Origin of the sequence: Psychrobacter sp. JCM 18903, assembly GCF_000586475.1 — a bacterium.
Lineage (GTDB): Bacteria > Pseudomonadota > Gammaproteobacteria > Pseudomonadales > Moraxellaceae > Psychrobacter.
The window spans coordinates 1-51,570 of sequence record NZ_BAWJ01000021.1; the positions used below are offsets into that span (position 1 = coordinate 1).

The 51,570-nt window shown below is 41.5% G+C and carries 30 protein-coding genes and 10 pseudogenes; 30 read left to right on the forward strand and 10 right to left on the reverse strand.

Annotated elements, in window-relative coordinates; genetic code table 11:
* Positions 1-32: 32 nt before the first annotated feature.
* The gene (gene gltA, locus TT12_RS12665) at positions 33-1,313 is read right to left on the reverse strand and encodes a citrate synthase (protein WP_045455400.1); all 1,281 of its coding nucleotides are present in this window, start codon (positions 1,311-1,313) and stop codon (positions 33-35) included.
* A gap of 1,029 nt (positions 1,314-2,342) precedes the next feature.
* On the opposite strand from gltA, the gene sdhC reads away from it, so the two are divergent.
* From sdhC to TT12_RS12730, 13 genes and pseudogenes are all read left to right on the forward strand, one after another.
* On the forward strand, positions 2,343-2,729 hold the full coding sequence (gene sdhC, locus TT12_RS12670) for a succinate dehydrogenase, cytochrome b556 subunit (protein ID WP_201501781.1): 387 nt from the start codon (positions 2,343-2,345) through the stop codon (positions 2,727-2,729).
* A gap of 20 nt (positions 2,730-2,749) precedes the next feature.
* Positions 2,750-3,135 (forward strand): annotated as a pseudogene (gene sdhD, locus TT12_RS12675) (succinate dehydrogenase, hydrophobic membrane anchor protein).
* A 463-nt stretch (positions 3,136-3,598) separates the two neighbouring features.
* Positions 3,599-5,449 (forward strand): succinate dehydrogenase flavoprotein subunit, encoded by a 1,851-nt coding sequence (sdhA, locus tag TT12_RS12680; protein ID WP_045443095.1) that lies wholly within the window; start codon positions 3,599-3,601, stop codon positions 5,447-5,449.
* Positions 5,450-5,660: 211 nt separating this feature from the next.
* Positions 5,661-6,368, forward strand: a pseudogene (locus tag TT12_RS12685) (succinate dehydrogenase iron-sulfur subunit).
* Positions 6,369-7,290: 922 nt separating this feature from the next.
* Positions 7,291-10,173, forward strand: a complete 2,883-nt coding sequence (locus tag TT12_RS12690) for a 2-oxoglutarate dehydrogenase E1 component (RefSeq protein WP_045455407.1) — start codon at positions 7,291-7,293, stop codon at positions 10,171-10,173.
* Positions 10,174-10,326: 153 nt separating this feature from the next.
* Positions 10,327-11,568: a 2-oxoglutarate dehydrogenase complex dihydrolipoyllysine-residue succinyltransferase gene (gene odhB / locus TT12_RS12695; protein WP_045443097.1), complete on the forward strand. Its 1,242-nt coding sequence runs from the start codon at positions 10,327-10,329 to the stop codon at positions 11,566-11,568.
* A gap of 221 nt (positions 11,569-11,789) precedes the next feature.
* Positions 11,790-13,242, forward strand: a pseudogene (lpdA, locus tag TT12_RS12700) (dihydrolipoyl dehydrogenase).
* A 156-nt stretch (positions 13,243-13,398) separates the two neighbouring features.
* A pseudogene (sucC, locus tag TT12_RS12705) lies at positions 13,399-14,564 on the forward strand (ADP-forming succinate--CoA ligase subunit beta).
* Between the two features lie 152 nt (positions 14,565-14,716).
* Positions 14,717-15,592: a succinate--CoA ligase subunit alpha gene (gene sucD / locus TT12_RS12710; RefSeq protein ID WP_045455414.1), complete on the forward strand. Its 876-nt coding sequence runs from the start codon at positions 14,717-14,719 to the stop codon at positions 15,590-15,592.
* A 99-nt stretch (positions 15,593-15,691) separates the two neighbouring features.
* Positions 15,692-16,716, forward strand: a pseudogene (gene galE, locus TT12_RS12715) (UDP-glucose 4-epimerase GalE).
* Between the two features lie 55 nt (positions 16,717-16,771).
* A complete protein-coding gene (locus TT12_RS12720; protein ID WP_060490207.1) occupies positions 16,772-18,166 on the forward strand; it encodes a DUF8374 domain-containing protein in 1,395 nt (464 codons plus the stop codon).
* 18 nt (positions 18,167-18,184) lie between these two features.
* Positions 18,185-19,243: a glycosyltransferase family 2 protein gene (locus tag TT12_RS12725; RefSeq protein WP_045455419.1), complete on the forward strand. Its 1,059-nt coding sequence runs from the start codon at positions 18,185-18,187 to the stop codon at positions 19,241-19,243.
* Positions 19,204-21,063 (forward strand): glycosyltransferase, encoded by a 1,860-nt coding sequence (locus TT12_RS12730; RefSeq protein WP_045455423.1) that lies wholly within the window; start codon positions 19,204-19,206, stop codon positions 21,061-21,063. Before TT12_RS12725 ends, TT12_RS12730 begins: the two co-directional genes overlap by 40 nt.
* An 891-nt stretch (positions 21,064-21,954) precedes the next feature.
* On the opposite strand, the gene TT12_RS15705 is transcribed toward TT12_RS12730, so the two are convergent.
* From TT12_RS15705 to TT12_RS12750, 3 genes and pseudogenes are all read right to left on the reverse strand, one after another.
* Positions 21,955-23,046 carry a glycosyltransferase family 2 protein gene (locus TT12_RS15705; RefSeq protein WP_109590639.1) on the reverse strand — a complete coding sequence of 364 codons (1,092 nt, stop codon included), beginning with the start codon at positions 23,044-23,046 and terminating at the stop codon, positions 21,955-21,957.
* A gap of 3 nt (positions 23,047-23,049) precedes the next feature.
* Positions 23,050-24,308: pseudogene (locus TT12_RS12745) on the reverse strand (nucleotide sugar dehydrogenase).
* 48 nt (positions 24,309-24,356) lie between these two features.
* Complete coding sequence (locus TT12_RS12750) at positions 24,357-25,340, reverse strand: capsular polysaccharide export protein, LipB/KpsS family (RefSeq protein WP_201606017.1); 984 nt, start codon at positions 25,338-25,340, stop codon at positions 24,357-24,359.
* 160 nt (positions 25,341-25,500) lie between these two features.
* Here TT12_RS12750 and galE (TT12_RS12755) point away from each other — a divergent pair, with 160 nt between their 5' ends.
* The 4 genes and pseudogenes from galE (TT12_RS12755) (at position 25,501) to TT12_RS12770 (ending at position 30,610) form a co-directional block, all read left to right on the forward strand.
* Entirely contained in the window at positions 25,501-26,532 is a 1,032-nt protein-coding gene (gene galE, locus TT12_RS12755) for a UDP-glucose 4-epimerase GalE (protein WP_045455426.1), read from the forward strand.
* Between the two features lie 53 nt (positions 26,533-26,585).
* Positions 26,586-27,470, forward strand: coding sequence for a UTP--glucose-1-phosphate uridylyltransferase (locus TT12_RS12760; protein WP_045455428.1), 885 nt, complete (start codon positions 26,586-26,588; stop codon positions 27,468-27,470).
* A gap of 3 nt (positions 27,471-27,473) precedes the next feature.
* A pseudogene (gene pgi, locus TT12_RS12765) lies at positions 27,474-29,140 on the forward strand (glucose-6-phosphate isomerase).
* Positions 29,141-29,195: 55 nt separating this feature from the next.
* Positions 29,196-30,610: pseudogene (locus TT12_RS12770) on the forward strand (UDP-glucose/GDP-mannose dehydrogenase family protein).
* Between the two features lie 99 nt (positions 30,611-30,709).
* On the opposite strand, the pseudogene TT12_RS12775 reads toward TT12_RS12770, so the two are convergent.
* Positions 30,710-32,195, reverse strand: a pseudogene (locus TT12_RS12775) (phosphohexomutase domain-containing protein).
* 131 nt (positions 32,196-32,326) lie between these two features.
* Between TT12_RS12775 and mazG the strand changes: the two are divergent.
* The 8 genes and pseudogenes from mazG (at position 32,327) to yjgA (ending at position 40,065) form a co-directional block, all read left to right on the forward strand.
* Positions 32,327-33,208 (forward strand): nucleoside triphosphate pyrophosphohydrolase, encoded by an 882-nt coding sequence (gene mazG, locus TT12_RS12780; protein WP_045455430.1) that lies wholly within the window; start codon positions 32,327-32,329, stop codon positions 33,206-33,208.
* Between the two features lie 71 nt (positions 33,209-33,279).
* On the forward strand, positions 33,280-33,579 hold the full coding sequence (locus tag TT12_RS12785; protein WP_227679013.1) for a ComEA family DNA-binding protein: 300 nt from the start codon (positions 33,280-33,282) through the stop codon (positions 33,577-33,579).
* A 166-nt stretch (positions 33,580-33,745) separates the two neighbouring features.
* Positions 33,746-36,025, forward strand: coding sequence for a polynucleotide adenylyltransferase PcnB (gene pcnB / locus TT12_RS12790; RefSeq protein ID WP_045455434.1), 2,280 nt, complete (start codon positions 33,746-33,748; stop codon positions 36,023-36,025).
* Positions 36,018-36,538, forward strand: a pseudogene (gene folK, locus TT12_RS12795) (2-amino-4-hydroxy-6-hydroxymethyldihydropteridine diphosphokinase). Before pcnB ends, folK begins: the two are co-directional and overlap by 8 nt.
* Positions 36,539-36,687: 149 nt before the next feature.
* Positions 36,688-37,488: a 3-methyl-2-oxobutanoate hydroxymethyltransferase gene (gene panB, locus TT12_RS12800; RefSeq protein ID WP_045455436.1), complete on the forward strand. Its 801-nt coding sequence runs from the start codon at positions 36,688-36,690 to the stop codon at positions 37,486-37,488.
* Between the two features lie 41 nt (positions 37,489-37,529).
* Positions 37,530-38,438, forward strand: coding sequence for a pantoate--beta-alanine ligase (gene panC, locus TT12_RS12805; protein WP_045455438.1), 909 nt, complete (start codon positions 37,530-37,532; stop codon positions 38,436-38,438).
* Positions 38,439-38,480: 42 nt separating this feature from the next.
* Positions 38,481-39,446: an RNase adapter RapZ gene (rapZ, locus tag TT12_RS12810; RefSeq protein ID WP_083475611.1), complete on the forward strand. Its 966-nt coding sequence runs from the start codon at positions 38,481-38,483 to the stop codon at positions 39,444-39,446.
* Positions 39,447-39,546: 100 nt separating this feature from the next.
* Positions 39,547-40,065, forward strand: a complete 519-nt coding sequence (yjgA, locus tag TT12_RS12815) for a ribosome biogenesis factor YjgA (RefSeq protein WP_045443152.1) — start codon at positions 39,547-39,549, stop codon at positions 40,063-40,065.
* A gap of 200 nt (positions 40,066-40,265) precedes the next feature.
* Here yjgA and TT12_RS12820 read toward each other — a convergent pair whose 3' ends face one another.
* Positions 40,266-40,886: a thiol:disulfide interchange protein DsbA/DsbL gene (locus TT12_RS12820; protein ID WP_045443155.1), complete on the reverse strand. Its 621-nt coding sequence runs from the start codon at positions 40,884-40,886 to the stop codon at positions 40,266-40,268.
* 447 nt (positions 40,887-41,333) lie between these two features.
* Here TT12_RS12820 and ubiG point away from each other — a divergent pair, with 447 nt between their 5' ends.
* From ubiG to TT12_RS12840, 4 genes are all read left to right on the forward strand, one after another.
* Positions 41,334-42,173: a bifunctional 2-polyprenyl-6-hydroxyphenol methylase/3-demethylubiquinol 3-O-methyltransferase UbiG gene (gene ubiG, locus TT12_RS12825; RefSeq protein ID WP_045455439.1), complete on the forward strand. Its 840-nt coding sequence runs from the start codon at positions 41,334-41,336 to the stop codon at positions 42,171-42,173.
* Positions 42,174-42,248: 75 nt separating this feature from the next.
* A complete protein-coding gene (locus TT12_RS12830; RefSeq protein ID WP_045455441.1) occupies positions 42,249-42,959 on the forward strand; it encodes an HAD family hydrolase in 711 nt (236 codons plus the stop codon).
* A gap of 99 nt (positions 42,960-43,058) precedes the next feature.
* Positions 43,059-43,895, forward strand: a complete 837-nt coding sequence (locus tag TT12_RS12835) for a YciK family oxidoreductase (RefSeq protein ID WP_045455462.1) — start codon at positions 43,059-43,061, stop codon at positions 43,893-43,895.
* Positions 43,896-44,056: 161 nt separating this feature from the next.
* Positions 44,057-44,323, forward strand: coding sequence for a DksA/TraR family C4-type zinc finger protein (locus TT12_RS12840; protein WP_045443167.1), 267 nt, complete (start codon positions 44,057-44,059; stop codon positions 44,321-44,323).
* 61 nt (positions 44,324-44,384) lie between these two features.
* On the opposite strand, the gene TT12_RS12845 is transcribed toward TT12_RS12840, so the two are convergent.
* Together TT12_RS12845 and ompR are read right to left on the reverse strand one after the other, a co-directional pair.
* Positions 44,385-45,638, reverse strand: coding sequence for a CobW family GTP-binding protein (locus TT12_RS12845; protein ID WP_201606024.1), 1,254 nt, complete (start codon positions 45,636-45,638; stop codon positions 44,385-44,387).
* A 121-nt stretch (positions 45,639-45,759) separates the two neighbouring features.
* Positions 45,760-46,518, reverse strand: coding sequence for an osmolarity response regulator transcription factor OmpR (gene ompR / locus TT12_RS12850; RefSeq protein WP_045455445.1), 759 nt, complete (start codon positions 46,516-46,518; stop codon positions 45,760-45,762).
* A gap of 496 nt (positions 46,519-47,014) precedes the next feature.
* Between ompR and TT12_RS12855 the strand changes: the two genes are divergently transcribed.
* Positions 47,015-49,561 carry a Tex family protein gene (locus tag TT12_RS12855; RefSeq protein WP_045455447.1) on the forward strand — a complete coding sequence of 849 codons (2,547 nt, stop codon included), beginning with the start codon at positions 47,015-47,017 and terminating at the stop codon, positions 49,559-49,561.
* A 162-nt stretch (positions 49,562-49,723) separates the two neighbouring features.
* Here TT12_RS12855 and TT12_RS12860 read toward each other — a convergent pair whose 3' ends face one another.
* Positions 49,724-50,119, reverse strand: coding sequence for a hypothetical protein (locus tag TT12_RS12860; RefSeq protein ID WP_045455449.1), 396 nt, complete (start codon positions 50,117-50,119; stop codon positions 49,724-49,726).
* Between the two features lie 469 nt (positions 50,120-50,588).
* On the reverse strand, positions 50,589-51,428 hold the full coding sequence (locus tag TT12_RS12865) for a hypothetical protein (RefSeq protein WP_045455451.1): 840 nt from the start codon (positions 51,426-51,428) through the stop codon (positions 50,589-50,591).
* Positions 51,429-51,570: the final 142 nt, after the last annotated feature.

Genomic DNA, 51,570 nt, shown 5'->3' on the forward strand with positions numbered 1-51,570 from the left:
TTTTATGGTTCTAAAAACTAAAATATAAGTGACTATTTACGGTCTTCAACTTTAACGAAGTCGCGATGCGTTTCACCAGTGTATAACTGACGTGGACGACCAATTTTGAACGGTGTGCTGTGCATCTCTAACCAATGGCTGATCCAACCAGAAGTACGAGCCAATGAGAAAATAACGGTAAACATTGACGTTGGGATACCGATGGCTTTAAGGATAATGCCCGAGTAAAAATCAACGTTTGGATACAAGTTACGCTCAACGAAGAACGGGTCTTCTAAAGCAATTTTCTCAAGTGCCATGGCAAGCTCAAGCTTAGGATCATTGATGCCCAATGCGCCCAATACTTCGTCACAAGTTTCTTTCATTACTTGTGCGCGTGGATCAAAGTTTTTATAAACGCGATGACCAAAGCCCATCAGTTTCACTTCACGGCTCTTCACTTTTTCCATGAATTCAGGCACATTTTCAACTGAACCGATCTCATCTAACATCTCAAGCACGGCTTCGTTCGCGCCGCCATGTGATGGTCCCCAAAGGGCGGCGATACCAGCAGCGATACACGCATAAGGGTTAGCGCCAGTAGAACCAGCTAGACGTACAGTAGACGTTGACGCGTTTTGCTCGTGGTCAGCATGCAAAGTAAAGATTTTGTCCATGGCGCGAGTGATGACGTCATTGGTTTTATAATCAACATCAGCAGGCGTGGCAAACATCATGTATAAGAAGTTTTCAGCATAGCTAAAGTCATTGCGTGGGTACATGAACGGTTCGCCTTGCGAGTATTTATAACTCATCGCAGCAAGCGTTGGCATTTTAGCGATTAGACGGATAGCCGTGATTTCACGATGCTCTTCGTTACTGACGTCTAATGCTTCATGATAAAACGCGGATAAAGCACCAACGACACCAACCATAATGGCCATTGGATGTGCGTCACGGCGGAAGCCTTCAAAGAACTTGCGCAACTGATCATGAACACCCGTATGCTTACGGATTTTTTCAAAGAAATCTGCTTTTTGCTCAGCGTTCGGCAAGTCGCCATGAATCAAGGCATAAGCCACTTCTAAATATTCAGCATTGTTTGCCAATTGATCGATAGGGTAGCCGCGGTGTAGTAGCTCACCTTTACCGCCATCAATATAAGTAATCTTTGATTCAACAGGAGCGGTTACTTTAAAACCAGGGTCATAAGACCAAAATCCTGATTCTTGTAGAGCAGCAATATCTAGAACTGGACGCCCTAAAGTACCTTCGATAATAGGAAACTCGTATTCTTTACCATTGACGGTTAGTTTGGCATTAGTGTCAGCCATAAATTGCTCTCCATTGGTTTTAGCTTGTTAGAATAAAATTACGACAGACGCATACCCTCGGTCTATCGTTAGTCAAATCATAAAAATGCATTTAACTCATTTAATACGCAGGGTATATTAGCAGTAATTACTTATGATTTGAAAAGACTTTTACCATCAATAGCACCAATTGGCACGGTTTAGTCGTGTTTATTCACTGTAATTTTTGTATCAAAATATGTCTGATTGGTTATTTTGCTTAGAAAGCTTGTTTTTATGACAGTAAGTACAGCTACATTATCCGCATAATTTTTAAAGAATTTTACGATAATAATGTAGCAGGTTTTATTAATATTCGGGTTAAAAACAGACAGAGTATGCGTAGTAGACGAATTGAGTTTGGCGTAAATTTCCTCAAAATTGAGCAATTTTGGCAAATACGTATGACCGCTGTCTATTTATTTGTTAACCCAGCGTTTGCCTTTTACTACTTAGGGGATAAATTTGTAATTATCGCCCAGTCATTTTATAATTGTAGGAACTTAACTGGCACTCGCTTTGTGCGAATTGATAAGTGGTCATGATGTAGTGTCGTTTTTCTATTCATACTCGGTTATGGCTGAGTAGCACAAGAGCAACGACGCACTAGCGTTTTGATAGACAATATCTGTAATCCATGGTTTGAATGCTTTTGTTAACTGTTCTATTTTTAAGTCATTAGTAAAAGGGCTGTATTGATATCGATGACGGAGTAGCGCTGTCTTTATTGATATGACCAGTAAAAATAGACTAGTTAATCGATCTTACTCATGTTTATTTTCTTTGTTGTATAATAGACGGGTTGTTTTATAGACCTGTCGATTTGACGAGCGATATTAAACAGTTTATCAATACCTTGTACCCCACGATCCTTTCTTCATATTTAGCGCAAACTAAACGAAGTCAGCTAGCTCTTCCTTACTTTATTCGTCTCGTGTGTTGCTCAATGCTTAATCGACATCAGTGATATCAAGCGTTGATAGCAGATACAGGAGTATAACCGCAAAAAGGATGCCCGCTGTGAAAAGCAACCGACCTATTGATCTGCCTTTAAGCCAAGTGATTAGCGTTAATCGCTCACCGATTGCGATCGCCTCTATCTTGCATCGTATCTCTGGCATTATTTTATTTTTATTGATTCCTGTCATGCTGTGGTTACTACAGAACTCATTGGCTTCGGCTGAGAGCTTTGCAACCGTATTTGACAATGTACTTGTGCGCTTCTTAGCATGGATATTTGTTGCCGCGATTGCTTATCACTTTGTGATGGGTATTAAGCACTTATTTGCTGATATGGGCATGAACGAAGAGCTAAAATCTGGTCGCACTGCGTCTATGGTTAGTTTTGTGATTGCAGCGATTCTAATTGTCGCGTCATTTGTATGGGTGATGTTCTAATGATAAAAAATGATTCAGGAATCAAAAGTGCGACTGGTCTGACAGGTTCAGGCTCACGCGATTGGATTATCCAGCGTATTAGCGCTGTCGTTTTAGCCGTTTATAGTGTGGTATTGCTGGGCTTCTTTTTGACGCACGGCGATGTTACTTATCTTGAATGGTCATCATTTATGACCAGTTTACCTATGCGTCTATTTAGCTTGGTGGCGGTACTTGCCTAGCTGGTCATGCTTGGGTTGGTATGTGGACGGTTTTCACTGACTATATTACCACGGGCAAATTGGGCTCAAGCGCAGCAGGTCTACGCTTAGTGCTACAGTCATTGATGATTATCGCTATTTTAGTGTTTCTATTTTGGGGTATTATGATTTTTTGGGGTACTGGTTTCGGTGTGGTTGCTGTTTAACGATAGCCAATCCCTTATAATCTGGATACGGTGTCAGACTCGCCTAGTCTACTATTTGTAGTTCTGGTGACATGCCCTCCTTGTATCCATATTATATTGAACAGACTATGTATTGATAATATTTATTTATCTGCAACTTGATTTATCTATAAACAATAACGGACGCGACTAGCAAATGTCAAAGTCATCCGTTAGTAGCCAAAAATAGTCATAGCCAATCATAGCGTTGGACATCATTGACTTAGCCAGTCACTTATATAATAGGTGCGCTATGGTTTAGTCAGTGAGCGAACCCAATATAACGATAGATATGCAAATTAGGTGGTTAAAGGTTGTGAGCGTCATCCACTTTGATAATTGCAAATAGTGGCAAGACAATAAAGTGTTTTGTCCAGCAATAGGATGATTTTGAGACAGCCTTTTTATTTACTTCTAAGCATTAATAGGCATTAGGAAAACCGTAATGGCAACTAGACAAGATAATACCATTAGTAATATTAAGACGCTAAACTATGACGCAGTCATCGTTGGTGGCGGCGGCTCAGGTATGCGTGCTTCACTACATTTGGCAGAAGCAGGCATGAAAGTTGCCGTTTTGACCAAAGTATTCCCAACCCGTTCGCACACGGTTGCGGCTCAGGGCGGTATCGGCGCAAGTTTAGGCAACATGAGCAACGATAACTGGCATTTCCACTTTTATGATACCGTTAAAGGGTCAGATTGGTTGGGTGACCAAGACGCGATTGAATATATGTGCCGTGAAGCGCCTAAAGTCGTCTATGAGCTTGAGCACATGGGCATGCCGTTTGACCGTAACGAAGACGGCACAATTTATCAGCGCCCATTTGGTGGTCATACCTCAAACTATGGTGAAAAAGCCGTACAACGTGCGTGTGCTGCAGCTGACCGTACGGGTCACGCGCTATTACATACGTTATATCAGAAGAATTTGCAGCAAGGCACTGAGTTCTTTATCGAGTGGATTGCGCTTGATTTGATCAAAGACGAAGCGGGTAATATTAACGGTGTTATCGCGCTTGAGCAAGAGACAGGTACGGTTGCCGTATTCCAGTCACCGATTACTGTCCTAGCGACAGGTGGTGCAGGTCGTATCTTCGCCGCTTCTACTAACGCTTATATCAATACTGGTGACGGTATTGGCATGGCCGTTCGTGCTGGTATTCCATTACAAGACATGGAGTTTTGGCAGTTCCACCCAACAGGTGTCCACGGTGCAGGCGTACTGTTAACTGAAGGTTGCCGTGGTGAAGGCGCTATCTTACGTAATAAAGATGGCGAAGCGTTCATGGAGCGTTATGCGCCAACGGTTAAAGACTTAGCACCACGTGATTTGGTTTCTCGTTCTATGGATCAAGAAATCAAAGAAGGTCGTGGTTGTGGTCCAAATGCTGACCATATCGTGATGGATATGACGCATTTAGGTGTTGAAACCATCATGAAGCGTTTACCATCAGTATTTGAGATTGGTAAAAACTTCGCTAACGTTGATATCACCAAAGAGCCAATTCCCGTTATTCCAACCATTCACTATATGATGGGCGGTATTCCAACCACCATCCATGGTCAAGTAATCACGCCTGATCTAGAAGCGGGTACTGATGAAGACGGTCTATATGCAAAAGGCAACGTGGTTAAAGGTCTTTATGCTATCGGTGAATGTGCTTGTGTCAGTGTTCATGGTGCCAACCGCTTAGGTACGAATTCACTGCTTGATCTATTGGTATTTGGTCGTGCTGCTGGTAAGCATATCGTTGATGAATTCCATCATGCCGATCATAACTATAAGCCTCTAGATCCACGCGTGCTAGATTATACGGTCGGTCGTTTAGACAAGCTACAACAGTCGACCGAAGGCTACAATGCCCAAGATGTGGCTGACGAGATTCGTGCGACCATGCAAGCGCATGCGAGTGTGTTCCGTACGCAAGCGATGATGGACGAAGGTGTTGAGAAGATTTTAGCGCTTGGTGACAAGATTGAAAAAATCCATTTGGCTGATAAATCACAAGTATTTAACACAGCGCGCATTGAAGCATTCGAAGTGGCTAACTTGTATGAAGTGGCCAAAGCGACGATGGTATCAGCGGCAATGCGTCACGAAAGCCGCGGTGCTCATAGTGTGTCTGACTATGACCGTCCAGAAGATGATGATTACGCACCAAATGGCCGTAATGACCACGAGTGGATGAAGCATACCTTATGGTATTCTGAAGGCAATCGAATCATTTATAAGCCAGTTCGTAAAGTACCACTAACGGTTGATTATATCGAACCAAAAGTTCGCGTCTATTAATTTTAGACTGCGCAATTTAGCGATACGAACAGCGTAAACGTTTTATTTTTTATTCATTTATTAAAAGGTGACCGCCAGCTACATGCTCATGCCAGCGTGACAATATGATTAGTTTATATTTGATAATTACTGTCAATATGGGCTAATCAATAGCGCTGATATGCTGCAACCTTTGTATGCCCGCCATCACCTACGTGTGGAGTTTAGCATTATGAGCCGAGGTACTCGCACCATCGAAATCTATCGCTACGATCCTGATCTGGACGCAGCGCCGCGCATGCAACGTATACGATTGAGTTGCTAGACTCAGATCGTATGTTGCTTGACGTGTTATTACGCCTGAAAAAGGAAGACGAAACACTGACCTTCCGTCGCTCTTGCCGTGAAGGTATTTGTGGCTCTGATGGCATGAACATCAATGGCAAAAATGGTCTAGCGTGTCTCATTAACATGAACACTCTGCCAGAAAAAGTCACGGTTCGTCCATTACCAGGTCTACCTGTTGTTCGCGATTTGGTTGTTGATATGAACCAATTCTATGAGCAATATGAGAAAGTACATCCGTACTTGATTAATGACCAGCCAGCACCGCCGACAGAGCGTTTGCAATCACCTGAACAACGCGAAAAGCTAAACGGTTTGTACGAATGTATTCTATGCGCATGCTGTTCAACCAGCTGCCCATCGTTCTGGTGGAACCTGATAAATTCTTAGGTCCATCAGCACTACTGCATGCTTATCGCTTCGTAGCTGATAGCCGTGATGGTGATACGCAAGCACGTTTGGCGCGTTAGATGATCCATTTAGCCTATTCCGTTGCCGCGGTATCATGAACTGTGTATCAGTTTGTCCAAAAGGCTTAAACCCAACCAAAGCAATTGGTCATTTACGTAATATGCTCATTGACCAAGCAGGTTAATCGTTTATAATTGTCTGGTTTTTTTGCAGATAGCGTACGAAAAACACCACCTAATCATTAGGTGGTGTTTTTTATGAACAATATATCTAAAATTATTTAATTTTTTCAGTGTCAGATAGGGCTTATAGAGACGATTATTCGACATGGTTAAAGGTAAGGCTGGGCTATCAATACGTTGGTTGTATGTAAGAAGGCATGATATATACGTCAGCAATCTATATAATTGGTGTTAGAAAAAAGTATTCAGCCAGAGATATTCACCACGTTAAATGTTAGAATAGCGCATTATTTTAATAATTAGTGGTTTTGACGAACCACTATCAGTCGTTAATGTTTAACTTACTGATAAATAAGTATTCAAAACAAATAATAGACTGGAATAATACATCCAAAATGATAGTAGATATTCATTACCTAAATAGTTAGTATTGAACAAACAAACTATGGCGCAAAACGCTGTCATGCTACTCTATACAGCAACGTATGTTTGCCATAAAAGCAATGATAGCTTGGGAATAACCAGACGTTCCAGCGAGGATAGCCAAATGATAGGCCAGCTGAAGGCGTCAATAATTCATCGATCATTTATCTTTGATGAATTGGTTATGACTAACTTCAGTATATATAAATTAATGTTGTGAGACGAGTCAGATAACAAAACTGGACGTTCACAAATAATTATATTTTTAATATAGGTATTGTAATGGCACTTATTATCACTATTTAGCATAACTGTCTGTCATAAGCAAAAGCACAGACAAGCGTACTTTTCTTTTATAGTAAATAGTAATAAGTGTGGTTCATAAATCAGTACTGAACAGAATACGATTGAGTTTTTATAGTATTGAGATGTTTTACATACAACAGATTACACAATAATAAGCACGATTCCATTCATTTATCTATCAAATAGACGATTATTATGAATAGTATAACTAAAGAAGCCGCAAGCCTAGGACATACAGAACTGGCTGCTGACAACGCCAGCTATATAGAAGCTCTTTATGAGCAGTACCTAAATGACCCTGATAGCGTTGATACCGATTGGCAAACGTATTTTGAACAATACAAATCGCCAAACGATGCACAGCATAACGCTATTAAGGAACAGTTTTTGTTGCTTGCCCGCAACCAAACTGCCAACAAAGCCAGCACTCAAGCGCCTGCTGAAAATGCAGGCTTAGCTGACTGTGCTAACCCTAAACAAATGGGTGTACAGCAGCTAATTTCAGCTTACCGTCGCCGTGGTCATCGCCGCGCCAAGCTTGATCCGTTAAATCTACATCCACGTGCAGAAGTGGAAGATTTGACCCTTGCTTATCATAATCTTTCAGAAGCTGATCTTGATACAGTATTTCCTACCAATGATTTGAATATCGGTAAAGACGAAGCGCCATTACGTGAAATTATCGAAATTATGGAACGTGTTTACTGCCGTTACATTGGTACTGAATACATGCACGTTACCACCAGTACTGAAAAACGCTGGATGGAAAAGTATCTAGAAACCAACTTAGGTTACATCAAGTTTGATAAAGAAAAGCGCTTATCTATTCTTGAGCGCCTCACAGCAGCTGAAGGTCTAGAAAAATACTTAGCACGTAAATATACGGGCGTTAAGCGTTTCGGACTAGAGGGCGGCGAAAGCTTTATCCCTGCTATCAATGAAATCATCCAACGTGCAGGCGGTTATGGCACTAAAGAGATGGTCATTGGTATGGCTCACCGTGGACGCCTAAACCTACTGGTCAATATCTTAGGTAAAAACCCTGCGGACTTGTTTGACGAGTTTGATGGTAAAGTACAGCCAGAAAAAGGCTCAGGTGACGTTAAATACCATAATGGTTTTTCATCAAACGTGATGACGCCAGGCGGTGAAGCGCATTTGGCTTTAGCATTTAACCCATCACATCTTGAGATTGTCGCACCGGTATTGCAAGGCTCTGTACGTGCCCGTCAGGTGCGTCGCAACGATCAGCCACTTTTGGATAATAAAGGCGGTAATTCAGTATTGCCAATCGTTATTCATGGTGATGCTGCGTTTGCTGGTCAAGGCGTGGTTCAAGAAACGTTCCAAATGTCACAAACCCGTGCTTATACCACTGGTGGTACTGTACATATTGTGATCAATAACCAAGTCGGTTTCACGACCAGCCGTCAAGAAGACGTGCGTTCGACTGAGTACTGTACTGATGTTGCAAAAATGGTACATGCACCTATTCTACATGTGAACGGTGATGATCCTGAGTCGGTCGTATTTGCCGCGCAGTTAGCATTAGATTACCGTCACGAGTTTGATAAAGACATCATTATCGATCTGTTCTGCTATCGCCGTAATGGTCATAACGAAGCGGATGAGCCGTCAGCGACTCAGCCACTCATGTATGCAGTTATCAAGAAACTACCAACGACTCGTACGATTTATGCACAAAAACTCATCGAAGACGGTATTTTGAATGCTGAAGAAGAAAAGCAGTATGAAGATGACTATCGTGAGTCTTTAGACCGTGGTGACTATGTTGCAAACTCATTGGTTAATGAGCCTAACGAAGAGTTGTTCGTCGATTGGAAACCTTATTTAGGTCACGATTTGGTGGATGATTGGGATACCAGTGTCGACATCGAGATTCTAAAAGGGTATGGACGTCGTATGGCGGAAATGCCAGAAGGCTATAAGTTACAACGCCAAGTCCAAAAAGTGGTTGAGCAGCGCTTGGCCATGCAGACAGGCGAAGAGCCATTAAACTGGGGTGCAGCTGAAACGCTGGCATACGCATCACTAGTCGATAACGATAAAGTATTGGTACGTATTACTGGTGAAGATGTGGGTCGCGGTACTTTCTCACATCGTCATAGCGAAATCTATAATATCAATGATGGCAGTATGTATGTGCCATTGGCTCATATGAGTGACACTCAAGCCCGCTTTGCCACTTATAACTCATTGTTGTCAGAAGAAGCGGTATTAGCATTTGAATATGGTTATGCAACGACAGTACCAAATGCCTTGATCGTTTGGGAAGCGCAGTTTGGTGACTTCGTCAACGGCGCGCAGGTAGTGATTGACCAGTTTATCTCAAGTGGTGAGACGAAATGGCAGCGCGTTTGTGGTCTAACTATGTTATTACCACATGGTTTTGAAGGTCAAGGTCCTGAGCATTCATCTGCTCGTCTTGAGCGTTTCTTACAGCTATGTGCTGAAGACAATATGCAAGTAATAACGCCAACGACACCTGCACAGATCTATCATGCGCTACGTCGTCAAGCGGTTCGCCCAATTCGTAAGCCATTGATTGTCATGTCACCGAAGAGCTTACTACGTCATAAGCTAGCAACTTCAAATCTTGAAGAGCTGGCGAATGGTAAGTTTGAAACGGTACTGCCAGAGATGGATAACCAAAATGCAGACCAAGTCACTCGTATGGTGCTTTGTGGTGGTAAAGTTTATTACGACTTGCTTGAGCAGCGCCGCGCATTAGGTCTAGATCATGTCGCTATTGTTCGTATTGAGCAGCTCTACCCATTACCAGAGCAGCGTTTGATTGCTGAGATTGAAAAATATAGTAACTTGGCTGAGATTGTTTGGACGCAAGAAGAGCCGCTTAACCAAGGCGCTTGGTATTATTTAGCACCGCATATGTACCGTATCGTCGTACCACACCCAACCAAGGCGAAAGTCATGGAACCAGTGGCGCGTCCTGCGAGTGCAGCACCTGCCACAGGGTCACCGAAACTGCATGCTCAACAGCAGCAAGCGTTGATCGCTGGTGGTCTTGGTATCAGTGTCGATGAGTTGGCTAAGTAACAGATTATTGAAGATAAATGAATCAGGCGATAACAGTCAGTATGTTGTAATAAAATCTAGATAGTATTATCTAAGATCGCTATGCAAGATGGCACTGACTGCCTATCACGACTTAATAACAAATATGAATATCCCAATCTAAGGAGTATATCGATGGCTGATATCAAAGCCCCCGTTTTTCCAGAATCAGTTGCCGACGGTACTATCGTTGAGTGGCATGTCACTGAAGGTCAGCAAGTCAATCGTGATGACCTATTGGCTGAGATCGAAACTGATAAAGTCGTATTAGAAGTTGTAGCGCCTGATAACGGCGTTGTGACCAAAATCGTTAAGCAGGTTGATGATACCGTGTTGTCTGACGAGATCATTGGTCAATTCGAAGCTGGTGCAAGCGCCAGTGCAGATAATGCTCCTGCGGTAGATCCAGATCAACCAGCAGCGCCAGTACAAGCCAAGCAAGCAGCAGATGGTGGCGAGCCTGTCCAAGCAACAGATAAAAAAGACGAAGCGGACCATAAAGATCAAAGCCCAGCAGTGCGTAAAGCAGCGAAAGAGTCTGGCGTAGATCCTAAAGAAGTGGAAGGTAGTGGTCGCGGCGGCCGTGTGACCAAAACAGATATGGCTAACCCGACATTGAAAGCAGACAGCAGCATCAAATCTGATAGCGGCCGTCCAGTGGCTGAATCAATGGGTGAGCGTACTGAGAAACGTGTGCCAATGACACGTCTACGTAAGACAGTCGCCAATCGTCTGCTAGCAGCTTCACAAGAAACGGCGATGCTAACGACGTTTAACGAAGTGAACATGAAGCCATTAATGGACATGCGCGCTAAATATAAAGACCAGTTCGAAAAACGTCATGGCGTACGTTTAGGCTTTATGTCATTGTTCGTGAAAGCGGCAACCGAAGCACTTAAACGCTTCCCAGCAGTCAACGCTTCACTAGACGGTGATGACATTGTTTATCATGGTTTCTACGATATCGGTGTTGCTGTATCATCTGATCGTGGTTTGGTTGTTCCAGTACTACGTGATACCGATCGCATGAGCATGGCTGATGTTGAAAGCCGTATCCGTGAGCTTGGTGGCTTGGCTCAAAAAGGTAAACTTGGTCTAGATGACATGACTGGTGGTACTTTCACTATTTCAAATGGCGGTGTATTTGGCTCATTGATGTCAACACCTATTTTGAACCCACCACAAACAGCTATCCTAGGTATGCATGCGATCAACGACCGCCCAATGGCTGTTGATGGTAAAGTTGAAATTCTACCGATGATGTATCTTGCATTGTCTTATGACCATCGTATGATTGATGGTAAAGAAGCGGTACAGTTCTTAGTAACCATCAAAGAATTGGTTGAAGATCCAGCCATGTTGCTCCTAGACCTGTAAGCTTTTAAGCTTGTATTGGCAACCGCTGATACAAGCTTTTTAACTTTAGTCTAAACAGTGGTGCTCGCTGTTTATTAATAAATAAGAATGTTTCGCTGATGTGGTGTATTTACCGTAAAGTGAAAAAATTTGAACCAAAATATGGCTTATTTATTAACGAGACAATCCTCAGTTTAAACGATATTTACAATTAGAACGATAATTAGAAATAGGAACGTACTATGAAAGACAATTATGATTTAGTCGTCATCGGCGGCGGTCCTGGTGGTTATGAAGCCGCTATCCGTGCAGGTCAGTTAGGTATGAGCGTTGCTTGTATCGAAAAGCGCGTTTATAAAGGTGAGCCAGCACTTGGCGGCACTTGCTTAAACGTTGGTTGCATTCCATCAAAAGCACTACTTGATAGCTCGCATCGTTACGAAGCGACGAAGCATGACCTTGCTGAACATGGTATCAGCACTGGTGACGTTGCTATTGATATTGAGCAAATGATTGCACGTAAAGAAGGTATCGTTAAGCAATTGACGGGCGGCGTTGCTGCACTATTAAAAGGCAATGGCGTTGACTGGCTGCAAGGCTGGGGCACGTTAGAAGATGGCAAGGGCGCTGATAAAAAAGTTAAATTTACCGCGCTTGCAGATGAAGTAGAAACGACCATCACTGCTAAAAACGTGATTCTTGCGGCAGGTTCTGTGCCGATCGATATCCCAGTTGCTAAACTGATGGCGATCGCATCGTTGACTCTACTGGCGCCCTTGACTTCACTGCTGTACCTAACGTTTAGGCGTTATTGGTGCTGGTGTCATCGGTCTTGAGCTTGGTTCAGTATGGCGTCGTCTAGGCGCTGAAGTGGTTGTTTATGAAGCGTTGCCAAGTTTCTTAGCAGCTGCTGACAAAGACATCTCAAAAGAAGCTGGCAAAATGCTGAAGAAGCAAGGTCTTGATATTCGTGTTGATACCAAAGTAACCAATGCTGAAGTCAAAGGCGATCAAGTTGTTGTCACGAGCGAAACCAAAGGCGAGTCATCTGAAGAAAGCTTCGACAAACTGATCGTTTGTGTTGGTCGCCGTGCTTATTCTGAAAAATTACTTGGCGATGACAGTGGCATTCAATTGACTGAACGTGGTCTTATCGACGTGAATGATCAATGTAAAACCAATCTTGATGGTGTTTATGCCATCGGTGATTTGGTTCGTGGTCCAATGCTTGCGCATAAAGCGATGGAAGAAGGCATGATGGCCGTTGAGCGCATTCATGGCGAAAAAGCCCAAGTTAATTATGACACGATCATTAACGTCATCTATACCCATCCAGAAATCGCATGGGTTGGTTTGACTGAGCAAGAAGCTGAAGCCGCTGGCTACGAAGTTAAAACAGGTTCATTCAACCTAGCAGCGAACGGCCGTGCATTGGCTCAAAGCGAAGCAGAAGGCTCTATCAAAGTCGTGGCTGATGCTAAAACAGATCGCCTATTAGGTATGCATGCTATCTCTGCTGGTGCTGGTGATATCGTCCATCAAGGTATGATTGCGATGGAATTTGTCTCTAGTATCGAAGATTTGCAGTTGATGACCTTTGCTCATCCAACCATTTCAGAAGCCGTGCATGAAGCTGCTCTGTCTGCTGATGGCCGTGCTATTCATGCCATTCAGCGTAAAAAGCGTAAGAAATAAGTCGTTATTTTGATCAGTACCAACTTATAACCTGATCGCGGTGGGGTTGTTATGGCTTCCACCACGGTCATGAGTGCGCCATATGCTTGTCTAATATGTATATACGCGCACTTGTTTTCACTTTTTATTAATTGTAAAAAATAAAGGATACAATCAATGAATTTACATGAGTATCAAGCAAAAGAGCTATTAAAAAGCTATGGTTTGCCGATTCAAGAAGGCATTATTGCCTATAACGGCGACGAAGCTGCTGCTGCTTTTGATAAAACGCCAACAGACATTGCGGTAATCAAAGCGCAAGTACATGCTGGTGGTCGCGGTAAAGCGGGTGGCGTAAAGCTGGTTAAAACTCGTGAAGAAGCCAAGCAAGTTGCTGAAGAGCTAATTGGTACCAATTTGGTTACTTTCCAAACTGACGCTGATGGCCAACCAGTTAACTTCGTATTGGTTGCAGAAGATATGTATCCAGTACAAACTGAGCTATATCTTGGTGCAGTCGTTGATCGTTCTACGCGTCGCGTAACGTTCATGGCATCAACCGAAGGCGGCGTTGATATCGAAGAAGTCGCAAATGAGACACCAGAAAAAATCTTTAAAGTAAACGTTGATCCTTTAGTTGGTTTGATGCCCTTCCAAGCACGTGATGTGGCATTCAAACTAGGTTTAGAAGGCAAGCAAATCAATCAATTCGTTAAATTGATGACGGGTGCTTATCAAGCATTTATCGATAACGATTTTGCCTTGTTAGAAATCAACCATTAGCCGTTCGTGAAAATGGCGAAATCGTTTGTGTTGATGGCAAAATTGGTATCGATTCAAACGCATTGTATCGTCTGCCTAAAATCGCAGCACTACAAGACAAGTCACAAGAAAATGAGCGTGAGCTTAAAGCGGCTGAGTTTGACCTAAACTATGTTGCGCTAGAAGGCAATATCGGTTGTATGGTTAACGGTGCTGGTCTTGCAATGGCAACGATGGACATCATCAAATTGTATGGCGGCAAGCCTGCTAACTTCTTGGACGTTGGCGGCGGCGCAACTAAAGATCGCGTTGTTGAAGCATTCAAGATTATCCTTGAAGACAGCAGCGTTGAAGGCGTTCTAATCAACATCTTCGGTGGTATCGTACGTTGTGACATGATTGCAGAAGCGATTATCGCTGCTATCAAAGAAGTTGACGTAAAAGTACCTGTTGTTGTCCGTCTAGAGGGTAACAATGCTGAAAAAGGCGCGCAAATCCTAGAAGAGTCTGGTCTGAAATTGATTTCTGCCCAAGGCCTATCAGATGCGGCTCAAAAAATTGTCGATGCTGTTAAAGCTTAATATATTTGAGGCATAATCCTCTAAATATACGTGCTTAAGCATAGTAGTCAACGCGTAATAGCAGCTTGTTGGTATAAATTTATCATTAACATTTAATGGATAACACATCATCAAGTGGCTATTGCAAGACAACCGAATACAAGGAATAAATAATGAGTGTATTAATCGATAAAGATACCAAAGTATTGGTACAAGGTTTTACTGGTAAAAATGGTACGTTTCACTCTGAACAAGCGATTGAGTACGGTACTAAAGTCGTCGGTGGCGTAACGCCAGGTAAAGGCGGTCAAACGCATTTAGGCCTACCAGTATTCAACACGATGGCAGAAGCTATGGAAGCCACCCAAGCTGACGCTTCTGTTATCTATGTCCCAGCACCATTCGTACTAGATTCTATCGTTGAAGCGGTAGATGCTGGTGTTAAATTGATTATCGTTATTACTGAAGGCGTGCCTACTTTAGACATGCTAAAAGCAAAACGTTATATCGAAGAAGCTGAAGGCGTACGCATGGTTGGTCCTAACTGCCCAGGTGTTATCACGCCAGGTCAGTGCAAAATTGGTATCATGCCAGGTCATATCCATCTGCCAGGTAAAGTGGGTATCATCTCACGCTCTGGTACATTGACTTATGAAGCCGTTGCTCAGACCACTAAGCTTGGTTTTGGTCAGTCAACTTGTATCGGTATCGGTGGTGATCCTATCCCTGGTATGAACCAAATTGACGCATTGAAACTGTTCCAAGAAGATCCACAAACTGAAGCGATCATCTTAATCGGTGAGATTGGTGGTACTGCTGAAGAAGAAGCAGCCGCTTATATTAAAGACCATGTGACTAAGCCAGTCGTTGGTTATATTGCTGGTGTTACCGCTCCAGAAGGCAAGCGTATGGGTCATGCCGGCGCTATCATCTCTGGCGGTCAAGGTACTGCTGAAGAGAAATTCAAAGCGTTTGAAGATGCTGGTATCGCGTATACGCGTGACCCATCTAAGCTTGGTGAGAAGTTAAAAGAAGTTACTGGTTGGTAAGATAGGCATAAGTCTACAGTTTAACTACCAAAACTGCATTGCAAAGAAACAAAGACACCCCTACAATGGGGTGTCTTTTTTTGTCTCGAAAATAAATTTATGAAAAACAAAATACTAGTTACGGGCGGTGCGGGCTATATTGGCACACACACCTGTATCGCACTGCATGAAGCTGGCTATGAGATTGTAGTTTACGACAATCTATCTAATAGTAGTCGTGAAGCCATCAATCGTGTCTCGGCTCTCATTGGTCAGCCTATTGAGTTTATCGAAGGCGATATTCGCGATGCTGAATCACTTAGACAAGTATTTTTATCTCATCAGTTCTTCGGTGTCATTCATTTTGCAGGATTAAAGGCCGTTGGTGAATCTGTTGCCAAGCCACTGCTATACTACAATAACAACGTCAGTGGCACCATTACTTTATTAGAGATTATGGCTAAATTTAATGTCAAAAACCTCGTTTTTTCTTCATCTGCCACTGTCTATGGTGATCCCGAATCGCTGCCTATTGACGAGAATTCACCGCGTTCTTGTACCAATCCTTATGGACAAAGTAAACTGACGGTCGAGCATATCTTAGAAGACCTTGCTGTATCGGATTACAGTTGGAACCTGATACCTCTTAGATACTTTAATCCAGTAGGGGCGCATCCATCAGGCAGATTGGCGAAGACCCTAATGATATCCCAAATAATTTGATGCCTTATATCTCACAAGTCGCTGTTGGTAAGCTTGAAACACTTAATATTTTTGGTAATGACTATCCTACAATAGATGGGACAGGTGTACGTGACTTTATCCATGTCACTGACTTAGCAGCAGGTCATGTCGCTGCGTTAAATTATTTAGAGCGACAAGTGGTACCAGTAGGATTTTTACCCATTAATTTAGGCACTGGTAAAGGTACTTCTGTCTTAGAGTTAGTAACAGCATTTTCTAACGTTTCTGGACAATCAATTCCTTATCAATTTGCAGAACGCCGCGCAGGTGACATAGCAAGCTGCTATGCCAGTGCTGATAAAGCGAAAAACCTGTTAGAGTGGCAAGCAAAATTATCAATTACTGAGATGTGCCAAGATAGCTGGCGTTGGCAAAGTATGAATCCGAATGGTTATAAGTAAATATCTTTATTCTATCTATTAATCTACCATTTTATTATTTAAAAGAGACAATCATATGAGTATTATCATTCAAACTGGACACCGTTCTTCTAACTCCAAGCTATTAATGCAAAAACTATATAATAGAGGGTTGAGTGAGCCTCTACATAGCTATACTCATCAATTAACTTCCCAGCAGATTGCAGATACTATTTTTAAAGTAATATCACGAAATAGTACAGCTGTTACGAATAATAAATTGATTGATAATGTCATGACTGACTTTTTACTGTCTAATTTAGATTTCGAAAATTGGGGTTGGGAGTCTGAAAAAAATCTAATGGCGTTAGAGTATTGGCAAGAAACAGCATCTGATGTAATATTTATTCTTGTATTTGACCATCCAAGTAATCTACTAAATCAAATTTCAAGTCAAGCAATGACAGTAGACTTACTTAATCAAATTATGAGTGATTGGGTGAGTTATCATCAGAATATGTTAGATTTCCTAGAAAATAATCAAAATAAAGCGTTATTGATAGAAGGAAAGTGTGCTATCGATAGCATCAGTAAACTAAGCGAAAAACTGAAAACGATTGCTAATACCTTGCAACTTAAGAGTAGCTGGCAAGTATCAAATCAGATTGAGGATAACAGTAAGCACAGTCTAGATCATCAGTCTAATATAGTAAAAGATCATGTTTTTGAGGAGGTATTGAGTCAATATCCAGAGGTAATTAGACTATTTAATGCTTTATTAGATAAAGCAGCCATTAAGGATAGTAATTCAATTTATAAGCTTAAAAAAACCAATATAAATAGTTTAGTTAGTTTACTAAACCATTTGCAGGAATCTGATTTAGCTGAAAAATATCATGAACAACAGGTTGATAATAGTTTTTTAAAAGAAACATTAGATGAAGTAAATAAAGATAAGAAAGAAATAGAAAAAAAATATATTGAGATTAAGAATATTTTAGATAGGCGTACATCCGAGAAAAAAATTGATACCAATAAATGTACTAATGAGCTTGAAGTAACTAACCAGTTATTAATGGAGCAGTTACAATTAGCGCAAGAGAAAATTGAGGAGTATTATTTAAATTTAGGTAATACTAAGGAAAGTATAGTAAGTAATAGTAACAAAATTTATCCGAAGGGTGCTGCAGAAGCTCTTAAAAAAGAATTACCATATATACTTGGTTCTACAATAATAACACACTCTAAATCGGTTAAAGGTATTGTAAAGCTGCCAGCTTCTTTATTACATGAGCATAAGAACTTCAAGTCTAATAAAAGTATACCTTCAAGTATAGAAATGTATGCTGATTCAGTTGAGGCAGAGAAAGTTAAGAGACATCTATCTTATAAAATAGGTAAGGTTTTTGTTGAAAGCTTTGATTCACCAATAAATTTCATAATACTTCCTTTTAAAATGATTAAAGAAGTGAAAAATTTTAAGAAAAAATAATTTTATTAGGGATGTTTTATGAGTAATTTAAAAGAAGTAAATAGTTTAATAAGAAGTAATAAAAAAATTGAAGTCATGAGCTTATTAGAGAGCTTAATTGAAAGTAATCCTGATTTCAAAGATTATTATATTAGTTACTTACTTTGTTTTAATAGTCTTCCAAATTATCTAGGAAAAATTGCGTCTGATTCTTTAATAAAGTCAGATTTAGATGAGGTTTTAGATTTACAGGTAAAATTAGATGAAATTATATTAAAAAAATGGAATAATGTTAAATTTACCTTTTGTATTTCAGTAAAAAACAGATCTTGTGTTAATGTAAGTTGGGATGGGGTTACTAAAAATAAAACTTTTGTTACTTCCTATAAAAAAAATCCTATGAACTTCCAGTTAGATCTTTTAAAGAACTTTGTTAAAAGTATCGTCGATTCGAAAATTAATGGTATATGCTTGGAAATAATTATTGTTGATTTTAATTCAGATGATCATCCTCCGGAAGATTGGATAAACGAAATTGTAGGGGTTAGAGAAGGAATTGAAGCAAAAGTAATTAAGAGTGATGAACCTTTTAGTAGAGGTAGAGGTTTAAATATAGCAGCAGAGAAGGCGACTGGAGATATATTATTTTTTACAGACGCTGATATGCTTATTTCTAAAGAATTTTTGATTCAGAGTTTGCAGTATGCTTATGACAAGCAAAAACCATTCTTCCCTATTTGTTATTCATACTACACTCCTTATAATAAAGAAGGTTGGATAAGAGATGAAGGGTGGGGCAATCTTGTTATACCTAAAGTGATTTCAGAGAAAATTAGCTGGTGGGAGAAAAGATCGTGGGGTTCAGAAGATAATCATATGAAAGATCAGCTTGGAGATAGCTTTATTAGGGCTCAAGCTGCTGGCTTATATCATCAATGGCATCCAGAAGACGATTTTAAAACAAAGTACTACTCTAGTGAAAAAAATAAATTTGAAGTTGTTTTGGCTGTTACTACTTATAATAGGCTAGACTATCTTGAGGTTTTTATAAAACTTGGTTGTCAACTAGAAATCCATACTATAAATGGCATCTCATAATAAATGATGATGGCTCTACAGATGGGACTATTGAGTATCTTAAAAATATTAATATTGTTGGTACTGAGATTCATATTATTTATAATAATAGGAAAGGAGTACATGAAGGTACTAATGCTATATTAGATCGAATAAATAAAATAAAACCAGATTATGTTTTTAAATGTGATGATGATGTCATCTTTGTTAAAAAAGGCTGGGATAACGCATATATAGATGGAATGAATGAGTTTGGATTTTTATGTAATTACCAAACTAAATGGAGAGACGCCAAGGTGAAAAGCACTACAGATAAGTGTATATCTTATTCTAGTGCTTATTATTCACAAGGTGCTTTCCTAGCGTTCAACATGGATGTAGTCAATAAGATAGGTTGGTTTGATACTAAGAGTTTTGGTTTTAAGGGATATGGGCATATTGATTTTGCAGTTAGGGCATGTAGAGCGGGTTTCAATAACATAAACACCTTGTATGATATTAAGAACTCACCTAGCTTTATTACTCTTCAGTTTGATGACTATAAACCAGCGTTAGATAGTGAGCGAATAGTTAACGAGTTTAAAGTCGACTTAAGTGAGGATTCAAAAGAAAGCTTTAAAGACTTTATTTTGAAGGATAGATCTAATCTATCATATATTCCTAGAAGTTCTATATTTGAATATAAGAAAAGTGAATTAAAGCCTAAATTACATATGATTATACATAATAATCATATAGGAGGAGCTGAATATGTTCATTTTAATCATGCTTATGCTTTAAGAACAATAGGTTTTGATATTGTTATTTGGTCTGTAGGTAGTGGCTACTATTTGGATAAATATTTAAGTAACAACTTTGAAACGCATTATGTACCCAATTTCTTTGAAGAAAAAGACGAATTTAATAATTTTGCAAATGAAGTAGAAGATGGCAATTATATTTATAATTGTAATGCTTATAATGATAAGCTCTTTGAAAAGATGTCTTATAATAAACACTTTTATTATCTTACAATTATGCATTCGGATGTAGAATGGATTATAAAATATCAAAAAGAATTCCGTTTTTTCACTCATCGTTACATTGCTATTCATAATTATATCAAAGAAGACTTGGTCAATGCAGGTGTTTCAACTGATAAAGTTAATATTGTAAATAACACCTTGAATCATGATTTTTCGTTTGAATACTATGAAAATATAAATTTAGAACTTAGAAGAAAATTAAAAATTCCAAAAGATGCATTAGTTGTATCATACATTGGGAGAGTAGCTAAAGATAAAAACTTGCTTAATATAGTTGATCTTGCAGAAACTGTTACTAAACAGAGAAAAGATATATATTTTATAATAGTAGGTGGTAAGTCAGATAGGGTGGAAGACTCTAACTATTTTAAATTATTTGAACAGAAGTTATTAACTCTTCAAGATAATAAAAAGATTATTTATCTTGGAGAGTTATTAGGCAAAGAGTTAGAAGATTTTTACAATGTCATAGATGTAGCAGTGAACTTATCACCATCAGAAGGCTTGCCCATCACTATGTTGGAGCAATTAGGAAAAGGAATTTATTGCATTTATCCTCAGTTCCCCGCTATCAATATTACTTTAAAGGAATTTAATTCAAAATTGATTCCCATAAAACAAAGAAAGGATATGAAAAATTTAGAATATTCTGAAACAGAAATCAATTTATATGCACAGCATATTCTAAGTCTTAATAGAGAATGTATTTCTAATTTTAGAAATGAGAATATAAAATTGGCAAAAAATAAATTTAGTTCTGCTAATCTGGCTAGGCAGCTTAACAAGAGTATTTTAGGATTAGGTTACAAAAATTAATGTGAGAAGATCTAGCAGTACACTATACTTCTTCATAGTGTGTTGCTAGATCTTATTGTTTTTTTATTATGCATTAGATAACTATTTATCATGAGGTGATATAGTTATAAACAAAATATAAGATATATCATTAATCTGAAGAAAAACAGTCATAAAATTTTTAGAGTCTATATTAAACCTCTTGCAAAAGTCATAGATTAAGCTTGAAATTTACTAATCCTACGAACAGTTTCATTCTTAACTCATAACGTTGACGTCGATTGCGATAGCGCTGAGCGACGATCTTAAACAACTTAATCAGACCTATTTGCCACTGTATGATTATCTGAGCTTTTAAGGTATATTGTTTCTTTTTTCTGCTGTAGTGCTTACTTTGGTTTTTTTTGGACGTTCAATGGGTGCTTCAGTGGCATCGATGATGACCGCTGACCAATTGATATCCTCAGGCTTACTGTGTGGCAGTTCTCATGGCAAGTCAAATCTGCCTGAGTTAACAAGGGTGTCTTCTGCTTTTCTGACAATACGACTGGCGGAGGAATCATGAACGTTAAAGTGCATACCAATAGGTCATTGCTAGTAAAATCTGCGCTTCTAAGCTAAGAGCACTTAAACGACCTGATTTGGTCTTGGAAGCTTCATGCTCTTGCATGGCTTCTAGCATTTGCTCAAAATTGGCTTTATAAATGCTGGTATAACGTTTAAAACCTACATCATTCTGTTCAAGTAGTTTAGTATATCTTTTAAGTATTTAGGGTTCAGTTATATACTCTGAGATCTGAATCTACGTTTGCAAGAGGCCTAATGCTAAATGTAATCAAATCATTTATCTATAGATAAGAATTATATCCTGTATTAGTGAGAAGTCTTGTACTTTTTACTGTTTTGAATTAACTATGTGAGGTATCTCATCTTCGAGTAGCCATATTTATCAAATCCAGAGCATTGAGCTGTAGTTAAAGAATCATGTCTGTATAGCCCAATAGCAAGAGGTTTTCTGATATATACAATAGAACCATCGTTATAGCTAGACTTTATGAGCTCGAATAACTTCTTATCTGATTCAATCCTTTTTGACGAATCAAATTTCCCTAGTTTGTTTAGAATAGAGCGTGATATCATCATTGAGGAAAGGTTAAGACGCAATAATGGATAGTTTTGTCTACAAGTTGGTAAGCCAGATGATTGATCAACTCTAAAAAAGTGTGAGAAACTAGCAATAGCAGTAGATGTATTTAAGAGCTCTTTAAGTTGTAACTCTAAACGCTCAGGATGTGACCAATCATCTGAATCTTGGAATGTTACAAAATATCCGGTTGATTGCTCTATGCCAATATTTCTAGCATGGTATGTGCCATTGTTTTCTGAAAGTTTAATAACTTTTATCGTTGAATACTTCTTGAGGATATCTACAGTATCATCAGTGCTAGCGTCATCTACTACAATAATTTCAATATTTTTAATTGACTGATTCAATAAAGAGTCTATACAGTTTTCGATAAAAGCTGCAGAATTATAGGTAGTGACTATAATGCTGACTTTCTGAGCATTATGAATTTTCTTAACTTTTTTACGATTATTACCGATGGTAATCTTATTGTTTTTAACTAGATCGATAGGTTGTAGCCCGTACTGATGGTAAAACCTATAAATGAGTATTTTTGCCCATAACGGTTTATGTCGCATGAGAGAAATTTTTATGGCGACTAGTGTATCAGCTTGGTTATAAAAGCGTAGAGGAGGAATATCTCCTAAAGCTATTCTTAAAGTATCTTTAAATGGTCTAGGGATATCATCTCTTTGCTTACTTAATTCTAGAGTTAATTCAGGATAGACATAACCTATTCTATATAGAAATTGAAGTGCATCTTTTCTTTCCAAGCTAGCAATACAGTCAGTCTGTAGAAGGCTCTCAACTAGAGCGTCCGCGCTGGCGTATTGCTGAGCCTGAACATGGTGATCAAACTCTTTTAGAAGTGTACTCATAGACTATAAACGCCAATCTGGGTTCACTAATGCACCTTTAACATCGATGATTACTTTTGGTTTGGTACAAAAACTATTTATCTTGTCGTCTTCACCAATGAACTCTGCATGATTAACGGCTACAATAACAGCGTCAAAACTATTTTCTCGAATGTCGTTATAATCGACATAATCAACATCTAGCTACTCCAGTCTTCTTCAGTAACCCAAGGATCGGAATAAGTCATTCTTACCCCATATTTCTCAAGTTCAATACCAATATCTGTTACTTTGGTATTTCTGACATCTGGACAGTTTTCTTTAAAGGTAACACCTAAAAGTAAAATACGGGCATCTTTGATATTTTTCCCATATGAGATAAGCTTTTTGATGGTTTGTTCGGCAACGAATTTACTCATAGAGTTGTTGATTGCGCGAGAAGTCAAAATTAAATTGGGATTTAATCCTAAAGATGATGCTTTGTGTGCCAAGTAATAAGGATCTACGCCAATACAATGCCCACCTACTAAACCAGGCATAAGCTTGATAAAGTTCCATTTAGTAGCAGCAGCTTCTATGACTTCATGAGTGTCGATACCAACTTCGTTGAAAATAAGGGCCAATTCGTTTATCAAAGCAATATTGACATCACGCTGAGTGTTTTCAATAACTTTAGATGCTTCTGCGACTTTTATAGAGGAAGCCTTGAATGTGCCAGCAGTAATTACTGAGCTATATAATTCATCCACTATGTCTGTGTAGTAAGGGTTTGAACCTGAAGTGACTTTTAATATGTTCTCTACTGTGCGCAGTTTGTCGCCTGGATTAATACGTTCTGGAGAATAACCAACACCAAAATCTATATTTAACTTTAAGTTGGATTTTTCTAGCTCAGGAATACAAACTTCTTCTGTAGCACCTGGATATACTGTTGATTCATAGATAACGATATCATCTCGCTTAATAATTTTACTTAGCATCTGCGAAGCTTTAACCAATGGGGATAAATCTGGTAAGTTATTATCATCAATTGGTGTTGGTACGGTAATGATAAATACGTTCGCTGCGGTTAGGTCATTAGAGTCAGAAGTAAAAGTAAGACGAGAAGTGTTTTTGAGGTATTCGCTGGTCACTTCTCTAGTTTTATCAATATTATTAGATAACTCGTTAATACGTGTTTCATTTATATCAAAGCCTATAACGTCATATTTTTTTGCAAACGCACAAGCTAGTGGTAGACCTACGTAACCTAACCCTATAATGGCGATTTTTTTGGAATTCATCGAATGACCTTTTGGTATGAATTAATTAGATAAGAGTGTTTGGCTACTTTAGTGATAATTAAGATTGTAGGCATAATAGCAGATATAAAATAGCTGAGAAAGTAATGGTGTGTTTGATTTTACATCATCATTGCATAGACCTTTATAAAAAGGTCGCCCTAATACGGTGACTTTTTTGCCTCTTAGCAAAGCTTCAAACCCACCTAATGATGTAATGGTATATACGTGATCGATAGTCTTTAAAGCATCAACCAAATGAATAGACTGGGTTAGAATAAGACAATCTAGCTCAGTGAGTATATGGACGATAGATAAATCATCGAGTGTCATTGGATGTGGTTTCACAATGATTTGTGCGTCAGGATTTTCTTCAATTGCTTGATTGACCACATCAAGCAACGTAATACCAATACCGCCACCATATTTTAATGAATCATCATGCGGCACTTGACCTAATACTAATATACGTTTTTTACTCTTAACGCCATATAGTGGTATGACATTGACATAAGGCTGATGGTTGTATTTACTCACCCGATGAGAAACGTAATAATCCAGCATCTCCTGTGCCAACGCCTCATCATAACCATCCTGCTCAAAATCAAAGTTTGCTATGAGGTCAGTTAAGTCATTTGGGCGAGTGGTATCAAAGTAGGGCGCTTGGCTATCCATTACAATAGACAGCGGTGGAGCGCCTGATTCATCGTCAGGGCCTGAACGAATAAAACCATCTTCTAAAAAGAAAATGTCTAGACCTTGCTTGCGGATGTAATCAATAAAATACTCAGGCGCTTTATAACCCCAAATATAGATAATAGGGTTTACACGCTTGATAAATGGCTTTAACCATATGTCAAAGTAGCGCATATCAAAATGTCGTTGTATTTGAACATGTGATGACTCCAATACCCAGTCATCAACCAAGTCTTGCCATGGCAGCATACCAACGACTAACGCCAAACGCTGTTTTGGCTGACGATTATGTTTATAATAACCTGATAATAGCGGTCGGATGTAAGCGTTAAATTTCATAATATGTTGGCTTGCTTAGTTTGATAGCGAGAGGGCAGATAGGCATGATTGGGTATTTACGTTGGCAATGTTTTATCGTTCCCAGTATAGTTGCATTTACGAGTAAAAACGAATACCTACTTCGAAAAATAATAACTTCGAAAAATAATGGATCGATATTATGAAAAACAAGATACTAGTCACGGGTGGTGCGGGCTATATTGGCACACACACCTGTATCGCACTGCATGAAGCTGGTTATGAGATTGTAGTTTACGACAACTTATCTAATAGTAGTCGTGAAGCCATCAATCGTGTCTCAGCTCTCATTGGTCAGCCTATTGAGTTTATCGAAGGCGATATTCGCGATGCTGAGTCACTTAGACAAGTATTTTTATCTCATCATTTCTTCGGCGTGATTCACTTCGCTGGACTAAAAGCAGTTGGCGAATCTGTTGCCAAGCCATTGCTATACTACAATAACAACGTCAGTGGTACCATTACCTTGCTAGAAGTGATGGCTGAGTATGATGTCAAAAATCTTGTTTTCTCATCATCAGCAACAGTTTATGGTGACCCCGAATCGCTGCCTATTGACGAGAATTCACCGCGTTCTTGTACCAATCCCTATGGTCAAAGCAAACTTGCCGTCGAGCACATATTAGAAGACCTTGCCGTATCAGATGACAGTTGGAATCTGATTCCTTTGAGATACTTTAATCCAGTAGGGGCACATCTGTCAGGGCAGATTGGCGAAGACCCTAATGATATCCCAAATAATTTGATGCCTTATATCTCGCAAGTCGCTGTTGGTAAGCTTGCCAAACTTAATGTTTTTGGTAATGACTATCCAACTATTGATGGTACTGGCGTGCGTGATTTTATCCATGTTACTGATTTGGCGCAAGGTCATGTCGCTGCGTTAAATTATTTAGAGCGACAAGTAGCACCAGTAGGATTTTTACCGATTAATTTAGGTACTGGTAAAGGGACTTCTGTATTAGAGTTAGTAACGGCATTTTCTAACGTTTCTGGACAACCAATTCCTTATCAATTTGCAGAACGCCGCGCAGGTGACATAGCAAGCTGCTATGCCAGTGCTGATAAAGCGAAAAACCTGTTAGAGTGGCAAGCAAAATTATCAATTACTGAGATGTGCCAAGATAGCTGGCGTTGGCAAAGTATGAATCCGAATGGCTATAATCTAGCTTAGTTTTTATAAAATATAACCTTTATCTTATTCTCTTTTAATACAGTTTAAAAATTATGAAAAAAATCACCCACGCCGTTATCCCTGTTGCAGGCTTTGGTACTCGTATGTTGCCATTGTCTAAAGCTGTGCCAAAAGAGCTATTGCCACTTGGTAACCGTCCCGCTATTCACTATGTGGTTGAAGAGGCGATTGCTGCTGGTATTAAGCATATTGTCTTGGTTGGTCATGCACAAAAGAGCGCGATTGAAAATTATTTCGATATCAATGCTGAGCTAGATAATCAATTACGTCACAAAGGTAAAGATGAGCTAGCCGATAGCTTAAACTGGCTGCCAGACGATGTGACCGTATCGATGATACGTCAAGGTAAAGCATTAGGTTTGGGTCATGCGGTACTCGCGGCTCGCCCCATTATTGGTGAGCATGATTTTGCCGTATTATTGCCCGATGTTGTGCTTGATCCTTTTACGGGCGATATGGCTGCTGATAACTTAGCCTTTATGATTGATGCTTTTGCTGAAGACAACCATTCACAGATATTGGTCGATAAAGTCGCTGATGAAGATGTGCATAAATATGGTATTGCCAAACTGCATGAAGCGTTTAGTGAGGTGAGCAGGGAAGATGGTGAAGCAGACAGTAATGCCAGCTTCAAAGTCGCAGGATTTATAGAAAAGCCCAACTTAGCCAATGCACCCTCAAAATTAGCAGTCGTTGGTCGTTATGTCTTTAGCAATCACATTTTTGACTATCTGGCGAATACCAAAGCCTCGGTTGGTGGTGAAATTCAGCTGACCGATGCGATTGATGCGTTGATTAGTGAATACGGCGTGAATGTCACGACCATGCGCGGCGATAGCTATGATGCCGGTGATATGCGCTCATATATGCAAGCATTTATCTATTTTGCCGAGCAGCAATTAGCAGAAGATGAATAGCTGATGGCTGAGATAAAGGGCAATAGCGCTTATAAAAGTGCTCGGAACTCTACATACTGGCAGCAACTACAAATGCTTGCGAAGCAGCCATGGTCACTGGCAGCCTTGTTTGCACAAGATGACAGTCGTGCAACGCTTTTTAGCATGCAAGCAGGCGCGCTATATATGGACTATAGCAAGCAATGTATTGACGAACAGGTGCTAGCAAGTCTGTTGCAGCTAGCAGAAAGCTGTGAATTGTCCACAAGGATTGATGCACTGATGCAAGGGGCGATGGTCAATACCAGCGAGGAGCGTGCTGCCTTGCATACAGCACTACGATTGCCAGAGTCTGCAAAACTAGACGTTGATGGGCAAAATGTCGTCGCTGATGTGCATGATAGTCTGTCGCAAGTAGCACGTTTATCTGAACGTGTCCGTAGTGGTACATGGCGCGGATTTTCTGGTAAAGCCATCACGGATGTGGTCAATATTGGCGTTGGTGGCTCTGATCTTGGCCCGCTTATGGCGACGACCGCACTGGATGAGTGGGCAGATACCAACATTGAAGTACATTTCGTCTCTAATATGGACGGTACTCAGCTTGATAATTTGCTCAAGCACCTCAATCCTGAAACGACCTTGTTTATCATCTCGTCCAAGTCATTTGGTACGGTTGATACGTTATCTAATGCTAAAACAGCATTATCATGGCTGCTTGCCACTGCCAAGCTGCGTGCAGGTACTGAAGACAGTGTGCTACGCCGCCACTTTATTGGTATCTCCGCTAACAGTGAAAAAATGAGTGCGTGGGGTATTCATCCTGAGCATCAGCTACAGCTTTGGGAATGGGTTGGTGGGCGTTTTTCTTTATGGTCGGCGATTGGTCTTGCTATTGCTATTCGTATCGGTATAGATGGGTTTAAAGCGTTATTGGCTGGGGCTCATAGTATGGATGAGCATTTTGCCAAAGCAGATTTTGCAGAAAACTTACCAGTATTGTTGGGTTTGCTTGCTGTTTGGAACAGTACCTTTTTACAGGTAAATGCTCATACCGTATTGCCCTATGATGGTCGTCTCAGCTATTTACCAAGCTACTTAACCCAGCTTGAGATGGAGAGTAATGGTAAATCGGTCACCCAGCACGGTGATCATATTGACTACGATACCTGTCCGATTCTGTGGGGCGAGATTGGCTCTAATGCTCAGCATGCCTTTTATCAGTTGCTACATCAAGGCACACAGCAGGTGTCTTGTGACTTTATCGCTTGTGTGCGCCGCTATAGTGGTCAATCGCAAAATGCGCCATTACAGCAGCAGCATGAGCTGTCTTTGGCCAATTGTCTAGCACAGAGCCGAGTGCTGGCTTTTGGTAATGCCGCGCTTCAAGAGTCTGAGGTTCAAGTAGCTTCTGCCGCTGATAAATACAAATATTACCGTGGCAATCAGCTTCAACGACATTGCTAATCGATGAGCTGACGCCGCATAGTTTGGGAGCGCTGATTGCGCTTTATGAGCATAAAGTCTATGTTATGGCCAGCATTTGGGATATTAACCCGTTTGATCAATGGGGCGTCGAGATGGGCAAGCAAATGGCGGAGTCCGTACATCAAGCCATGCAGCAAGCAGGTGAGAGTCAGTTTGACAGCTCCACTAACCAGCTGTTAAAACATATTCAGCAGTTGTCTTGATCGTTTTGCTACTAAGTCGATAATCATTAAAGGTGAACGCATGAGCGCTGTTTCTATAAATGACAATACACCTAAATATACGCATGAATCTAAATCACAAAGCACTGCAAGCAAGCAAGTTTGTGTGCTTATTGGTCATAGCATTGAGGCCATTACTAGCGCCGTGGTGCTGGCAAGTCTAGGTCAGCGCGTGCATCTTTATGCAGATATTGAGCTATTGACGCAGCAAATACAACAATATGGCTTTGAGCATCATTTGCAAGCACTGTGGCAGATGTATGAGCAGCAGCAGGTTATAATTAGTACAGCATTACCGGCTAGCGCTGACACGCTAATACAATATTATGAAACGGCAAATTTTAGTGACAGTCGTCACATCAATGAGAGCAATGAGAGCAATGAGATTAGTAAGATTGACAGCCAAAGCACCGTTGCGCTTTATTGGTTATTTTTAGACAGTATCAACCAGTATGGGCAGAAGCCAGCTGGATTACTGCCTTCAACCATAGTCATCAGCAATCGCTACCCGTGATTATAAGTGGCATTGAGAAACTAGGGGTGGTCTCAGCACTGGCGCAAAATTTGCAGCGCGCGTGGGTCTACTATGTGCCGTTTGTATTCTTGCAAGACGGTGATGCTTATAGCTCAATGTTAAATCCCTCACTGTGGTTGCTTGGTGAAAAAACAGCCAATAGTAGCCAGCATCTAGAAGTATTGAAGCCGTTAATGCAGCATGCGCGTGCCGCTCATCACGCTGATATCGCAACGATAGAGTTTGCCCGTAGCAGTATCATGGCGATGCTGGCGACGCGAGTGAGTTTTATGAATGAGATGTCACGCTTGGCGGACAGTCAACAGGTAGATATCAAGCAAGTCAGTCGTGTCATGGGGCTAGACGCGCGGGTCGGCAGCAGTTATCTGCAAGCAGGCTGGGGCTTTGGTGGTAACACACTACCGACCGAGCTGGCTAAATTACAGCAGTCCAGCCAAACGCACAGTTTAGAGATGCCGCTGTTGCAGTCAGTCATGCACATCAACGAAGATCAAAAAGAGCTGATATTCCGCAAATTCTGGCAATATTTTGATGGTTTTATTGATAATAAAACGGTGATGATTTGGGGCGGTAGTTATAAATCAGGCTCAGGACGTACCGCAGGCTCAGCCATACATCCATTGCTAGCGTTATTATGGTCTTATAATATTCGTACGATAGTCTATAGTGACAAAGCGCAGGCCGAACTCGCTGTGCTTTATCAGCAGCAATCATTATTGCAATTGATTAATAATCCTTATCAGCAGCTAAGTGCCGCACAGGCGATTTTTATCATTAGTTGGTCGCCACAAGATCAACTAGATATTGCCAAGCTTAATCAACACGCGATGCCAGTATTTGATGCGCAAAATGCACTGACACGATTGCAGATCGATAATCTGGTAGGTGACTATATGGGCATTGGTCGGTCTAAATAGCGTTATTCAAGTTTTTCAGTTGCTAAAAAAGCTCGTTGATAATTATCAGCGAGCTTTTTTGATTTTTAGTCGAAATCACCCATATTAAATCGTATTCATTTACGCTGGTATAGCACCTTGCTAGCAAGCCACTGTTGAATCTCTCGAATTTTAATAGCTAATAATTCTTCATTGCCACGACTTTCAATGTTTAATCTGATAAGTGGTTCGGTATTGGAGGCTCGCAGATTAAAGCGCCACTCGCCGAAGTTAAGACTTAAGCCATCAAGAGTTGATTTGGTCGGATTTTCGCTGCTAAATTTTTCCTCAATAGCGCTAATAATAGTTGGCGCACCATTTGTTGTGAGTCGAAAATTAAGCTCGCCTGAACTTGGATAGCTTGAATATAGCCAGTAACCAATTCTGATAAAGTCTTACCAGTGACAGACAACAGCTCAATGGTGAGCAGCCATGGAATCATGCCGCTATCGCAATAGAAAAAGTCACGGAAATAGTGGTGGGCAGACATCTCGCCGCCATAAACCGCGCCAGAGTCACGCATGACTTGCTTAATAAATGAATGTCCAGATTTACTGATGACAGCCTTACCGTTATGTTCTTTAATCACGGCTTCAGTATTGTAAATGACCCGTGGATCGTAGACGATTGACTCATTTGGGTACTTATTCAAAAATGCTTGGGCAAGCATGCCGACGATGTAACTGCCATCAATAAATTCACCATGTTCATCGAATAAAAAGCAGCGGTCAAAGTCGCCATCAAAGGCAATGCCAAGGTCGGCTTTATTTTCCAAAACAGCTTGCTGAGTCGCCACTCGATTGGCTTCAATCATAGGGTTGGGGATGCCATTGGGGAAGCTACCATTTGGTGTATGATGCAGTTTAATCACTTCAATTGGCGCACCAGCTTGTGCAAGCTTTTCAATCAACAAGTCAACTACGGGTCCCGCACTGCCATTGCCTGAGTTAATCACTAATTTAAGCGATTTGAGCTTATCGGTATCAATAAAAGTCATGACATGATTGATATAAGCGCTTTTATCAGTTAATAATTGCAACGTTCCTGATCGGTTTTTAGTGATAAATTTCCCAGACTCTGCCAATGCTTGAATCTCTGCCAAACCATCATCAGCACTGATCGGCTTTGAATGTTCCTTAACCAATTTTAAGCCGTTATAGTTAATAGGATTATGGCTGGCTGTGACCTCAATACCACCCAATGCTTGATAATGACTGGTGGCAAAATAGACCTCTTCTGTGCCGCTCATGCCCAAGTCAATCACATTGACACCAGCATCTACAATACCAGCGATGGTCGCTTGTTTTAATTGCTCGCTTGAATGGCGAATGTCACTACCAATAACGATGGCAGGTTTTAGATTTACCATATCATTGTCATGAGCCTCAACCGCCGTACCATAACGCTGAAATAAAATCTGTGCAAAAGCACGACCAATACGGTAAGCAATGGCTTCGTTTAGATTTACCCCAAGCTCGCCGCGAATATCATAAGCTTTAAATGAATCAATAAGAATGGGATTAAATGCAGTTTCTGGCTGATAACGAATGGTCGCAGACGTAGACATAATGATAAAATTCCTTGCGCGTGTGCAGTGGTAAAATAATAAAATAGATAGCACAATTATAAGCCAATCAAGGTTCAATGATACACTAACTGCTAAATTGAACGATAAGCAAAAATATAAGAGCCTCCCTTATGAATACTCTCGACAATAAAATAGTAGCGCCTATACCAGCACAAGGAACGCCAACTGCTAGTGGTGAATTAGACGATTTATTGGCTTTGATGGCACGGCTACGTGTTGACTGTCCGTGGGATAAAAAGCAAACCAATCACAGCCTTATTCCTTATGCCATCGAAGAAGCCTATGAGTTAGGCGAAGCGGTACAAAGCGATGACGATGAAGATATCAAAGGCGAGCTTGGTGATGTGCTACTGCAAGTGGTGTTTCATTGTCAGATGTATGCGGAGCAAGGTCGTTTTGGCATGAGCGATGTTATCACCACTTTACAAGAAAAGCTCATTCGTCGTCATCCACATGTGTTTGAGGCTGAAACCCTTGAAGATGACACGGCGGTAAAAGCTCGTTGGGATGAGATTAAAGCAGAGGAGCAGCAAGCGCGCGCGGCACGAGGCAAACCAAAACGTCGTTTAGACAATACCAAAGCGGGCAGTGCGCTCATGCAAGCGCAAGATGTGCAAAAACAGGCGTCAAAGTTAGGGTTTGACTGGGAGGGCGTTAGCGGTGCTTTTGATAAGCTAGATGAAGAGGTTGCCGAGTTAAAGGCTGAATTGATAGATAAATCAAAAGATGCTGCTGAATATGACATAAGCAAAGCCAATATTAGCGATATTGAAAAAGAGCTGGGTGATTGTATGTTTGCGCTCGTCAATGTCGCCCGTAAACTCAATCTTGATGCAGAAGCAGCCACTTTAACGTGTGTGCATAAATTTAAATCACGTTTTGGTTATATTGAAGCGCAGTTAGCCGCGGCTGGTAAGTGTTTAGAAGACAGCGATATAACAGAGATGGATGCACTGTGGGAAGCGGCGAAACAACATGAACGATCGTCATGAACGCTTATCATAAGACCTCGTTTGTTAGCTTGATCAATATGGCTGTTTTCAGTCTAATATTGGCGGTTTTTATGTTGAACAGTGTTCAAGCTGCGCCTTGTTTTGATAATCCTCAAAGGGCTTATGAATATCTATTGGCGCAAGAAAGTGCCAAAATACAGGTACGTGACCAAGCCACTGTAAATATCAATCGTGCTAGTGAAGGCGAGCTCGTTTCATTAAACGGTATCGGCAGCAGCAAAGCCCAAGCGATTATTTTATATCGTGAGATGTTTGGTGATTTTAAGACAGTGGATGAGTTAGCAAAGGTCAAAGGTATTGGTGCAAAAACGGTTGAGAAAAATCGAGGACGTTTACGCGTACAAGATTAAGGGCAGTATTTTGCTTTAATTAACCCCAATATTGACAAAATAGCACGTAAGTATCAGTCATAACACACCTACTAGGCGCAAAATTTGTTAAACTAGCAGGTACATCCGCCTGATAAACGCTGTGTTCATCAGGGGTGGTTAAAGAATACCGGCGAGGAGTAGATGCATGGCCGAGCGTGCCGCCAAGCAGTTAGAACTGAATAAATCTGAATTACCCAATTCCATTACTGAAGTGATTGCCACCTTAAACCGAGCTGGGTTTGATGCCTATATCGTCGGTGGCGGCGTGCGTGATACCTTATTGGGTTTACGTCCAAAAGACTTTGACGCTGTCACCGATGCCAAGCCGCATGAGATCAAAGATGTCTTTGGAAAGCGCTGCCGCATTATCGGTCGCCGCTTTCAGTTGGCGCACGTGTATTCAGGCCGTGAGTTGATTGAGGTTGCTACCTTCCGTGGTCCACCAACCAATGATGCTAATACCAATCAAGACGGTATGATCCTGCGTGATAATGTTTGGGGTGATATCAAACAAGACTTCTCTCGTCGTGATTTTTCTATTAATGCGCTTTATTATCAACCGCTTAAAGGTGTGGTTCATGATTTTTGCGGTGCGCTTGACGACATTGATAATAAAATCATTCGTCTGCTCGGCCATGCGCCAGTGCGTATCGAAGAAGATCCAGTACGTTTGTTGCGTGCTTTACGTTTCAAAGCCAAGCTCGGTTTTGAGTTTGATGACGAGTTAGCCGATCAGTTTCATGATGGCAATTGGGCATTGCTTGAGCAAATATCACCGCATCGTCTCTATGATGAAACCCAAAAAATGTTTACTGGTGGTTATCTGGTGCCATTATTGCCGCTATTGTTTGAGTCGGGGGCGATTGATAGCTTAATTATCTACCCACCATCTGAGCCAAGTGCACTGGTCAATCAAGTCGCTATTAATACCGACAAACGTATTGCTGCGGGCAAAAGTATCAATCCGGCGTTCTTTTATGCTGCGCTATTATGGGAAAACTATCTGCATCAGTTGGCAAAAGCCAAGAAGCGCAATATGCCGTTTGCTGAAGCGCAAATGCACGCCGCTGGTAAAGTGATTGATCGTCAACGTATCAAGACCGCGATTCCTAAATTTGCAGAGCAGTTTATCCGTGATATCTGGATATTGCAGCCAAGACTTGCAGCCCCGCGTAGCAAACAAATCGTCCAGCTCTCTGAGCATCCACGCTTTCGCGCAGGTTTTGACTTTTTGTTATTGCGTGAGCAATGCGGTGACGCTGAGCATCCGTTATCAGAGTCGACCAATGGTATGGGCGATTGGTGGCAGACCTATCAGACATTGTCTGAACGAGAGCAGCAGCAAGCCATTGATGATTTTGATGAAAATATTCGTCTCGGTGCCTATAAAAAAGGGCAACAAGCGCAGCGTGGTCGTGGGCGTAATCGTCAAAATTCAGAGTCAAATAGCATCGATCACTCAATATCTCATCAAAAAAATACCAAGCACAGCAAAGCCAATGATACTGCTGAGCAGGGTAGGAATGATCAGAATATGGTAAATGACCCGTCAAATATTCCAGCACGCCGTCGCCGCGCTGTCAGTCAATCAGCCTCTGTTAAGCAATCTGGTGGCAATAACAACAAGCACTATGAATCGCAGCAAGTAAGTCAAGACAGCCATGAGCTTGCTCAGTTACGACAGCTATCCCTTGCCAATAGCAGTAACCAAGCGGCAAATAAACGCCATCATTCCAAGCCTGCACCACTCTTTGTAATTGAGCACGAAAAAGTTGTGCCACCATTGCAGAAGCAGCTATCAAATGGTGATAAACCTGATAGTCGTCAAGGGGCTGCGCAGAAAAAACCTGTCCATAAGAGTGTATCGGCTGAGAAAGCGCTAAAAAATCAGGATATCAGTTCTGATGCCAACTCTTATAGTAGTAAGGCTGACAGTAAACCTGATCGCTCAAATCAAGCTCAGCAGCCAAAAGCAACACAGTCAGAGGTTATGCCTTCATCTGTGGCTCGCTCGGTAGCAAGATCGCCAGCGCTCGTCAGTATGAATAATGAGCCGATACCGCATAAGCGTCGCCGTCGTCAGCCGAGTGTAGATAGTATAAATCTTGCTAGTAATACAGAGACGCAAGTAACGACTAACAACGACGTTAAAGCTGTAGCAAAGTATGCAAAAAAAGTACCTAAGCCAGCAGCCCAGCCTACTGATAAAACAGATGTTCCGGCTAAAAAAACGGTTGAGCGCGAAAAAGTGACGAAGGTTACGACACCTGCAAGCGCTAAAAAACCAGCCAAAACGACAGAAGCAAAGTCTGTTAAAACCAGCCAAGCTGCTAACGGCAATGTTGGTATGAGTAGTGTGAATGACAATAAAGGTCCTGTCCCATCGAAACGTCGCCGTCGCCAACCTAGTACTGACAATGTCTAATATTACTAATGATGCGGGCAACGCGAATTGGGTAACCTGCTACGTAGGTTTGGGTAGCAATTTGTCTAACGACTTGGGTTCACCAGTAGAACATTTGCAGCAGGCAATCGCAGCGATGCAAGAGCATAATCAAATACGTGCGGTTCGTGTTTCTTCGTTTTACGCTTCAGCGCCTATGGGGCCGCAAGATCAGCCTGATTTTGTTAATGCCGTCGCTGGGTTTGAGACGATATTGCCGCCTTTTGAGTTGCTTGCCTACTGTCAACAGTTAGAAAAAGAGGCTAAGCGTGCACGAATACGGCGTTGGGGTGAGCGTAGTTGGATGTCGATATTTTGTTATACGGTGAGGCGCAAATCACTGAGCCACAATTAACTGTACCGCACGCTGGATTGTTTGAGCGTAATTTTGTCTTATTACCACTGCGAGAGTTAACCCCAGCGCTTATCATTGCTGGCAAATCGATAGATGACTATCCGCCTAGCAAAGATTGGACAGGCTTAAAACTACTGTAACCAATCTATTATAAAAGAGTGACAGCGTTCACCTCTTTTAAGGTAAATCACCTATACCAAACGATTGCTAAAATTTTTGATCACAATCAGAATAATAGCTAGAGACAGCTAAAGGTACTAAAAGGTACTAAAGGTTAATCGAGGATCATATGACGACGTTATCTACTTTAAAAAAGTTTAAAAAAGACGGCACCAAGTTCACTTGCTTAACGTGCTATGACTCGATGTTCGCACGCATGATGGAAAAAGCAGAGATTGATACCATTTTAATCGGTGATAGCTTGGGCATGGTGGTGCAGGGTCATGATTCTACGTTGCCTGTTACGGTCGATGATATGGCTTATCATACAGCCAATATTGCCCGTAGCAATAAACACGCGCTGATTTTGGCTGACCTACCATTCATGAGCTATGTCACCCTACCAGAAGCGGTTGCCAATAGTCGTCAGCTGATGCAGGCGGGCGCGCATGTGATTAAGATTGAAGGCGGTAGTGAGCTTTGCGATTTAATCACGACTTTGGCGCAAGCAGGGACGCCTACTTGTGTGCATTTAGGATTAACACCGCAATCAGTCAATGTGTTTGGTGGTTATAAAATCCAAGGTCGTGGTGACGAAGCGGCTGATAAATTGCTTGCTGATGCGAAAGCAGTCGTTGCGGCAGGTGCTGCGCTGCTAGTGTTAGAGTGCGTACCTGCTGAGCTTGCAAAAGCAGTGACGGAAGCCGTCGCAGTACCAGTTATTGGGATTGGTGCTGGTGCGGATACGGATGGTCAAGTGTTGGTCATGCATGACATGCTAGGTATGGCACACGGCCGTGTCCCGCGCTTTATTCATGACTTTTTGACCGATGAGCGTAATAGCGCGCACAGTATCGAAGGCGCATTTGCCCTTTACCAGCAGTCAGTACGTGAAGGCAGCTTCCCAACCGAGCAGCACCAGTTTAGCTAACATTTTAGTTTTTACGATTATCAGTAGAAGAATAGTTAACCATGCCAATCATTCATCATCACATCTCCGCATTGCGTACGGCCTTACAGTCTTATCGTGGACAAAAAACTGACAATCAAGATGGCCCACAGCGCATCGCTTTAGTGCCAACGATGGGCAATCTGCATGCCGGTCATCTTGAATTAGTAAAAATAGCCAAGCAATATGCTGATATCGTGGTGGTTAGTATTTTTGTCAACCCTACTCAATTTGGCGCGGGAGAGGATTTTGATAGTTATCCTCGCACGCTTGATGAGGATGTCGCTAAGCTAGCAACGGTCGATACTGATTATGTGTTTGCGCCCAGTATTGACGAGATGTACCCAGTCTTACCGCCACCGACCTCCGTTCTCGCGGGAGCTATTACCACTCAATTATGTGGTCAATCACGCCCTGGGCATTTTGACGGTGTTGGTATTGTCGTCTCTAAACTGTTCAATATTGTACAACCGGATATGGCTATTTTTGGACAAAAAGACTATCAACAATTAGCGATTATTAAGCAATTGGTACGTGATTTAAGTTATCCCATTGAAATTATAGGGGCACCTATTGTCCGCGCTGCAGATGGTTTGGCGCTCTCATCGCGTAACCAATATTTAAGTGCCACTGAACGTGAGGTAGCACCTGTTATCCATCAAGCGCTACAATATTTAGCAAAGCAGTTAGAAAAAGGCGAACAGAGCCAACAAGCTGTTCAGTCGTTGCTAGCAGAAACGCATCAGTATATTACGGATGCTGGCTTCATTATTGATTATTTAGACATTAAAACCGATACACTAGAGTCACTCACTAATAATACTGTAACTTTTAATGCAGAAAATAAGAGTTTGATGATTTTAGTCGCTGCTTGGCTAGGACGTGCACGTTTGTTAGACAATCAATTGGTGACGGTGGATCAATCGTTGTGACATAGTAATTTGCAGGATGCAATGGACTAGAATGGGTGAATCATGGATGTGAGTCAGGGTGAAAATAACAGTCAATCTGAGCAGGCAGCGTGTAAAATAGCAACCGATAAGCTCAGTATCCTAGTGGTATCAGGGCGTTCAGGCTCAGGTAAAACCTCAGTATTAAATATCTTAGAAGATTTAGGATATTATTCTATTGATAACTTACCGTTATCCTTATTGCCGGATGCTGCGCATAAATTGGTCAATGAAAGTGGGATTCGTCGTATTGCGCTTGGTGTTGATATTCGAACACCGCGAGCGGATCTATCCAACTTTGCAGAGATGCATGCATCCCTAAAAAAAACATACGGGGCGCATGCGGTCAAAGTGGTGTATGTGACCGCGCAAGAAAGCACTTTGATAGCACGTTTTAATGCGACACGCCGCGTACATCCGCTGATGTCGCAGGATATCGATAGTGATAATGCTAAGCATATTGCTTTTAATCTACCTGCCGCGATTAAAAAAGAAGTGGAGCTGTTAGAGCCTATCGCAGGTCATGCCGATATCAGAATTGATACCAGCAATTTGAATATTCATCAATTGAAAGACAGCTTGCGTGAACATGTCGGCGTGGACAATCAGATTGTGATTAATCTGCTGTCTTTTGGCTTTAAATATGGCAGTCCTATTGATGCAGATTTTGTCTTTGATGTAAGAATTTTACCGAATCCGCATTGGAACCCTGAATTGCGTACTTCGACAGGTCTAGACACGGAAGTTGCTGCATTCTTTGCCGACTATCCAGAAGTGGCTGAGATGACAGATGATATAGATAAGTTTTTAACCCGTTGGTTGCCCGAATTTTTACACAATAATCGCCATACAGTGACAGTGGCTATTGGCTGTACTGGTGGTAAGCATCGTTCAGTATTCATCACCGATAATTTACAACGTCGTCTTGCCGATGTTATGCCGCAAAGTATAAAAGTGCTGGCGAAACATCGTGAAAAAAATCGTTGGTAGTTATTGGTAAACACTGGGGCATATCTTCATTTTTATTACTATTCTTAAAATGAGGACATGCCCCTGTTAATTTTATTATTTATTATTTTGGAAAGCTTTTATGATTGACTGGAAAGAACAGGATATGCGCGTCTCGCGCACTGAACTCAAAAAGGCCCATGAGCGCTTGCAGAAGTTGTCGATACCACTTGCCAGCTTATCGAAAAAGCAACTCAAAAATCTGCCAGCCAGTGACTATTTTATGGCAGAACTCATGGCATTGGCCGATATCACCAGCGCTAATGCTCGTATTCGCCAAACCAAGCGCGTTGGTAAGCTGATTAGTGAAGAAAACCGCCACGAATTGGTAAAAGCATTATTTGATGCGTTTTTCCCTAAAGAGCAGGTCTCAAAAATAGAAAGTTGGTTTGAGCGTTTAAATATTAATGATGAAGGGACGCTTAAGCAGTTCGTTAAACAATACCAAGCATCTGAACAAAATAGTATGTATCAATTACTGTTATGGATTGAGTACGCCAAACATACCCAAGATGATGAGCTGATGGCAGAGTCTAAAGCAGATTTAGCCAGTTATATTCGTGAAGTCACTATTTTGTCGCAATTGAAAAAAGAAAAGTAATAAGATGATAGTGGCTAAATAACTTTGACCACTATTTATACAATATCTCCACTTATAAATTAATTTAGTCTGCAAATAAAAAAAGCCAATCATCAAGTGATTGCTTTTTTATGGGTAAGAGCATTTAGGTACAAATGACACTTATAGATAAATGCTAGTCCCTAATTTATAACGGTACTTAATTTATATTAGTACTTAACTTATTTCTTTTCAGCACGTACTTTGTCAACCAAATAGTCAACGACTTTAGGTACAGTAGCACTTTCACCAGTTACAACGTATTTGCCTTGCACGACGACTGCTGGCACACCAGAGAGCTGATAACGCTTAGCGCCTGCTTGTGAACGACCAATTTTCGTACCAACGGCGAATGAATTATAAAGGCTATTGAATTTCTTCTCATTAACGCCTTTCGATGCATACCATTTGCTTAATGATGATTGGTCAAAGATTTTCTTACCATCTTTGTGAATGGCATCAAATAGCGCATCATGAGTCTTGTCTTCAAACCCTAGCAGCTGAGCGGCATAGAAACCACGAGCGTTGGCTTCCCAGACAGGGTTAAGCGCTGCTGGCGTTTTGAAAAAGGCAACGTCTTTGTCTTTGTTTTTAGCCCATTTTTCCATATGTGGGTTAAGAACGTTACAATGCGGGCAACCATACCAAAAAAACTCACGAACAATGATAGCATCACCGCTGATTTTTTCTGGATTGTCTAGCACGCGATAGTCTTTTCCGGCGACATAGTCGGCAGCTTGTGCGCCCATAGTGGCAAGTCCAATGGCCATGGCCAGACCAGTCAGTGTGATGACACGTTTCATACTTTATCCTTGAGGTGTGAAAACTTAGGGTTTGTTGAAATGTTTTAGTATCGTATGGTTTTGGGTATAGCGCACAGGTTTTTAAAGTGCCCAAACGAGACAGCGTCGAGTATAATCGAACTATAGTGACGTATCGACTATAATAACGTAAAACATAGTTGCTTGTGAATCCGATTCTTAACTAATGGTTGTAAAGCTGTGAGCCATTATTTAAGGCTTATTTCACCGCGTTTTTTGGAATTTTTTAGCATTTTATTATTTAGATTTTAAGCTGTTTGAGGCATCTATCATCTAAAAAACGGTACAGAAAGTATGAACGTTTGCTAAGAGCATTCACAATCGGTGACGATGTACTCACGACAAAGCTGCCGCTCTCATGCTAATATTAGGTACATAATTGTGCACTGTATATGATTATAACGATAATGACAATAAAGGAAAAATGCAATGAGCTCAGCTCCATCTTCCTCGCCTTCTTTGAATGAGCAAGCAAACAGCAGTCTTGATGATACAACGCCTACCGCCATTAATGTAGATCCTAGCGAAGTCGACAAGTTTAATAAGTTGGCAAGCGAATGGTGGAGTAAGACGGGTGCATTTGCGACTTTGCATGAAATAAATCCACTGCGTTTAAATTGGATAGAAGAAAACGTCAAGTGCAGTTATCAAAATGACAGTGCTGATACGGACATTCATAAAACGGCTGAAACCGGCTTGGCTGGAAAAAAAGTGCTCGATGTCGGCTGTGGCGGCGGTATCTTGTCAGAGTCTATGGCACGTCGCGGTGCGGATGTGACAGGGATTGATTTGGGTACCGAAAATCTAAAAGCGGCAGCGCTGCATGCAGAGCAAAGCGCTTTACATGAGACGTTGCGTTATCAGCATATCCCAGTAGAAGAATTGGCCAAAACTCATGCAGGTCAGTTCGATGTGGTGACTTGCATGGAGATGCTCGAACATGTGCCTGATCCCAGCTCGATTGTGCAGGCGTGTTTTGAGCTATTGGCACCAGGCGGTGTTTGCGTGCTATCGACGATCAATCGAAACCCTAAATCATACCTATTTGCCATCGTTGGGGCAGAATATGTATTGCGCTTGCTCGATCGCGGCACTCATGACTACGCCAAATTTATCACGCCAGCCGAATTAGATAAAATGGCAATTGATGCTGGATTCACACGTCAAGATATCATTGGCTTGCATTATAATCCGCTGACCAAGCGTTATTGGCTGGCTCAAAATGTCGATGTCAATTACATGATGGCAGTACATAAGCCACTGGCTTAAGCTGAATGCCGTATTTGGTTGTTTTCATGCCATACTATTTCACTCAACACCTTATCTATATTAAGAGCATTCACTATGAGCCAATTTGTAAAAGCGGTTTTATTTGATCTCGATGGGACATTAATCGATACGGCTGCTGATTTTGTCCGTATTATCGGTAAAATGAGCCGCCAAAATGATTGGCAAGCACCCCCTGAAACAGAAATTCGCGAGCAAGTTTCTGCTGGTGCCTCAGCGATGGTACAGTTGATGCTACGTCATAACGATCAAATTGAGGTTAGCGAAAAAGCTTTACAGGAGTTTCGCCAACAGTTTTTAGATGATTATGAAGCTGAGATATGCGTCGATAGTTGTGTGTTCGCTGAATTAGAAGACGTGTTGACTGCTCTTGAAGAAAAAGGGGTGCCATGGGGTATTGTGACCAACAAGCCGCGTTATTTGGCAGAGAAGTTACTAGACAAGATGCAGTTAGACGGGCGCTGTTCTGCTTTGGTCTGTCCTGATGATGTGTCTCGCTCAAAACCTGACCCAGAGCCTATGTATGCGGCGTTAGAGAAGCTTGGTATCCCTCGCGGCGCCGCTGAAAGCGTTATTTATGTTGGCGATCATATCCGTGATATCGAAGCTGGTAATGCCGCTGGCATGCCGACGATTCTAGCTGCCTACGGTTATATCCCGCCTGAAGATCAAAAAAACCTAAAGAAATGGGGCGCAGATTATATTACTGATACGCCTGAGCAATTAAATAAACTGTTGCTCTCATCTGGTAAATTTGACTATTTATAAATCAAATTATAAATCGAGTCCGCCACACTCTATGTTTTTAAAGAAATACGATAAATACTTAGCATCCCAACTATTAAACGATAAGCAGTGAGCAATGCCATGAGTGACAATATTAACCAGTCAGCTAGTCAGCAAGACCACCAAAAAACCGTTCAAAGTCTAACTCAACCTTTAACTCATAACGATATTCGCAACTTTGTACCATCTGATAATTGTTTAGACGGTAAGACTATTTTGGTCACAGGTGCAGGTGATGGTATCGGCCGCGTTGCCGCGCTGACTTATGCTCGCTATGGAGCGACAGTCCTGTTATTGGGACGTACCAGCAGCAAGCTTGAATATGTTTATGATGAGATTGAAAGTCTTGGCGGCAAACAGCCTGCCATGCTACCGATGAATCTAGAAGGGGCAGCCTATGCTGAGATGCAGCAGTTAGAGGGGTTGATTAATAAAGAAGTCGGTCAGCTCGATGGTATCTTGCACAATGCGGGCATGCTTGGGCAGCTAACCCCACTTGAGATGTATGACGTCGATACTTTTGCACAAGTTATGAAGGTGAACTTTACCTCGACGTTTATGCTCACCCAAGCACTGCTACCACTACTTAAAGATGCTGAGAATGGTTCTATTGTTTTCACCTCTAGCACGGTCGGTACACATCCTCGCGCGTTCTGGGGTGCTTATGCGCTGTCCAAGCAAGCCGTAGAAGGTATGAGTGATATCTTTACCCAAGAGACGCAGAATACGACTAATTTACGTTTTAACTGTGTCAATCCTGGTGGCACTCGTACCAATATGCGCGCCCATGCTTATCCAGGAGAGAGTCCTATGAGCTTAAAAACGCCTGAAGATATCATGGCAGGCTATGTTTGTCTGATGAGTGATGCCAGTATCGGGGTACGCGGGCAAGTGGTCGAGCTACAGCCAAAAGATTAGTCATGTGATTTTTTGCTAGGAAATGTCATTACTTAGCGCATTTATTCGCATACTTTCAGATTGAGGCATGCTCTAGTAGGTTGCAATTAATTATAAACAACCCCATCTATTTGTTATTAAAGCGATTTGTAATATCTGATTATCGTAAATAGGATGAAGTTATGGCAGGTGGTTGGTCAAGAGATGGTGCTGAGCATGAGCAAATGGATGCAACGGTAAATGATGCATTAGAGCGGGCAAGACGTGCGTTGCCAACTGGCATCAGTGCCGAGATGTGTGATGAATGCGGCAAGCCTATTCCAGAAGCACGGCGGTTAGCAGTGCCTGGTATTCAGCATTGCGTCAGCTGTCAGACAGAACTTGAACAAGAGGCGAGAGCCGCTGAGTTGTTCAACCGGCGAGGTAGTAAAGACAGTCAATTACGTTAAAAAAGAAAAAGGGCAGATATTGCTATATCGAACAGCAATGTCTGCCCTTTTTTGTCTATTACTATATAACCAGTGCCATTAGTTTACGGTCGCAGGTATCCCAATCGATAGAAGGTAGCGTCTCTATAGAAGATAAAAATGCTGTCCTATCTTGTTCTTCTGAGCGGTCGCTTTCTACCGCTGTATCGTTGTCGTTATTAGCATTTGCCTCCAACTGTAATATAATCTCTAGCCGACTATCAACTTGTGCGCTGACCGTACTGGTGGTTAAGCTGTCAGGGGTAAAATTGATTTGTAGCCAGCCATCAGACGTATGCACCACACCTTTGATACGTTGCCAGTTCGGTAGCGTTAATAACCAGCTCTGTAACTCATCCGCTTTTAATATGTAGTGCGCTGGCAGTCGCCAACCCGCCAACTGTAACTCTTGCTGTTTTTCATGATAACGATAAGGTAGCTCAATATCTGTGTCGGTCTGCGCATTATCTTTGTTTGTAAAAGCGTCGGATGGCAAGGTGGTCGATATCGATAGGGCCTTACTCTGCGGTTGCAAGCTAGTAGTCGATTTTTGAGGGTGAACAATATTGACTGTGCGTTGTTTCGAGATAACCTGACTGGGCTTGGTTAGCTGCGTTTTCAACTCTGACACGCTTGATTCTGATAAAAGAATATTGGATGAGTCATTTGTATCATGAGATATCTGCTCAGATGCTGCCCAAATAATTTTTACCTGTGCATTGAGCTTGGCTATCCATTGTTGCAGTGCTTGTTTTTCGCTATCGCTTAATTGAGCATAGCGATTAATGACTAACACATCGGCATCACGGACATGCGCTTGAAAACCGTCATGATGACGGTATTTATCTTGCTGCCATTGCACGCCACTCAGTACCGTTATTACTGCTTGCATATTGAGCGCTGTTTGCCAATGCGGTGCACTGAGCTGCATGATAAGCTCACGTGGATGAGCAAGCCCTGTGGGTTCGATGAGCAACCGCTGTGGATGATGCTCACTAAGTAGCCGACTGATAGCAATTTGTAATGGCAGCTGACTGGTACAACAAATACAGCCACCACTGACTTCGCGTATCGCAATATTATCTTGCTCAGGCTTACTCTCTTGCGCGCTTGCCAGCAGCGCACCATCAATACCGATACGACCAAATTCATTGATCAGCAATGCCCAGCGCTCATCGGCAGGTTTGATAGCAAGCAGCTGATTAATCACTGTGGTCTTACCAGCACCCAAAAACCCTGTCACCAAGGTGCAGGGTATGTTTTGAAAAATAATAGGTTTTTTCACAGAGACACTCATCATATAGCAGTATTTGTGAGTAATCAAACACGGCCTATATTAAATGGAAATGATATTAGCGTGTGTCCTCAATTCAATCGATAATCGAAATTTTCAAAATGAGGACACACTTAGTCAACAGTTAATCACTTTTAACGGTTTCTACTTCGGCTTCGTCAGGAACGAATACGTAGCCTACACCCCAAACGGTTTGGATGTAACGCGCTTGTGAAGGGTTGTCTTCAATCAAACGACGCAAACGTGATACCTGTACGTCGATAGAACGCTCCATCGCACCCCATTCACGACCACGCGCAAGGTTCATCAATTTATCACGTGTCAACGGCTCACGTGGATGCTGCACCAGTGCTTTTAGCACCGAAAACTCACCTGTCGTTAAAGTAACAACATTGCCGTCACGTTTAAGCGTACGTGTCGATAAATCAAGCGTCCAAGGTCCAAACTCAACCACTTCAAGCTGATGGCTTGGTGCGCCAGGCAGCTCGCGATTTTGACGACGTAATACCGCTTTAATACGAGCCAACAGCTCTTTGGGGTTAAAGGGTTTTGGCAGATAATCATCTGCACCCGCTTCTAGACCAGCGATACGATCGGCATCCCCACCTTTGGCTGTCAGCATAATGATAGGAATGTCACCATTGTCTTCGCGTAGACGCTTACAGATACTGATGCCGTCTTCGCCTGGTAGCATCAAATCGAGTACCACCAACGAGAAAAGCTCACGCTGCAACAGTTTGTCCATTTGACTACCATCATGAGCGGTACGAACGACAAAACCGTCGTCTTCTAGAAAGCGCTGTAATAAAGAGCGCAAGCGTGCATCGTCATCAACGACTAAAATTCGTTGAGTTAAGGTATCAGGGCTGTTATTTTCAGACATACAGGCATCCTCTTATAAAAATTATTATTAGTAGAAATTATCGTTAACAGTCAAGGCTAAAGGTTATATAGTTAAAATGATATAAAGAAAATACGGTGTCAGGTTCGTTGAGTCTACTATTTATAGTATTTTAACGTGCTGTCCTCATCGCTAAATTATCTTGAATCGACTATACAAAAAAACTGTCTTTATTCAATGAGTGGTCAAAAGTAAAGGTCCGTCTCAATCCATCATAAATTTGAATACTATTGTTCAATGCGTCAGCGCGTACCAATATTTGCGCCTTGGATACTTTAGTGTATAAGATTGCACCACTAATTGCATCACCCATCAGGACAAATGCTGTATGCGTTTGTTTAACAAAGCGACAGAACCTATGATATGAGACGATTTTCGCCGTAAAACCAGCGATAAATAACGAAAAGATAAAAAGGATTTTTATTCATGCAGCTTTTGCTATAATGCAAAACTACATTTCTCAACGATTGATACGTCTATGAGTAGCACTGATACCTTAACGCCATCTCAAACCTCGACAAATGCACAGGTTTTGGATGCAACCACACACGCGAATATTCACGACAAGCTTGCTCGCGCGCTTGGCATTAAGACTGCTCAAGTCAATGCGTTTGTCAAACTTTACGATGAAGGCGCGACCGTTCCATTTATTGCCCGTTACCGTAAAGAAAAGACGCAGAATCTTGACGATGCGCAATTGCGAGCTTTAGAGAAGTCGCTCAATTATGAGCGCGATATAGCAACCCGTCGCCTCAAAATTACTGAGCTGCTCAGCACGCAGGGTAATTTAACTGACGAGCTGCAGACGCGTATTGATAATGCGACGTCTAAACTTGAGCTTGAAGATATTTACTTGCCATACCGCCCGCGTCGCCGCTCTCCTGCCGCCAAAGCACGTGCTGCTGGTCTTGATGTGGCAGCGCAAGCCGTCTTGATGCAAGAAGTCACGCCAACTGACGCATTAGCAGACTATCAAGTGCAATCTAGCATTACCGATGATAGTGGTAATGAGATTGAGGTTGATTTTAGCGATATCACCAAGCAATTGGCTGGTGTACAAGCCATCATCGTTGATGAATGGACGCAGGCATTGGGTTTACTAGACAATTTGCGCAGTGGCTTTGCCAAGACGGCGAGTATCGTATCTGCCGTTGCCAGTGAGGAAAAACGCGAAGTCGGCGAGAAATTCAAAGATTACTTCGAGCATAGCGAAAGCCTTGCGCGTCTGCCGAATCATCGTTTATTAGCGATGCTACGTGGTCGTCAAGAAAACGTCTTAGGACTTAAAATCGAAGGCGAAGACGCACCCTTTATCGAAAAAATCATCAAGCATTTTGAGCTTGATACAAAAGCTCCAGCCGAGCGTCAAGAGTTTTTGACAGAAGCGGCGACGAGTTTGTGGAAAGACAAATGGCGTCCGCATATTGAACACCGTTTATTGACAGAAAAACGTCTGACTGCTGAAGCAGATGCGATTGACGTGTTTGCCAATAATTTACAGCACTTATTAATGTCAGCGCCTGCCGGTCGCAAAGTAATTTTAGGCGTTGATCCTGGCATTCGTCATGGCGTAAAAATGGCCATCGTCGATGCTCAAGGTCACGTCATGTTAGATAGCGAAGACAAGCCTGTCGTCGCAACCGTTTATCCATTTGCCCCTGATAATAAAATGGATGAAGCCAAAAAAGTCATCGATGAATTATTAAGCACTTACAACGTTGATTTGGTGGCTATCGGTAATGGTACGGCGAGCCGCGAAACAGATGCGATGATTAAAGAAATTTTGGCTGCCAACTCTGAATTACAAGCCAAATCAGTTATCGTCAATGAGTCAGGTGCGTCTGTTTATTCAGCCAGTGAGCTTGCCACTGATGAGCTTGGTAATTTAGACGTTTCTGTACGCGGTGCGGTTTCTATCGCCCGTCGCTTGCAAGACCCTTTATCAGAATTGGTCAAGGTTGATCCAAAAGCCATTGGCGTTGGTCAATATCAGCATGATGTCAACCAAACGCAATTGGCAGATAGTCTTGATAAAGTCACGCAAGATAGCGTAAATGCGGTTGGCGTTGATGTAAATACTGCAAGCCCTGCTATCTTGGCACATATCGCTGGTTTGAATAAAAACGTCGCGCAGCAAATCGTGACCTATCGTAAAGAGCATGGTGCTTTTGAAAGTCGTGAATCATTAAAAAACGTTCCACGCTTAGGCGCTAAGACCTTTGAACAAGCAGCAGGCTTCTTGCGTATCCATGGTGGTAGTAATCCCCTTGATGCCACTGGTGTGCATCCAGAAAGCTATGCGCTGGTCGATAGCTTATTGGCACAAACTGGTAAAGCATTGCCAGAAGTCATCGGTAATGACGGCATATTAAATACGATAGATACCACTGCACTGGCTGCTAATGATGACAATATTAGTGTAACTGCTATCATCGATGAGCTAGCCAAACCAGCACGCGACCCACGTCCTGAGTTTAAGACTGCTAACTTCCGTGAAGACGTTAACAGTATTAAAGACTTAGTAGAAGGTATGCAGCTTGAAGGCGTGGTGACCAATGTGACAGCCTTCGGTTGTTTCGTTGATGTTGGCGTCCATCAGGATGGTTTGGTACATATCTCACAAATGGCCAATGACTTTGTCGCTGACCCGATGAACCGGGTTAAGCCAGGTGATATCGTTTCGGTACGTGTCATCTCTATCGATGAAAAACGTGGTCGTATTGGCTTTAGTATGAAGCCAGAATCTGAAAAGCCTGCGCGCCCAGCAGCGAAATCGGCTGAAAGTACTGGTAATGATGAGAAAGTCAGTCGTCCACGTAGCGATCATGCAAATAGCAAACGCCCAAACAGTAGCCGTCCAGCGCTGATAAGCGCCCGTCGAAATCTCGCGGTAATCGTCAGGATAAAGACCATGCTAATAATGATCGTAGCAAAGCGCCAAGCTGATAAAGCAGAAGCACCTAGCAAAATGGGTACGTTTGGGGCGCTGTTACAGGAAGCTGGTGTGACTAAAACCAAAAAATAGTTAATGTTAATAGTGATAAAAAAGGCAGCCATTAGGCTGCCTTTTTTATGGAATGTATCTAAAGATAGAAATTGTTAATGAACACTGATAACTGCTCAAACCTAACTCGCTGAATAACCTCTTTTCAATGATTTCAGCTAACAGCGGGATTTGTATCGTATTCTATAATTCTTCTGTGGCTTCTTCAGCTTCTTGTAATTCTTCTTGTGTGTCTAACGAGTCTTCTTCTTGCATCGCTTCTTCAGAATCTTGAATCACCTCTTGTTCGGCAGCCATTGCTTCTTGCTCCGCTTGAAGCTCAGTAGTCATCGGCTGTTGCTCAGCACTGTTGTTAACGTTTGCTCTTGAGATAATCTGTGTCTCACTAATCTGAAATGGGCTAGATTGATTGTCTGCTGAGGCATTATTTGTATTGTCACCTTCCATCTCAAGTGTGGTGGCGGTAGCCGCTGCTTGCACATCTACTGCCGCAGTATCAGCAGGTGCTGCCATCGCCAAACTTGGGATAGTGAGCGCAGCGCCAATCAGTAGCGATAAAGATAGAGTACTTTTTTTCATTAATCAATTCCTTAATTTACAATCTTATAATGTCAGTTTAAAGAATTTCAAACTTGACGCTTATGTTGCTAACTGCTGTATATAGCCGTTGCATATTACACATTCATTTAGTAATTCAAATATATATATTTAATATATCTAACATTTGATTAGTAGACAAAATAAAATCATGATAACCATTAAGAGACTATCATGATGGATTTGGATAAAGAGCTTTATAAGCTGACCTAAATCAGTGATAAAAATCTAAAGGGGAGAATACCAATTAAACAAGCGTTAGTTCAGTAGTCCATAGATTAAAATTCTAACAGACGGATGTTAGCAGGTGACTTTGTGCAACTATTGTATGGTTATTGTCAGATAGGAAAGTAGCATTATTTTCTACTTTCCCATCTCTAATTTTCCTATCTCTAATTCTTACACCAATGATGTCTCAACGAATTTTGTTCGTTTATATTTCATTAAAGTCTTATTCAATAACAATATACTTGCCAGTGTTTGGATCAACGACGCGTTGTTGAGTACTGCTATTAGGAACACGAATGACTGGGAAAGTTTGATTAATTTCAGTGTTGTCGATGACATCCGCATCTGCTTCTTCACCAACGATTACAGTACGATTAGCCTCGTCTTCGATAGCAATGGCTGTACCTGACGCTGTGTTTACTCGCTTGATTTGATCTTTTGGTACGATGATGACTTCTTTGACACTATATTTAGTAGGGCGGATAACACGTGTGGTTTCAACGATGACAGGCTCTACACGGCGATCTTCGATAATCGCGAGTTGTGCTTCTGGTGCTGTAGCTTCTTTTGTTTCGCTCATAATAGGCGTTGGAAACTTGGCACCGAAGTGGTTATCACACTGCTGCATGCTTAAACGTACTGGATTGCCAGCCTTGTCCATATAAACGTTGACAGGCATATCAGCGGCGATAGGGACGTATTTCCCAACCAATGCACCCGAAACACCATAGCGACCATTTGACTGCCCAACTCCTAAATCACAAGCACCTGCTGAGTAATCACTGGCTGTTAAGTTGTTTGCATTGACCACTGTTTGAGGAATCATTACTTCAGACAAACGCATTTTTTTGACAGTCGCTTCACCTGCTTGGCGCTTTGGGTTTTGATAAGTATAAGGGGTATAAAATTTGGCCGAACCATCTTTGACAGCGGTGACACACTCCTCATAACTGTCATAGCCAACATTGCCGTGGCTATCGGTAGTCATAGCGGCGTTAGCAGAGCTTGCAAACATAGCAAGACTGGATATCATCACGGCAGCGGTTAAAACATTCATTTTCATTATTATTTCCTTTTAATTGGATGAGGGTCTATTGGTTTATTCCAAATTTATGATAAACAAGTAAAAATTAATTTTTATTAATATGATTTTTATTGCACTAGAAAATTACTCTGACGCGTTTAAAGTCTAAATGAAATTTTAA

Bases quoted from the DNA above. Each gene is read 5' to 3' on its own strand.
- odhB (WP_045443097.1), top strand. From the start codon at position 10,327: ATGGCTGATATCAAAGCCCCCGTTTTTCCAGAATCAGTTGCCGACGGT.
- ubiG (WP_045455439.1), top strand. From the start codon at position 41,334: ATGAGCTCAGCTCCATCTTCCTCGCCTTCTTTGAATGAGCAAGCAAAC.
- TT12_RS15705 (WP_109590639.1), bottom strand. From the start codon at position 23,046: ATGAGTACACTTCTAAAAGAGTTTGATCACCATGTTCAGGCTCAGCAA.
- TT12_RS12835 (WP_045455462.1), top strand. From the start codon at position 43,059: ATGAGTGACAATATTAACCAGTCAGCTAGTCAGCAAGACCACCAAAAA.
- TT12_RS12820 (WP_045443155.1), bottom strand. From the start codon at position 40,886: ATGAAACGTGTCATCACACTGACTGGTCTGGCCATGGCCATTGGACTT.
- ompR (WP_045455445.1), bottom strand. From the start codon at position 46,518: ATGTCTGAAAATAACAGCCCTGATACCTTAACTCAACGAATTTTAGTC.
- rapZ (WP_083475611.1), top strand. From the start codon at position 38,481: ATGGATGTGAGTCAGGGTGAAAATAACAGTCAATCTGAGCAGGCAGCG.
- gltA (WP_045455400.1), bottom strand. From the start codon at position 1,313: ATGGCTGACACTAATGCCAAACTAACCGTCAATGGTAAAGAATACGAG.
- sucD (WP_045455414.1), top strand. From the start codon at position 14,717: ATGAGTGTATTAATCGATAAAGATACCAAAGTATTGGTACAAGGTTTT.
- galE (WP_045455426.1), top strand. From the start codon at position 25,501: ATGAAAAACAAGATACTAGTCACGGGTGGTGCGGGCTATATTGGCACA.
- mazG (WP_045455430.1), top strand. From the start codon at position 32,327: ATGAATACTCTCGACAATAAAATAGTAGCGCCTATACCAGCACAAGGA.
- yjgA (WP_045443152.1), top strand. From the start codon at position 39,547: ATGATTGACTGGAAAGAACAGGATATGCGCGTCTCGCGCACTGAACTC.
- TT12_RS12840 (WP_045443167.1), top strand. From the start codon at position 44,057: ATGGCAGGTGGTTGGTCAAGAGATGGTGCTGAGCATGAGCAAATGGAT.
- TT12_RS12760 (WP_045455428.1), top strand. From the start codon at position 26,586: ATGAAAAAAATCACCCACGCCGTTATCCCTGTTGCAGGCTTTGGTACT.
- TT12_RS12855 (WP_045455447.1), top strand. From the start codon at position 47,015: ATGAGTAGCACTGATACCTTAACGCCATCTCAAACCTCGACAAATGCA.
- TT12_RS12865 (WP_045455451.1), bottom strand. From the start codon at position 51,428: ATGAAAATGAATGTTTTAACCGCTGCCGTGATGATATCCAGTCTTGCT.
- TT12_RS12845 (WP_201606024.1), bottom strand. From the start codon at position 45,638: ATGAGTGTCTCTGTGAAAAAACCTATTATTTTTCAAAACATACCCTGC.
- panB (WP_045455436.1), top strand. From the start codon at position 36,688: ATGACGACGTTATCTACTTTAAAAAAGTTTAAAAAAGACGGCACCAAG.
- pcnB (WP_045455434.1), top strand. From the start codon at position 33,746: ATGGCCGAGCGTGCCGCCAAGCAGTTAGAACTGAATAAATCTGAATTA.
- panC (WP_045455438.1), top strand. From the start codon at position 37,530: ATGCCAATCATTCATCATCACATCTCCGCATTGCGTACGGCCTTACAG.
- sdhC (WP_201501781.1), top strand. From the start codon at position 2,343: ATGCCCGCTGTGAAAAGCAACCGACCTATTGATCTGCCTTTAAGCCAA.
- sdhA (WP_045443095.1), top strand. From the start codon at position 3,599: ATGGCAACTAGACAAGATAATACCATTAGTAATATTAAGACGCTAAAC.
- TT12_RS12725 (WP_045455419.1), top strand. From the start codon at position 18,185: ATGAGTAATTTAAAAGAAGTAAATAGTTTAATAAGAAGTAATAAAAAA.
- TT12_RS12785 (WP_227679013.1), top strand. From the start codon at position 33,280: ATGTTGAACAGTGTTCAAGCTGCGCCTTGTTTTGATAATCCTCAAAGG.
- TT12_RS12830 (WP_045455441.1), top strand. From the start codon at position 42,249: ATGAGCCAATTTGTAAAAGCGGTTTTATTTGATCTCGATGGGACATTA.
- TT12_RS12720 (WP_060490207.1), top strand. From the start codon at position 16,772: ATGAGTATTATCATTCAAACTGGACACCGTTCTTCTAACTCCAAGCTA.
- TT12_RS12690 (WP_045455407.1), top strand. From the start codon at position 7,291: ATGAATAGTATAACTAAAGAAGCCGCAAGCCTAGGACATACAGAACTG.
- TT12_RS12750 (WP_201606017.1), bottom strand. From the start codon at position 25,340: ATGAAATTTAACGCTTACATCCGACCGCTATTATCAGGTTATTATAAA.
- TT12_RS12860 (WP_045455449.1), bottom strand. From the start codon at position 50,119: ATGAAAAAAAGTACTCTATCTTTATCGCTACTGATTGGCGCTGCGCTC.